At 70.2% G+C, this 56,683-nt stretch carries 50 protein-coding genes (2 of these 50 cut by a window edge); 31 read left to right on the top strand and 19 right to left on the bottom strand.

Features of this window, described 5'->3' with window-relative positions; genetic code table 11:
* The 8 genes from AC1HC7_RS02400 to AC1HC7_RS02365 all read left to right on the top strand — a co-directional run.
* A protein-coding gene (locus AC1HC7_RS02400) for a glycoside hydrolase family 31 protein (RefSeq protein ID WP_479497057.1) crosses the window boundary here: on the top strand, positions 1 to 167 show its final stretch. It extends 2,248 nt beyond the left edge of the window; 167 of the gene's 2,415 nt are visible here — the last part of the coding sequence; its start codon lies off the left edge, out of view; the stop codon is at positions 165 to 167.
* Positions 168 to 297: 130 nt separating this feature from the next.
* Positions 298 to 1,692 (top strand): amidase family protein, encoded by a 1,395-nt coding sequence (locus AC1HC7_RS02395; RefSeq protein ID WP_479497056.1) that lies wholly within the window; start codon positions 298 to 300, stop codon positions 1,690 to 1,692.
* A 34-nt stretch (positions 1,693 to 1,726) separates the two neighbouring features.
* Complete coding sequence (locus AC1HC7_RS02390; protein WP_479497055.1) at positions 1,727 to 3,295, top strand: acetolactate synthase large subunit; 1,569 nt, start codon at positions 1,727 to 1,729, stop codon at positions 3,293 to 3,295.
* Between the two features lie 125 nt (positions 3,296 to 3,420).
* The gene (locus tag AC1HC7_RS02385; RefSeq protein WP_479497054.1) at positions 3,421 to 4,410 is read left to right on the top strand and encodes a BMP family protein; all 990 of its coding nucleotides are present in this window, start codon (positions 3,421 to 3,423) and stop codon (positions 4,408 to 4,410) included.
* A gap of 153 nt (positions 4,411 to 4,563) precedes the next feature.
* Entirely contained in the window at positions 4,564 to 6,156 is a 1,593-nt protein-coding gene (locus tag AC1HC7_RS02380) for an ABC transporter ATP-binding protein (protein ID WP_479497053.1), read from the top strand.
* On the top strand, positions 6,156 to 7,232 hold the full coding sequence (locus AC1HC7_RS02375) for an ABC transporter permease (RefSeq protein ID WP_479497073.1): 1,077 nt from the start codon (positions 6,156 to 6,158) through the stop codon (positions 7,230 to 7,232). Before AC1HC7_RS02380 ends, AC1HC7_RS02375 begins: the two co-directional genes overlap by 1 nt.
* Complete coding sequence (locus tag AC1HC7_RS02370; RefSeq protein WP_479497072.1) at positions 7,232 to 8,173, top strand: ABC transporter permease; 942 nt, start codon at positions 7,232 to 7,234, stop codon at positions 8,171 to 8,173. Before AC1HC7_RS02375 ends, AC1HC7_RS02370 begins: the two co-directional genes overlap by 1 nt.
* A 21-nt stretch (positions 8,174 to 8,194) precedes the next feature.
* A complete protein-coding gene (locus tag AC1HC7_RS02365; protein WP_479497052.1) occupies positions 8,195 to 9,484 on the top strand; it encodes an amidohydrolase family protein in 1,290 nt (429 codons plus the stop codon).
* Positions 9,485 to 9,549: 65 nt separating this feature from the next.
* Here AC1HC7_RS02365 and AC1HC7_RS02360 read toward each other — a convergent pair whose 3' ends face one another.
* From AC1HC7_RS02360 to pcaC, 7 genes are all read right to left on the bottom strand, one after another.
* Positions 9,550 to 10,941: a uracil-xanthine permease family protein gene (locus AC1HC7_RS02360; RefSeq protein WP_479497051.1), complete on the bottom strand. Its 1,392-nt coding sequence runs from the start codon at positions 10,939 to 10,941 to the stop codon at positions 9,550 to 9,552.
* Between the two features lie 184 nt (positions 10,942 to 11,125).
* Positions 11,126 to 12,994 (bottom strand): TRAP transporter permease, encoded by a 1,869-nt coding sequence (locus tag AC1HC7_RS02355; protein ID WP_479497050.1) that lies wholly within the window; start codon positions 12,992 to 12,994, stop codon positions 11,126 to 11,128.
* On the bottom strand, positions 12,991 to 13,947 hold the full coding sequence (locus AC1HC7_RS02350; RefSeq protein WP_479498607.1) for a TAXI family TRAP transporter solute-binding subunit: 957 nt from the start codon (positions 13,945 to 13,947) through the stop codon (positions 12,991 to 12,993). Before AC1HC7_RS02350 ends, AC1HC7_RS02355 begins: the two co-directional genes overlap by 4 nt.
* 156 nt (positions 13,948 to 14,103) lie before the next feature.
* The gene (locus AC1HC7_RS02345; RefSeq protein WP_479497048.1) at positions 14,104 to 14,946 is read right to left on the bottom strand and encodes a 3-oxoadipate:acetyl-CoA acetyltransferase; all 843 of its coding nucleotides are present in this window, start codon (positions 14,944 to 14,946) and stop codon (positions 14,104 to 14,106) included.
* A gap of 32 nt (positions 14,947 to 14,978) precedes the next feature.
* Entirely contained in the window at positions 14,979 to 15,596 is a 618-nt protein-coding gene (pcaG, locus tag AC1HC7_RS02340) for a protocatechuate 3,4-dioxygenase subunit alpha (protein ID WP_479497047.1), read from the bottom strand.
* Complete coding sequence (pcaH, locus tag AC1HC7_RS02335; RefSeq protein WP_479497046.1) at positions 15,596 to 16,339, bottom strand: protocatechuate 3,4-dioxygenase subunit beta; 744 nt, start codon at positions 16,337 to 16,339, stop codon at positions 15,596 to 15,598. Before pcaH ends, pcaG begins: the two co-directional genes overlap by 1 nt.
* Positions 16,336 to 16,716, bottom strand: a complete 381-nt coding sequence (gene pcaC, locus AC1HC7_RS02330) for a 4-carboxymuconolactone decarboxylase (protein ID WP_479497045.1) — start codon at positions 16,714 to 16,716, stop codon at positions 16,336 to 16,338. The genes pcaH and pcaC overlap by 4 nt, the downstream gene beginning before the upstream one ends.
* A 334-nt stretch (positions 16,717 to 17,050) precedes the next feature.
* On the opposite strand from pcaC, the gene AC1HC7_RS02325 reads away from it, so the two are divergent.
* Positions 17,051 to 17,515, top strand: a complete 465-nt coding sequence (locus AC1HC7_RS02325) for a nuclear transport factor 2 family protein (RefSeq protein ID WP_479497044.1) — start codon at positions 17,051 to 17,053, stop codon at positions 17,513 to 17,515.
* A 51-nt stretch (positions 17,516 to 17,566) separates the two neighbouring features.
* Positions 17,567 to 18,544, top strand: a complete 978-nt coding sequence (locus tag AC1HC7_RS02320; RefSeq protein ID WP_479498606.1) for an alpha/beta fold hydrolase — start codon at positions 17,567 to 17,569, stop codon at positions 18,542 to 18,544.
* A gap of 92 nt (positions 18,545 to 18,636) precedes the next feature.
* On the opposite strand, the gene hutU is transcribed toward AC1HC7_RS02320, so the two are convergent.
* Genes hutU through hutI form a run of 4 tightly spaced genes read right to left on the bottom strand, consistent with a single transcriptional unit; the run spans position 18,637 to position 23,841 of the window.
* Complete coding sequence (hutU, locus tag AC1HC7_RS02315) at positions 18,637 to 20,307, bottom strand: urocanate hydratase (protein ID WP_479497042.1); 1,671 nt, start codon at positions 20,305 to 20,307, stop codon at positions 18,637 to 18,639.
* 23 nt (positions 20,308 to 20,330) lie between these two features.
* Entirely contained in the window at positions 20,331 to 21,128 is a 798-nt protein-coding gene (gene hutG / locus AC1HC7_RS02310; protein WP_479497071.1) for an N-formylglutamate deformylase, read from the bottom strand.
* A gap of 2 nt (positions 21,129 to 21,130) precedes the next feature.
* Positions 21,131 to 22,678 (bottom strand): histidine ammonia-lyase, encoded by a 1,548-nt coding sequence (gene hutH / locus AC1HC7_RS02305; protein ID WP_479497041.1) that lies wholly within the window; start codon positions 22,676 to 22,678, stop codon positions 21,131 to 21,133.
* Complete coding sequence (hutI, locus tag AC1HC7_RS02300) at positions 22,675 to 23,841, bottom strand: imidazolonepropionase (RefSeq protein ID WP_479498609.1); 1,167 nt, start codon at positions 23,839 to 23,841, stop codon at positions 22,675 to 22,677. Before hutI ends, hutH begins: the two co-directional genes overlap by 4 nt.
* 129 nt (positions 23,842 to 23,970) lie before the next feature.
* Between hutI and AC1HC7_RS02295 the strand changes: the two genes are divergently transcribed.
* Together AC1HC7_RS02295 and AC1HC7_RS02290 are read left to right on the top strand one after the other, a co-directional pair.
* A complete protein-coding gene (locus AC1HC7_RS02295; RefSeq protein ID WP_479497040.1) occupies positions 23,971 to 25,359 on the top strand; it encodes a formimidoylglutamate deiminase in 1,389 nt (462 codons plus the stop codon).
* Positions 25,356 to 26,057, top strand: a complete 702-nt coding sequence (locus AC1HC7_RS02290) for a UTRA domain-containing protein (protein ID WP_479497039.1) — start codon at positions 25,356 to 25,358, stop codon at positions 26,055 to 26,057. The genes AC1HC7_RS02295 and AC1HC7_RS02290 overlap by 4 nt, the downstream gene beginning before the upstream one ends.
* Before the next feature lie 178 nt (positions 26,058 to 26,235).
* On the opposite strand, the gene AC1HC7_RS02285 is transcribed toward AC1HC7_RS02290, so the two are convergent.
* Positions 26,236 to 28,014 carry a hydantoinase B/oxoprolinase family protein gene (locus AC1HC7_RS02285; protein WP_479497038.1) on the bottom strand — a complete coding sequence of 593 codons (1,779 nt, stop codon included), beginning with the start codon at positions 28,012 to 28,014 and terminating at the stop codon, positions 26,236 to 26,238.
* Positions 28,011 to 30,140: a hydantoinase/oxoprolinase family protein gene (locus AC1HC7_RS02280; protein ID WP_479497037.1), complete on the bottom strand. Its 2,130-nt coding sequence runs from the start codon at positions 30,138 to 30,140 to the stop codon at positions 28,011 to 28,013. Before AC1HC7_RS02280 ends, AC1HC7_RS02285 begins: the two co-directional genes overlap by 4 nt.
* Positions 30,141 to 30,401: 261 nt before the next feature.
* On the opposite strand from AC1HC7_RS02280, the gene AC1HC7_RS02275 reads away from it, so the two are divergent.
* From AC1HC7_RS02275 to AC1HC7_RS02255, 5 genes are all read left to right on the top strand, one after another.
* Positions 30,402 to 31,712: an ABC transporter substrate-binding protein gene (locus tag AC1HC7_RS02275; protein ID WP_479497036.1), complete on the top strand. Its 1,311-nt coding sequence runs from the start codon at positions 30,402 to 30,404 to the stop codon at positions 31,710 to 31,712.
* A 76-nt stretch (positions 31,713 to 31,788) separates the two neighbouring features.
* Positions 31,789 to 32,724 (top strand): branched-chain amino acid ABC transporter permease, encoded by a 936-nt coding sequence (locus AC1HC7_RS02270; RefSeq protein WP_479497035.1) that lies wholly within the window; start codon positions 31,789 to 31,791, stop codon positions 32,722 to 32,724.
* A 17-nt stretch (positions 32,725 to 32,741) separates the two neighbouring features.
* Entirely contained in the window at positions 32,742 to 33,674 is a 933-nt protein-coding gene (locus tag AC1HC7_RS02265; RefSeq protein ID WP_479497069.1) for a branched-chain amino acid ABC transporter permease, read from the top strand.
* Positions 33,671 to 34,381, top strand: a complete 711-nt coding sequence (locus tag AC1HC7_RS02260) for an ABC transporter ATP-binding protein (RefSeq protein WP_479497034.1) — start codon at positions 33,671 to 33,673, stop codon at positions 34,379 to 34,381. Before AC1HC7_RS02265 ends, AC1HC7_RS02260 begins: the two co-directional genes overlap by 4 nt.
* Positions 34,381 to 35,091: an ABC transporter ATP-binding protein gene (locus tag AC1HC7_RS02255; RefSeq protein ID WP_479497033.1), complete on the top strand. Its 711-nt coding sequence runs from the start codon at positions 34,381 to 34,383 to the stop codon at positions 35,089 to 35,091. The genes AC1HC7_RS02260 and AC1HC7_RS02255 overlap by 1 nt, the downstream gene beginning before the upstream one ends.
* A gap of 16 nt (positions 35,092 to 35,107) precedes the next feature.
* Here the strand turns inward: AC1HC7_RS02255 and AC1HC7_RS02250 are convergent, their stop codons facing one another.
* Positions 35,108 to 35,548 (bottom strand): MarR family winged helix-turn-helix transcriptional regulator, encoded by a 441-nt coding sequence (locus AC1HC7_RS02250; RefSeq protein WP_479497032.1) that lies wholly within the window; start codon positions 35,546 to 35,548, stop codon positions 35,108 to 35,110.
* Between the two features lie 248 nt (positions 35,549 to 35,796).
* Here AC1HC7_RS02250 and AC1HC7_RS02245 point away from each other — a divergent pair, with 248 nt between their 5' ends.
* The 6 genes from AC1HC7_RS02245 to pncA all read left to right on the top strand — a co-directional run bounded on the left by AC1HC7_RS02245 (position 35,797) and on the right by pncA (position 43,123).
* Positions 35,797 to 36,657 carry an FAD binding domain-containing protein gene (locus AC1HC7_RS02245; protein ID WP_479498605.1) on the top strand — a complete coding sequence of 287 codons (861 nt, stop codon included), beginning with the start codon at positions 35,797 to 35,799 and terminating at the stop codon, positions 36,655 to 36,657.
* Complete coding sequence (locus AC1HC7_RS02240) at positions 36,654 to 39,422, top strand: molybdopterin-dependent oxidoreductase (RefSeq protein WP_479497030.1); 2,769 nt, start codon at positions 36,654 to 36,656, stop codon at positions 39,420 to 39,422. Before AC1HC7_RS02245 ends, AC1HC7_RS02240 begins: the two co-directional genes overlap by 4 nt.
* Before the next feature lie 119 nt (positions 39,423 to 39,541).
* Positions 39,542 to 40,951, top strand: coding sequence for a 6-hydroxynicotinate reductase (locus AC1HC7_RS02235; RefSeq protein ID WP_479497068.1), 1,410 nt, complete (start codon positions 39,542 to 39,544; stop codon positions 40,949 to 40,951).
* Position 40,952: 1 nt separating this feature from the next.
* Entirely contained in the window at positions 40,953 to 41,804 is an 852-nt protein-coding gene (locus tag AC1HC7_RS02230) for a UPF0280 family protein (RefSeq protein ID WP_479497029.1), read from the top strand.
* Complete coding sequence (locus AC1HC7_RS02225) at positions 41,797 to 42,378, top strand: amino acid synthesis family protein (protein WP_479497028.1); 582 nt, start codon at positions 41,797 to 41,799, stop codon at positions 42,376 to 42,378. The genes AC1HC7_RS02230 and AC1HC7_RS02225 overlap by 8 nt, the downstream gene beginning before the upstream one ends.
* A 133-nt stretch (positions 42,379 to 42,511) precedes the next feature.
* Entirely contained in the window at positions 42,512 to 43,123 is a 612-nt protein-coding gene (pncA, locus tag AC1HC7_RS02220; RefSeq protein ID WP_479497027.1) for a bifunctional nicotinamidase/pyrazinamidase, read from the top strand.
* 57 nt (positions 43,124 to 43,180) lie between these two features.
* On the opposite strand, the gene AC1HC7_RS02215 is transcribed toward pncA, so the two are convergent.
* Positions 43,181 to 43,897: a pyridoxamine 5'-phosphate oxidase family protein gene (locus AC1HC7_RS02215; protein ID WP_479497026.1), complete on the bottom strand. Its 717-nt coding sequence runs from the start codon at positions 43,895 to 43,897 to the stop codon at positions 43,181 to 43,183.
* 118 nt (positions 43,898 to 44,015) lie between these two features.
* Between AC1HC7_RS02215 and pdxR the strand changes: the two genes are divergently transcribed.
* From pdxR to AC1HC7_RS02190, 5 genes are all read left to right on the top strand, one after another.
* Entirely contained in the window at positions 44,016 to 45,464 is a 1,449-nt protein-coding gene (gene pdxR, locus AC1HC7_RS02210) for a MocR-like pyridoxine biosynthesis transcription factor PdxR (RefSeq protein WP_479498604.1), read from the top strand.
* Between the two features lie 137 nt (positions 45,465 to 45,601).
* Positions 45,602 to 46,762, top strand: coding sequence for a patatin-like phospholipase family protein (locus AC1HC7_RS02205; protein WP_479497024.1), 1,161 nt, complete (start codon positions 45,602 to 45,604; stop codon positions 46,760 to 46,762).
* A gap of 25 nt (positions 46,763 to 46,787) precedes the next feature.
* Positions 46,788 to 47,594, top strand: a complete 807-nt coding sequence (locus AC1HC7_RS02200; protein ID WP_479497023.1) for a hypothetical protein — start codon at positions 46,788 to 46,790, stop codon at positions 47,592 to 47,594.
* Positions 47,595 to 47,639: 45 nt separating this feature from the next.
* Positions 47,640 to 49,868: a S8 family serine peptidase gene (locus tag AC1HC7_RS02195; RefSeq protein WP_479497022.1), complete on the top strand. Its 2,229-nt coding sequence runs from the start codon at positions 47,640 to 47,642 to the stop codon at positions 49,866 to 49,868.
* A 17-nt stretch (positions 49,869 to 49,885) separates the two neighbouring features.
* Positions 49,886 to 51,046: a ComEC/Rec2 family competence protein gene (locus AC1HC7_RS02190; RefSeq protein ID WP_479497021.1), complete on the top strand. Its 1,161-nt coding sequence runs from the start codon at positions 49,886 to 49,888 to the stop codon at positions 51,044 to 51,046.
* A gap of 81 nt (positions 51,047 to 51,127) precedes the next feature.
* On the opposite strand, the gene AC1HC7_RS02185 is transcribed toward AC1HC7_RS02190, so the two are convergent.
* From AC1HC7_RS02185 to AC1HC7_RS02175, 3 genes are all read right to left on the bottom strand, one after another.
* The gene (locus tag AC1HC7_RS02185; protein ID WP_479497020.1) at positions 51,128 to 51,721 is read right to left on the bottom strand and encodes a rhodanese-like domain-containing protein; all 594 of its coding nucleotides are present in this window, start codon (positions 51,719 to 51,721) and stop codon (positions 51,128 to 51,130) included.
* Between the two features lie 37 nt (positions 51,722 to 51,758).
* On the bottom strand, positions 51,759 to 51,953 hold the full coding sequence (locus AC1HC7_RS02180; protein WP_479497019.1) for a YgaP family membrane protein: 195 nt from the start codon (positions 51,951 to 51,953) through the stop codon (positions 51,759 to 51,761).
* Between the two features lie 140 nt (positions 51,954 to 52,093).
* Positions 52,094 to 52,783, bottom strand: coding sequence for a Crp/Fnr family transcriptional regulator (locus AC1HC7_RS02175; RefSeq protein ID WP_479498603.1), 690 nt, complete (start codon positions 52,781 to 52,783; stop codon positions 52,094 to 52,096).
* Positions 52,784 to 52,970: 187 nt separating this feature from the next.
* Here AC1HC7_RS02175 and AC1HC7_RS02170 point away from each other — a divergent pair, with 187 nt between their 5' ends.
* Positions 52,971 to 53,363 (top strand): DUF302 domain-containing protein, encoded by a 393-nt coding sequence (locus AC1HC7_RS02170; RefSeq protein WP_479497017.1) that lies wholly within the window; start codon positions 52,971 to 52,973, stop codon positions 53,361 to 53,363.
* A 136-nt stretch (positions 53,364 to 53,499) separates the two neighbouring features.
* Here the strand turns inward: AC1HC7_RS02170 and AC1HC7_RS02165 are convergent, their stop codons facing one another.
* Positions 53,500 to 54,987: a caspase family protein gene (locus AC1HC7_RS02165; RefSeq protein WP_479497016.1), complete on the bottom strand. Its 1,488-nt coding sequence runs from the start codon at positions 54,985 to 54,987 to the stop codon at positions 53,500 to 53,502.
* Between the two features lie 324 nt (positions 54,988 to 55,311).
* On the opposite strand from AC1HC7_RS02165, the gene AC1HC7_RS02160 reads away from it, so the two are divergent.
* Both AC1HC7_RS02160 and AC1HC7_RS02155 read left to right on the top strand, forming a co-directional pair.
* Positions 55,312 to 56,481 (top strand): OmpA family protein, encoded by a 1,170-nt coding sequence (locus AC1HC7_RS02160; RefSeq protein ID WP_479497015.1) that lies wholly within the window; start codon positions 55,312 to 55,314, stop codon positions 56,479 to 56,481.
* A 28-nt stretch (positions 56,482 to 56,509) separates the two neighbouring features.
* Positions 56,510 to 56,683: the beginning of an NAD(P)-dependent oxidoreductase gene (locus AC1HC7_RS02155; protein WP_479497014.1), read on the top strand. It continues 690 nt past the right edge of the window; 174 of the gene's 864 nt are visible here — the first part of the coding sequence; it begins with the start codon at positions 56,510 to 56,512; the stop codon falls past the right edge of the window.

The raw sequence follows: 56,683 nt of genomic DNA, 5'->3' as shown, positions 1-56,683 counted from the left end.
CCCATGCGGGGCGGTTGCGCCCCGCCCCCGATTCCATCCCCGATTCCGCGTCCGCCACGGTCCGCATCCTGCTGCCCGAAGGCGAAGGCCGGGCGCTGCGCGTCAACGGCCGCCCGGCCCGCCCCGGCGCCCGGGTCGCCTTCGCCCCGTCGCCCCGGCAGGGCTGATCTCGGGCGCTGATTTCGGGCGCTTCGCGCCGAACCGGCGGGCGAAAATTCCTGCGGCGCCGGCTGGACATCGCCGCGGTTCGGTGTTGCTGTGGCGCCTGATCCGAGACCGATGGGGGGAGCCGCGCCGATGACCGAACTCTGGACCCTGCCCGCCTTCCGGCTGGCGGCGATGGTGCGCAGCGGCGCGGTTTCGGCGACGCAGACGACGCAAAGCGCGCTGGACCGCCTTGCCGCCGTCAACCCGGCGATCAACGCCGTGGTGCGCGAAATGCCTGACGAGGCCCTGGCCGCCGCCGCGCTGATCGACGCCGCCCTGGCGCGCGGCGAGGATCCCGGCCCGCTGGCCGGCGTGCCGGTCACGCTCAAGGAAAACGTCGATCAGAAAGGCCACCCCACCACCAACGGGCTGCGCCTGCAACGCGATCTGATCGCCAGGCATGACAGCCCTGTGGCGGCCAATTTCCGCCGCGCCGGGGCGGTGATCGTCGGGCGCACCAACACGCCGGCCTTCTCGCTGCGCTGGTTCACCGACAACAGCCTGCACGGGGCGACGAAAAATCCCCACGACCCGGGGCTGACCCCGGGCGGCTCCTCGGGCGGCGCGGCGGCGGCGGCGGCGGCGGGGATCGGCGCGGTGGCCCACGGCACCGACATCGCCGGTTCGATCCGCTACCCGGCCTATGCCTGCGGCGTGCACGGCCTGCGCCCGTCGCTCGGCCGCGTCCCGGCGGCCAACTTCACCGGCAAGGACCGCCATATCGGGGCCCAGCTGATGGCGGTCTCCGGCCCCATCGCGCGCAATGTCGAGGATCTGGGCCTGGCGCTCGCCGCCCTCAGCGCGCCCGACATCCGCGACCCCTGGGCCTGCGCCATGCCCCTGACCGGGCCCGAGACCCCGAGGCGCGCCGCGCTCTGCCTTGCGCCCGAGGGGCTGGTCATCGCCCCCGAGGTCGAGGCGGCGCTGCGCGACGCCGCCGCCCGGCTCGCCGATGCGGGCTGGGAGGTCGAGGAAACCGCCGTCCCGCCGCTGCGCGAACCGGTGCGCCATCAGGTCATGCTCTGGCTGGCCGAGATGCGCCGCGCCGGCGCCGACCTCGTGGCGCGCGAGGGCGACCCGCACGCCATCCACACCTTCGCGCAGATGCAGGCCCTGAGCCCGCCCACCGACCTCGACGGCCTCATGGACGCCCTGCAGCGCCGCCTGTCGCTGGCCCGCGACTGGGCGCTGTTCCTCGACGAATGGCCGGTGCTGCTGTGCCCGGTCAGCGCCGAACCGCCTTTCCCCGACCAGCTCGACCAGCAGGGCCCCGAGGGCTTCGCCCGCTGCTGGGAGGCGCAACTGCTGCAGATCGGCCTGCCGCTGATGGGCATGCCGGCGCTGACCGTGACCACCGGCATGAACGGGCGCACGCCGATCGGCGTGCAGCTGGCGGCGGCGCGGTTCCGCGAGGATCTGGTGCTGAAAGCCGGCCGCGACATCGAAGCGCGCGGCGCGCCCATCGCCCCGGTGGATCCGCAATAGCGGCCAGGGCCGCGCTGAAATCAGGTGAAGACGCATGACCGACTCCGACCGCAATGGCATGAACGGCGCCGAAAGCCTCGTGCGCTCGCTGCACGGGGCGGGGGTGGAGTTGTGCCTCGCCAATCCCGGCACGTCCGAGATGCAATTCGTCGACGCGCTGGGGCGCACCGGGCTGATGCGCTGCGTGCTGGGGCTGTTCGAGGGCGTGGTCACCGGCGCCGCCGACGGCTACGCGCGCATGTCCGGCAAGCCGGCGGTGACGCTGCTGCATCTGGCGCCCGGCTTCGCCAACGCCGCGGCCAACATCCACAACGCCCGCAAGGCGCGGGTTCCGATGATCAATCTGGTGGGGGATCACGCCACGCGCCACCTCGTGCATGACGCGCCGCTGACCATGGACCTCGCCGGCGCGGCGGCGCCGTTCAGCGACTGGCTGCGCACCGCCGGTTCGGCGGCGGGCATCGGGCGCGACGGGGTCGAGGCGGTCGCCGCCGCCATGAGCCGCCCGCGCCGGATCGCCACCCTGATCGCCCCGGGCGAGACCGGCTGGGACCGGGGCGGCGTGGTGGCTGCGCCGGTCGCGCCGCAAGGCCCGCGCCCGATCGACGACGCCGCGATCGGGCGGGCGGCGAAACTGCTCGACGGCGGCGCGCCAACGGCGATCCTGATCGGCGGCGACGTGCTTGCGGATGTGGCGGCGCTGGCCCGCATCCACGCCATCGCCGCCAGGGCCGGCGCGATCGTGCTCGCCCCCACCGGCAACCGGCGCATCGAACACGGCGCCGGGCGCGCCTCGCCCGCAAAAATCCCGTATCCGGTTGATCAGGCGCTGGAATTGCTGGCCCCGATCCGCCGCGCCGTGATCATCGAAAGCCAACCCCCCGTGGCTTTCTTCGCCTATCCCGGCAAGCCCAGCCTGGTGCTGCCCGCGGATTGCGAGACCCTGACGCTGGCCGATTTCGATCAGGACGGCCCCGCGGCCATCGAGCGCCTCGGCGATCGCCTCGGGACGCCCCGCGACTGGGCGCGCCCGGACGCCCCGCGCCCGATCGCGCCGCCTGCAGGGGCGATCACCGTCGACAGCCTCGGCCCGGCGATCGCCGCCGCCCTGCCCGAAGGCGCCATCGTCGTCGACGAGGGCATCACCTCGGGCCGCGCGCTTTACGGCGCGGCGGCGGGGGCGGCGCCCTCGTCCTGGCTGGCGATCACCGGCGGCGCCATCGGCATCGGCCCGCCGCTGGCCGCCGGCGCGGCGCTGGCCTGCCCGGATCGCCCGGTGGTGGCGCTGCAGGCGGACGGCTCGGCCATGTACACCATTCAGGCGCTGTGGACGCAGGCGCGCGAAAACCTCAACGTCACCACGGTGATCTTCGCCAATCGCAGCTACCAGATCCTCAAGAACGAACTGGTGAGCGTGGGCGCCAATCCCGGGCCGGCGGCGCTCGACATGCTCGACCTGTCGCGCCCGGATCTGGATTTCGTCGCCCTTGCGCGCGGCATGGGCGTGCCCGGCGCGCGGGTCGAGGACGCGCGCGACCTCAGCCGCATGATCGCCGCGCAGGCCGGCGAGCCGGGGCCCTTCCTGATCGAGGCGGCGATGTAGGGGCGGGCGGGCGGCGCGCTCAGAAAATTCTTGACCGGTTGATAAATAAAAGCGCAGGCTTGACGCAGGGCGCAAACGACGCCACGCAAACAGCATGCGATAACAACGCGACAAGGAGGATTACCATGGGGCCCACTGGGATCATGCGGCGGAGCGTGCTTGCGCTCGGACTTGCGGCCGCGTCGCTGACCGCGCTGCCGGCGATCGCCGCCGAGACGTTGAAGGTGGCGGCGATCTACACGCTGCCCGTCGAACAGCAATGGATCGGGCGCATCCATCAGGCGCTGAGCGCGGCGCAGGATCGCGGCGACATCAGCTATGTCTATTCCGAGAACGTCGCCAACACCGACTATGAACGGGTGATGCGCGAATACGCCGAACAGGGCATGGATCTGGTGGTGGGCGAGGCCTTCGCGGTGGAGCGCGCCGCGCGCAAGGTGGCGGCGGAATACCCCGACACCGCCTTCCTGATGGGGTCGTCCTTCGGCCCGGCCAAACCCAATTTCGCGGTGTTCGACAACTGGATCCACGAACCGAGCTACCTCACCGGCATGGTGGCGGGCAGGGCCAGCAAATCCAACGTCATCGGCATGGTCGGCGGCTACGCCATCCCCGAGGTCAACCGCCTGATGAACGCCTTCATGGATGGCGCGCGCGCCACCAACCCGGATGTCAGGTTCCTGGTGACGTTCATCAATTCCTGGTATGATCCGCCCAAGGCCAAGGAATCCGCCTTCGCGATGATGGATGCCGGCGCCGACGTGATGTACGCCGAGCGCTTCGGCGTCTCGGACGCGGCGGTGGAACGCGGCGTGAAGGCCATCGGCAACGTCATCGACACCTCGGCCGACTACCCGGGCACGATCCTCGCCTCGGCGTTGTGGCACATGGAACCCACCATCGACAGGGCCATCGCGGCGGTGAAGTCCGGCGCCTTCGAACCGGCGGATTACGGGCAATACAGCTTCATGGCCCATGGCGGCGGGTCGATGGTGCTGGACGCGTCGCTGGTCCCCGCCGACGTGGTCGCCGAGGTTGAGGCCAAGCGGGATGAAATCCTCGCCGGGCTGTTCCGCGTCAACGTCAATGACGAGGCGCCCGAATCCGACATGTGACGCACTGGCCTCGGGGCGGCGCCCCGGGCCCGACCCGGGGCCCCGGTCCCGGGACGGGCCAGGGACATGCCGCCCCGGGCCCGCCGCCGCCCCGCCCTTCGCGGCCAAGCTGACGCCGGCGGCGCGCCCGCCCTTATTCGGAAAGACCCCGCCATGGCGACGATCGACGCGCCGCTCGTGCTCCGTCTCAGCGGCCTGACCAAGCGGTTCGGGACGGTGCTGGCCAACGAGTCGGTGGATCTCGACCTCAGGCGCGGCGAGGTGCTGGCCCTGCTCGGCGAAAACGGCGCCGGCAAGACCACCCTGATGAACATGCTGTTCGGCCATTACCTGCCGGATGCGGGCGAGGTCTATGTCGCCGATTTCGCCAGTCTTTCCGACGCCGACGCCGACGCCGACGGGGGCTGGGGCGGAGGCGGGGGCGCGGGCGGCGACCTGCACCTCGCCCGGCTGCCGCTGGGCCACCCGCAGGCGGCGCTGGCCGCGGGCATCGGCATGGTGCACCAGCATTTCACCCTGGCGCTGAACCTCACCGCGCTCGACAATATCCTGCTCGGCGCCGAATCGCTGTTCGCGCTGCGGCGCAACCGCGCCGCCGCAAGGCGCAAGGTCGAGGCGATCATGGCCGAAAGCGGCCTGGTCACGCCGCTCGACGAACCGGTGATCCGCCTGTCGGTGGGCGAACGCCAGCGCGTCGAGATCCTCAAGGCGCTGTATCGCGACGCGCGCATCCTGGTGCTCGACGAACCCACCGCCGTGCTGACCCCGCAGGAGGCCGACACCCTGTTCGAGACCGTGGGCCGCATGGCCGCGAACGGGCTGTCGGTGATCTTCATTTCCCACAAGATGCGCGAGGTGCTGGCGTTTTCGACCCGCATCGCGGTGCTGCGCGCCGGGCGCAAGGTTGGCGAGATCCCCACCGCCGACGCCGACCAGATGTCCATCGCCAAGCTGATGGTGGGCCACGCCGCCGCGCCGCCGCCGCGCGAATCGCTGGATCCCGGCGACCCGGTGCTGGAACTGCGCGCCGTGCGGGTCAAGGGCCCCGACGCGCGCCGCACCCTGCACGGCGCGCAGTTCACCGTCCGCGCCCGCGAGGTGGTGGGCGTCGCCGGGGTCTCTGGCAACGGCCAGGCGGCGCTGGCGGCGCTGATTTCCGGGCTGGCGCGCCCCGACAGCGGCGAAATGCTGCTGGCCGGCAAGCGGGTGACGCGCTTCGACCCCGCCTCGATGATCGCCGCCGGGGTCGGGCGGGTGCCCGAGGACCGCCACCATGACGGCGTCGTCGGTTCGATGACGGTGACCGAAAACCTGATGATCGAACGCCTCGACGACCCCAAGGTCAGCCATTGGGGCTTTTTGCGCCGCCGCGCGATCCGGGACGAGGCCGCGCGCATGTGCAGGGATTACGACGTGCGCGGCCCCGGCCCGGACGCCCCCGCAAGGCTGCTGTCGGGCGGCAACATCCAGAAACTGATCCTCGCCCGGGTGTTCGAACGCGAACCGCGACTGATCCTGGCCAACCAGCCGACCCGCGGGCTTGACATGGGCGCGGCGGGCGAGGTGGCGCGGCGCCTGCTGGAGGCGCGCAAGCGCGGCGCCGGGGTGCTGCTGATCTCCGAGGATCTCGACGAGATCCTCACGCTCTCCGACCGGGTGCTGGTGCTGCATGACGGGCGTCTGAGCGAGGCCGGCAGCCGCGACCGGGCCACCATCGGCCTGATGATGGCGGGAGAAGCCGCATGATCCGCATCGAGCCCCGCGCCCCCTCGCGCCTGCTGTCGCTGATCGTGCCGGTGATCTCGGCGCTGGCGGCGCTGGCGCTGGCCGGGGTCCCGCTGGCGCTGGCCGGCGCCGACCCGATCGAGGCCTACGGGCTGATGGTCAGGGGCGTGTTCGGCTCGGTGTTCTCCTTCACCGAGATGCTGACCCGCGCCGCGCCGCTGATCCTCACCGGGCTGGCGGCGGCCATGGCGTTTCGCGCAAGGCTGTGGAACATCGGCGGCGAGGGACAGCTGTATCTGGGCGCGCTGGCGGCGGTGGTGGTGGGCTCGGGCGCCATCGACGCGCCGGGCTGGGCGCTGATCCCGCTGGTGATCCTCGCCGGGGCGGCGGCCGGGGCCCTGGGCATGGCCGGCCCGGCCTGGCTGAAGACCCGCTTCGGCGCCGATGAAGTCGTGACCACCCTGCTGCTGAATTTCATCATTCTGCTGTTCGTGCAGATCATGCTCGAAGGCCCGTTGAAGGACCCCATGGGCATGGGCTGGCCGCAATCCGAACCGATCCTCGATCAGGCCATGCTGCCCAGGCTGATGGACCGGATGCGGGTGCATTCGGGGCTGATCCTCGGGCTGGTCATGGCGCTGCTCGCCTGGCTGGCGCTGACCCGCACCGTCTGGGGCATGAAGATCCGCGCCGTGGGCGAAAACCCCGCCGCGGCGCGCCACGCCGGCATCCCGGTGGGCCGCACGCTGATGAGCGCGGCGCTGGTCTCGGGCGCGCTCGCCGGGCTCGCCGGGGTCGGCGAGGTGGCGGGGCTCAAGGGCTATCTCACCGCCGACCTGTCGCCGGGCTACGGCTATGCCGGGATCGTGGTGGCGATGCTGGCGGGGCTGTCGCCGCTGGGGGTGGTGGCGGCGGCGCTGTTCATCGCCTCGATCTTCGTGGGCGCCGATTCCATGAGCCGCGCGCTCGGGGTGTCGAGCTACCTCGCCGACCTGGTGGTGGCGCTGTCGCTGCTCTCGGTGCTGGTGGGCGGCTTCGCGGCGCGGTTCCGCTTCGTGCGGGTGCGCACGGGCAAGCGGACAGGAGAAGACGCATGATGGAGATCCTCGACATCCTGCTCAGCGAAAATTTCTGGGCCGCCTCGGTGCGCATCGCCACGCCGCTGATTTTCGGCGTGCTCGGCGCGCTGATCTGCGAACGCGCCGGGGTCCTGAACCTTGGCATCGAAGGCATCTTCGTCGCCGGCGCCATGGCCGGCTGGCTGGCGGTGTATCTGGGCGCCGGGCTCTGGGGCGGGGTGCTGGCGGCGGCGCTCACCGGCGCGGCCTTCGGGCTGATCCACGCGATTCTGACCGTGCCGCTGGGCCTGTCGCAGCATGTCTCGGGGCTCGGGGTGACGCTGCTGGCCACCTCGGTCGCCTATTTCACCTATCGCACGGCGCTGCCCGACGCCAGTTCGCCGCCGCGCATCGAGGCGTTCCAACCCATGGACGTGCCCGTTCTCTCCGACATCCCGTTCCTTGGCCCGGCGCTGTTCCAGCAAACGGCGATGACCTGGCTGGCCTTCGCCATGGTGGCGGTGGTGTGGTGGGTGCTGGCGCGCACCCCGCTGGGGCTGGCGCTGCGCGCGGTGGGCGACAACCCCGACGCGGTGGACGCGCAGGGCCTGTCGGTCTACGCGCTCAGGATCGGCGCGGTGATGGCGGGTTCGGCGCTGATGGCCGTGGGCGGGGCGTTTCTCACCATGTCCACCTTCAACGCCTTCTTCATCGGCATGGTCAGCGGGCGCGGCTGGATCTGCATCGCGCTGGTGATCTTCGCGTCATGGCGACCGGGCAAGGCGCTGCTGGGGGCGCTGCTGTTCGGGGCCTTCGACGCCTTCCAGGTGCGCCTGCAAACCCAGATCGGCGGCGCGGTGCCCGGGCAGGTGTTCCTGATGGCGCCCTATATCCTGTCGATCATCGCGCTGGTGGCGGCGGCCCGCGGCGCCGACTATCCGCGCGCGTTGCTGGCGCCGTGGTTCAAGGGCCAGCGTTGATCTTTTGCATTGGGGGCGGGCATGAGCCTTGATCTGATCATCCGCAACGCCACCCTGCCCGACGGGCGGGCCGGGCATGACATCGGCTGTCGCGACGGGCGCATCGTCGCGCTGGAACCAAAGCTGGCCGCCGAAGCCCGACGCGAGATCGACGCCGCCGGCCGGCTGGTCGCGCCGCCTTTCGCGGACCCGCATTTCCACATGGACGCCACCCTGTCGCTGGGCCGCCCGCGGATGAATGTGTCCGGCACGCTGCTGGAGGGCATTGGCCTCTGGGGCGAACTCAAGCCGCTGCAGAGCGTCGATGACATCATCGCCCGCGCGCTTGGCTACTGCGACCTCGCCGTCAGCCAGGGCCTGCTGGCGATCCGCTCCCACGTGGATGTCTGCGACGATCAGCTGAAGGGCGTCGAGGCGCTGCTGGAGGTGCGCCGCCAGGTGGCGCCCTATATCGACCTGCAGCTGGTGGCCTTCCCCCAGGACGGGCTGTTCCGCGACCCGTCGGGCGAGGCCAACCTGCTGCGCGCGCTCGACATGGGCGTGGACGTGGTCGGCGGCATCCCGCATTTCGAACGCTCCATGGCCGAGGGCGCGCGATCGGTGCGCCGCCTCTGCGAGATCGCCGCCGAGCGCGGGCTGCGCGTCGACATGCATTGCGACGAATCCGACGACCCGCTGTCGCGCCATGTGGAGGCGCTGGCCTTCGAAACCCAGCGCCTCGGCCTGCAGGGGCGGGTGACCGGATCGCACCTGACCTCGATGCATTCCATGGACGATTACTACGTGTCCAAACTGATCCCGCTGATGGTCGAGGCCGGGCTGTCGGCGATCCCCAACCCGCTGATCAACATCATGCTGCAGGGCCGCCATGACGGCTACCCGAAGCGGCGCGGCCAGACCCGGGTGCGCGAATTGCGCGACGCCGGGATCACCATCGGCTTCGGCGCGGATTGCGTCATGGATCCGTGGTATTCGCTGGGCGCGGCGGACATGCTGGAGGTCGCCTCCATGGGCCTGCACGTGGCGCAACTGTCCTCGCGCGCGGACATGCGCTGGTGCTTTGACGCGGTGACGGAGAATTCCGCGCGGATCATGGGGCTGGAGGGCTACGGGCTGGCGGTCGGCGCCCATGCCGACATGGTGCTGCTGCAGGCCGCGGACCCGATCGAGGCGATCCGCCTGAAGGCGACGCGCCTCGCGGTGGTGCGCCGCGGCCGGGTGGTGGCCGAAACCCCGGCGCGGATCGCGCGGCTGGCGCTGGACGGAAGGCCGGGGCGGCTCGACCCTGCGGAATTCGCCCCCCGGGGCTGACGCCGCCATTGGCCGAGGCCGCGCCAGCCGCGCCCCGGCTGGCGGCTGGCGGCTTGCGCGCGGCGCTACTCGTGGCCGCCCATGCCGCCGGACATCTCCTCGGTCTGGTCCTCCGACAGGGTTTCCGGCAGCAGCAGGTTCAGCGCGATCGCCAGGAACGCCGCCGGCAGCAGCCCCGAAGCCAGCAGGATGCGCGGCGTGTCCGGCAGGTGCTGCAGGGCCCCCGGCTCCAGCTGCAAACCCAGCCCCAGCGACAGCGACACCGCGAAGATCACCATGTTGCGCCGATCCCAGGCCACGTCCGACAGCATGGAGATCCCCGCCGCCACCACCATGCCGAACATCACGATCACCCCGCCGCCCAGCACCTCGATGGGCACCGTGGAGATCGCCGCCCCGACCTTGGGCACGAAGCCCGCGACGATCAGGAACACCGCGCCGCAGGTGACCACGTGGCGGCTCATCACCCCGGTCATGGCGATCAGCCCCACATTCTGGCTGAACGAGGTGTTGGGCAGCGCCCCGAACAGCCCTGCGACCGCCGTGCCCAGGCCGTCGGCGAAAGTGGCGCCCGAGATCTCCTTGTCCGTGGCCTCGCGCCCGGCGCCGCCCTTGGTGATGCCGGACACGTCGCCCACGGTCTCGATCGCCGAGATCACCGCCATCAGACAGAACCCGATGATCGCGGCCGAACTGAACTCGATGCCGAAATGCATCGGCTGGGGGGCCAGCACCCAGGCGGCGCGCTCGATATTGCCGAAGCTCACCATGCCCAGCGTCAACGCCAGCGCGTAGCCCGCGGCCAGGCCGATCAGCACCGAGGCGATGGACCACATGCCGTGGGTGAAGAACTTGAACCCCAGCGTCACCGCCACCACCGTCAGCGCCACCAGCCAGTTCTGGGCGCTGCCGTATTCCGGCGTGCCGATGGCCGGGACGCCGCCGGCCGCGTATTGAATGCCCACCTTGACCAGCGCCAGGCCGATCATGGTCACCACCAGCCCGGTGACCAGCGGCGGCAGCGCGAAGCGGATTTTTCCGATGAACAGCCCGAGGGATGCGTGGAACAGCCCGCCGACCACGATGCCGCCCATGATCGCCGGCATCGCCTCCACCCCCTTGCCCGCCACCAGCGGGATCATCACCGGCAGGAAGGCGAAGCTGGTGCCTTGCACGATGGGCAGCCGCGCGCCCACCGGGCCGAAGCCGATGGTCTGCAGCAGCGTCGCGATCCCGGCGAACAGGATCGACATCTGGATCATGTAGACCAGTTCGGGCACCCCGGGCGTGCCGAACCCGAACCCCGCCGCGCCGGCGACGATGATCGCCGGGGTGACGTTGGACACGAACATCGCCAGCACATGCTGGATGCCCAGCGGAATCGCCTTGAGCATGGGCGGCGTGTAATTCGGGTCGCGAAGCTGCGCGGGCGTGCCGATGCCGGAGATATTTGTCATTGCGTCGTTGTCCCTGTGTCGCCCCGTCGGCGGGGGCCGCTCTTGCGGCGGCGATTGCGCGCGACGCCATGTGCCCTGGCGGACCCGACGGCGACGGTTTCATCCGGAGAGTGTGCGCCAAACGCAAAGGATTGCGAAGCGAAATCATCGCCCCGGGCCAGAGCCGCGCCGCCGAACGCGCCCCTCAGCCCCCCAGCGGCGCGAACACCGCGCCCGCGCCCGCGACCAGCAGCGCCAGCTTCCAGGCCCAGGGCATGGGCGCGATGACGCCGTAGGACAGCAGCCCCAGCCCCAGCCCCACCTTCAGCGTCGCGCCCAGCGCGCCCAATGGCGACGCGGCCATGGCGATCAGACCCGGATTGGCCACCATCCCCAGCGGGATCACATACAGCCCCAGCCCCAGCGCCATGGCGCTCAGCGCCACCTTCAGCCAGTTTTCCCCGACCATGCCCGCGGCGATGAACACCGCGCCGCAGACCGGCGGGGTGATGGTGCTGAGCAGCGCGAACCAGAACACGAACAGATGCGCCTGCAACGGCGCCAGCCCCAGTTCGATCAGCGCCGGCCCGGCCACCGACACGCAGATCACATAGGCGGCGGTGGTCGGGGCCTCCATGCCCAGGATCAGGCAGGCCAGCGCCGTCAGCAGCAGCGCCGGCCACAGCTGGCCGCCAGAGCCCGAAATGATCAGCGAGGTGATCTTCACCCCCAGCCCGGTGATCCCCAGCACCCCGATCAGGATCGAGGCGCAGATGATGATCGAGGCGATCACCGCGATCTGACGCCCGGCCCCGAGGCAGGCGCCCGACAGCCGATCCAGCGTCCGCCGCCAGTCCAGCGTCAGCCGCGCGTCGAAAACCAGCAGCAGCGCCGCGACCAGGATCGCCAGGCTGGCGGCGTATTGCGGGGTGAACCCGGCCCCGAACATCGCCCATAGCAGCACCGTGAACGGCACGAGGAAAAACCCCGAGGTGATCGCCACGATCCGCCAGCCGGGGCGCTCGCCCTCGGGCAGCCCGCGCAGCTCGTGGCGGCGCGCAAACGCGTCCACCCCGACCCAGACCGCAAGGAAATACAGCAATGCCGGGGGCAGCGCCGCCGCCATGATCCCCGAATAGGGCACGCCGGTCAGCTCCACCATCACGAACGCCCCGGCGCCCATCAGCGGCGGCATGATCTGCCCGCCCGACGACGCCACGGCTTCAACCGCCCCGGCCAGCGCCCGGGGATAGCCGAGCCGGATCATCGAGGGCAGGGTGATCGCCCCGGTGGAGGCGACATTGGCCGAGGCCGAGCCCGAGATGGACCCGAACAGCGCCGAGGAGATCACCGACACCTTGGCCGCGCCGCCGCGCATTCGCCCGGCGGCGGCGGCGGCGACGTTCATGAAACCCTGCCCGGCCTCGCCGGCGTTGAGCGCCGCGCCCATGATCACGAAAATCGCCACGATGTTCACAGACACGCCCGTGAGCCGCCCCCAGATGCCGCCCTCGGCGATGGTCAGCGCGCCCAGAAAACTTGCCAGCGGCGTGCCCGGATGGCCGAATTCGCCGGGAATCCACTGCCCCCACAGCCCGTAGGCCAGCGCCAGCGCCGCGGCGATCGGCAGCGGCCAGCCGATGGCGCGGCGCGCCATTTCCAGCGCCACGGCCAGCAGGGTGACGGCGATCGCCGTCTGGAACGGCCCTTCGAGAAACCCGTATTGATCGGCCAGCGCGTCGTGGTTCCAGGCGATCCACAGGCAGGCGGCGATGCCGATCGCGGCGATCGCCGCGCCGCTGATCCGCTGGCCCCGCCCGCGCGCCAGGAACACCAGCGCCCAGGGCAGCGCCAGCGCCATGTGCAGCGGGCGGCTCACCAGATTCGGCGTCAGCCCGGAAAAGATCAGCCCCAGGTGAAAGGCGATGGCAAGCGCGCCGAACAGGCTCCATCCCAGCTTTTCGCGCGCCGCAAGCGTCGGGTCGCCGAATTTGGGGTCGATTGGCGGCGGCGCTGCGGAACCCGGCCCGGAAGTCGCCTTCCGGGCCGGACCGTTTGCGTCGGCTTGGATCACTTCTGCGCGTCGGTGATCGGGTAGCCGTTTTCTTCGTAGAACCGCAGCGCGCCGGGGTGGATCTTGCCGGTGATGTTGCCCAGCAGCGCCTTGTCGACGCCGGTCCACCAGGCCGCGTCCTTGCTCATCTTCGCGCGCTCGGCCCAGTAGGTGGCGGTCAGCGCATAGGCGGTGTCGTCATCCATGTCGGTGGTGGTGTAGGCGACCACGGGCAGCGAGGTGGTGACGATGTCGCTGTCCTGCCCCGCATAGGTCCCGGCCGGGATCGCCAGCCGGGTGCGCTTGGTTCTGGCGATCTGGTCGTCGGAGAGCGACAGCACCGTCACCCCGGTCCCCGCCGCGGCCTCGATCACGTTGGGCGCCGGCCATGACCCGGCGGTCACGAAGCCGTCGATCTGGCCGTTCTTCAGCGCCGGCACGGCGTTGGACAATTCCGCGTCCGCCAACGTCACCTTGCCCTCGAGCCCGAACAGCTTCAGGTACTTGGCCCCCTCGCGAGCGCCGAAGGACCCCTTGCCGAGCAGGATGGTCTTGCCCTCGAGATCGGCGAAGGTTTTTGCGCCGCTCCTGTTGCTCATCACGAAATGCATGGTCAGCGACGGGATCGGGAACAGCGCCCGGATTTCGTCAAAGCGCGGATCGGCCTTGCCCTTGAACATCGCCTTGCCGGCCTGGGCGAGGCGCACCAGCACCGGCGGGGTGGTGAACACGTAATTGCCCCGCCGCGCGCGCGTCTCCATGACGTTCTGCACCGAGCCCTGGCTTTCCTCGACGGTGACGATGATCTCGCCATTCGACCCGGCTTTCATCGCCTGCGCGATCTGCACCGCCATCTGGTAGTAGGACGAGGTGGTTTTCGCCGATTTGTAGGTGACGCGGGTCTCGGCCCCGGCCAGCGCGGCGCCGGCGATCAGCGCCGCCCCCCCGAGCATCAGCGACTTGACTGCATTCATTTTCGGCTCCCGTTGGTTTCTTTGGTTTCTTTTGCCTGAGCTCGCCTGGGCGGCGCGCATCGCGGACATGATCCGGCGGCGAAAGCGATGCGTCAATGCCTGCGCGCCGCCCAGATAATATAGCGTTAAACGTTCATCGATATACCAAATCCACCGTCACGCCGCCCGCAACCCCAGAATCCGCCGCGCCTGCGTCGCCGAGGCCACCGGGCGCCCGTGTTTCGCGCACAGATCGACGGCGATGCGCACCAGCGCCGCGTTCGAGGGCGCAAGCCGGTCGCGATCCAGCCGCATGTTGTCCTCCAGCCCGGTGCGCGTGTGCCCGCCCGCCGCGATCGACCAGTCGTTCAGCACCCGCTGGAACCGCCCGATCCCGGCCCCGCACCATTGCGCGTCCGGGGCGATGCGCCCCAATGTGCGCACATAGAAATCGAACGCCTCGCGATCGACCGGCATGGCGTTCTTCACCCCCATCACGAACTGCACGTAGAGCGGGGCCTTCAGCCGCCCGTCCTTCTGCATCGCAGCCGCCTGAAACACATGGCTCAGATCGAAGGCCTCGATCTCCGGCTTCACGTCGTGCTTCAGCATCTCGGCGGCCAGCCAGTCCACCAGATCCGGCGGGTTTTCATAGACCCGGGTCGGAAAATTGTTCGACCCCACGGACAGCGAGGCCATGTCGGGGCGCAACGGCAGCATCCCGCCGCGCGCGGCCCCCGCGCCCGACCGCCCGCCGGTGGACAGCTGCACGATCATGCCGGGGCAATGCGCCCGGATCCCCTGCATCAGCGCCGCGAATTTCTCCGGGTCCGAGGTGACGGATTCGTCATCGTTGCGCACATGGCAATGGGCGATGGAGGCCCCGGCCTCGAAGGCCTCATGCGTCGATTCGATCTGTTCGGCGACGGTGATCGGCACCGCCGGGTTGTTGGCCTTGCGGGGCACCGATCCGGTGATGGCGACGCAGATGATGCAGGGTTTCGCCGCGGGGTCAGCCATGTCGGGATCCTCCGCGCGGGCCTTTGCCCGCGTCAAACATCAAAAAAGACCGTTTCACGATCGCCCTGCAGGCGGATGTCGAACCGGTAGGCGCCCGGGCCCTCGGCCTGTGCGATCAGCGTCGAGACGCGCTGCCTGTGCTCGATGCGCGCCAGCACCGGGTCGGCGGCGTTGGCCTCGGCCTCCTCGGGGAAATACATCCGGGTCTGCAGGCCGATATTGATGCCCCGCGCCACGATCCAGAAGGTTATGTGGGGCGCCATCATCGCCCCGCCCCGGTGCGGGACCGGGCCGGGCCTGATGGTGTCGAACCGCCATTCCCCGCTGTCGAAATCCGCCGGTTGGCGGCCCCAGCCGGAAAAATGCGGGTCGGCCGCGCCGCGGGTCTCCTCGGGCGAGTTGTAAAGCCCTGCGGCGTCCGCCTGCCAGATTTCGATCATCGCATCGCGCAGCGGCGCGCCGAATCCGTCGAACACGGCTCCGCGAATGGCGATGCGCGCGCCCCTGGTCTGGTCGCTGACCGTCGCCGCACCCGGATCATCAGCGTAAACCCCCGGAATGCCGCCGAAATTCGGCGCCAGCCCGATATGCACATAGGGCCCGGCGGTCTGGGACGGCGTTTCCTTCAGGGTCTTCAGCAGCTGGGTCATCAATTGCCCTCCCGTCGGTTCTCGAACAGCGTCGATCGCCGCCCGCGCAGCACGATGTCAAAACGATAGGCGCGCGCGTCCATGGGTTCGGAATTGTTCAGATCGAGCGGCGCGATCAGGCGCTTCACCGCCTCCGGGTCGGGGATGGTGTTGACGATGGGGCAAAGCGGGATCAGCGGGTCGCCCTCGAAATACATCTGGGTGATCAGCCTTTGCGCGAAGCCCGCGCCGAAGATCGAGAAATGGATGTGCTGAGGGCGCCAGTCATTGACCCCGTTGGGCCAGGGATAGGCGCCAGGCTGCACGGTGCGAAACCGGTAGCGGCCGGCGGAATCGGCGACGCAGCGCCCGCAACCGCCGAAATTCGGGTCCAGCGGCGCCACATAGCCTTCCTTGCGGTGCCGGTAGCGCCCGCCGGCATTGGCCTGCCAGATCTCGATCAGCGCGCCGGGGACCGGGCGGGCATTCTCGTCCAGCACCCGCCCATGCACGATGATCCGCTGCCCGATCGGGCTTTGCCCGGCGGCGGCGAAATTCACCAGCAGGTCGTCGTCATGCGGGCCGAGCATGTTGTGCCCGAACACCGGGCCGGCGATTTCGGACGCGGTGGAATCGAGCGAGATCAGCGCCGCCTGCGGGGCCCGCTTGACGCTGGTCTTGTAGCGCGGATCGAAGGCCGGCGGGTGCCAGTCGCGATCGCGCTGATAAAAGGCCCCGCGCGGCGGGGCGTCCGGATCGTTCACAACTCGACTCCCATCTCGGCATAGGTTTCGCGGATGATCTTCAGCGCGTGGTTGGCGGCGGGCGCCCCCGCGTAGATCGCCACATGCAGCATCGCCTCGCGCAGATCAGACGGCGAGGCCCCGGTGCGGGCGGTGGCGCGCACATGCATGGGGATCTCGTCCCAATGCCCGAGCGCGGCCAGCAGCGCCAGGGTCAGCATCGAGCGTTCGCGCCGCGCGATGTCGGGCCGCGCCCAGACCGAACCCCAGGCGCCCTCGACGATCAGCGCCTGAAACGGCGCGTCGAACCCGGTCTTTCGGGCCTCGGCGCGGTCCACATGCGCGTCGCCCAGCACCTCCCGGCGGGTCGCCATTCCGGCCTTTGCGCTGTCGGACATCCGGTTTCCTCGAATCTTGCGCCGCCGCGACGGGGCGGCCGCCCCCGTTATGCCGGATTTTCGCCCGCCGCGCCAAGCGCGCAGGCGGGCGGGCGCGCGATCGGCGGGCGCAGGCGGCGGGCGCGGGCGGGCTGGCGGCCGGCGCCGCCAATGGCGGATCGGGATCCGCCCTACGCAAAAGGGGTGATTTTCGCCCGAAGCGGATGACCGATCGGTATGGCATTTGGCACGCTTGTTTTTGTTTTTTGGTTTGTGGATGACCGATCTGTTCGCAAACATATATGGTATCTAGAAGAACCGATCAGTAAGCTCTTCAATCCGGAATAGGTCCGCCATGTCCCACCGCCCCCTGCCGCCCTTTGACGCAAGCGGCGCCGCGCAAATGGTGCGCGCCGCCGAGACCGCCTGGAACGCCCGCGACCCGCAAAAAACCGCGCTGGCCTACACGCCCGACAGCCAGTGGCGCAATCGCGCCGAGTTCCTGAGCGGGCGCGCCGAGATCGAGGCGTTCCTGACCCGCAAATGGGCGCGCGAGCGCGACTACCGCCTGATCAAGGAATTGTGGGCCTTCGGCGGCGCCCGCATCGCCGTGCGCTTCGCCTATGAATGGCGCGACGCCGCCGGCGCCTGGTTTCGCGCCCATGGCAACGAGAACTGGGAATTTGACGCCGGCGGGCTCATGCGCCGCCGCATCGCCAGCATCAACGACCAGCCCATCGCCGCGTCCCAGCGGCTGTTTCGCTGGCCAATCGGCCCCCGGCCCGCGGACCACCCTGGGCTGAGCGATCTCGGCCTCTGAGCGCTGCCGACCCATCGCCGCCCGATCCCCACCCAGCAAGGAGAATTCGCCATGACATTCACCCGCAAGGCTTTCCTGCGCGGCGGCGGCGCATTGGCGCTGGCCGCGCCAATCGGCGTATCCGCCCCCGCCGCCCCCGCCGCCCCCGCCGCCACGGCAACGCGCGCAACGCAGGTGCGCTACGGCGTCGAGACCATCGACGGCCTGTCCATCGCCTGGCGCGAGGCCGGCGATCCGGCGCGGGCCACGGCGCTGCTGCTGCACGGGTTTCCCACCTCGCCGCAGATGTTTCGCGACCTGATCCCGGCGCTGGCGGCGCGCTATCACGTGATCGCGCCGGATTACCCGGGCTTCGGGGCCTCGGACATGCCCCCGGCCGATGAATTCGACTATTCCTTCGACCGCGCCGCGCGCATGGTCACCGAGCTTCTGGCGCGCAAGGGCGTCGATCGCTGCGCGCTCTACGTGATGGATCACGGCGCCCCGGTGGGGTTTCGCATGTTCGCCGCCGATCCGGCGCGGGTCACCGGCATCGTCATCCGGAACGGCAACGCCTATGCCGAGGGGCTGGGCGATTTCTGGGATCCGCTGAAAGCCTATTGGGAGGATCCGAATGCGGCCAACGGCGACAGGCTGCGCGGGGTCTTCACGCTGGAGGCGACCAGATGGCAATACACGGCGGGGATGAAGGATCCGGGCCTGGTCAGCCCCGACAATTACTGGAACGCGCAGCATCTGCTCGACCGGCCCGGGGCGCAGGAGGCGCAACTGGCGTATTTTCTCGATTACGGGACCAACCCGGCGCTGTATCCGCAGTGGCAGGCGCTGTTTCGCGAACACCAGCCGCCGGCGCTGCTGATCTGGGGCGCCAACGACCCGATCTTTCCCGCCGAGGGCGCCCATCCCTACAAGCGCGACCTGAAGACACTGGAATTCCACCTGCTGGACACCGGGCATTTCGCGCTGGAGGATCATGGACCGTTCATCGCTGAACGAATGCTGGCCTTCCTTGACCGGGCGCCGCGCTGATCGCCGGCGCCGCCAATGGCGGATCGGGATCCGCCCTACTTCCTGCGGCGGCGCCGCGCGTGAAAAACGCGGCGCGCCGGGTCTGCATCGGCTCAGCCGGTGATCCCGGGCAGGTTCAGGCCGTTTTCCTTCGCGCAGTCGATGGCGGTCTGATAGCCGGCGTCGGCGTGGCGCATCACCCCGGTCGCGGGGTCGTTCCACAGCACCCGTTCGATGCGCCGGTCCGCGTCGGCGCTGCCATCGCAGCAGATCACCATCCCCGCATGCTGCGAGAACCCCATGCCGACTCCGCCGCCATGGTGCAGCGACACCCAGGTCGCCCCGGAGGCGCAGTTCAGCAGCGCATTCAGCAGCGGCCAGTCGGACACCGCGTCCGAGCCGTCCTTCATCGATTCGGTCTCGCGATTGGGCGAGGCCACCGAGCCGCTGTCCAGATGATCCCGCCCGATGACGATCGGGGCTTTCAGTTCGCCGCTGCGCACCATTTCGTTGAAGGCGAGCCCCAGCCGGTGCCGCTGCCCCAGCCCCACCCAGCAGATCCGCGCCGGCAGGCCCTGAAAGGCGATGCGTTCGCGCGCCATGTCGAGCCAGTTGTGCAGATGCGGATCGTCGGGGATCAGCTCGCGCACCCTGGCGTCGGTCTTGTAGATGTCCTCGGGGTCGCCGGACAGCGCGCACCAGCGGAACGGGCCGACGCCCCGGCAGAACAGCGGGCGGATATAGGCGGGCACGAAGCCGGGGAAGGCGAAGGCGTTTTCCAGCCCCTCGTCAAGCGCCACCTGCCTGATGTTGTTGCCGTAATCGAGCACGGGCACGTCGCGGTTCCAGAAATCCACCATCGCCGCCACATGGGTTTTCATCGAGGCGCGCGCCGCCTTTTCCACCGCCTTGGGGTCGCTTTCGCGCAGGGCGCGCCATTTGGCCAGCGTCCAGCCCTGCGGCAGATAGCCGTTGATCGGGTCATGGGCCGAGGTCTGGTCGGTGACGATGTCGGGGCGTTCGCCGCGTGCGACCAGTTCGGGGAAAATGTCGGCGGCGTTGCCCAGAAGGCCGACGGATTTGGCCTCGCCCGCCGCGGTCCAGCGGCGGATCTTGTCAAGCGCCTCGTCCAGCGTGTGCGCCTTGTCGTCGAGATAGCCGGTGCGCAGGCGGAAATCGATCCGGGACTCGTCGCATTCCACCGCGAGGCAGCAGCAGCCGGCCATCACCGCCGCCAGCGGCTGCGCGCCGCCCATGCCGCCAAGCCCGGCGGTCAGGATCCAGCGCCCCTTCAGATCGCCGCCGTAATGCTGGCGCCCGGCCTCGGCGAAGGTTTCGTAGGTGCCCTGCACGATGCCCTGCGACCCGATGTAAATCCACGACCCGGCGGTCATCTGGCCATACATCATCAGGCCCTTGCGATCGAGTTCGTTGAAATGGTCCCAGGTCGCCCAATGCGGCACCAGGTTGGAATTGGCGATCAGCACGCGGGGCGCGTCCCTGTGGGTGCGAAACACCCCCACGGGCTTGCCCGACTGCACCAGCAGGGTCTCGTCATCCTCCAGCGTCTTCAGTTCCGCGACGATGCGGTCGAAATCCGCCCAGGTGCGGGTGGCGCGCCCGATGCCGCCATAGACCACCAGTTCGTGGGGGTTCTCGGCGATGTCGGGGTGCAGATTGTTCATCAGCATCCGCATCGGGGCCTCGGTGAGCCATGATTTGGCGGTGATCTCGGTTCCGGTGGGCGGGTAGATGTCGCGGGTGTTCTTTCGGGGATCGGTCATGGTCAGGCCCTCCGGTCGGGGATTTATCTGGCGGCCAGCGTCGGCGCCAATGCGGCGAGGCGTTCGAGGATGTCTTTCAGCGGCTTGCGCAGCCGGGCCGCGCGGTCCTCGCGCCAGGCCCAGGGCGGCGATTCCTCCATGTAGGCGGATTGCGCCAGTTCCATCTGGATCGCGTGCACGCCTGTCGCCGGGCGCCCGTAATGGCGCGTGGTCCAGCCGCCGCGAAAGCGACCGTTCAAGATCGAACTGCAATCGGCGGCGGCGCAGATCGCAGCGGTGGCGGCCTCGATGTCCGGCGCGCAGCTTTTGCCGTTATCCGTGCCGATGTTGAAATCCGGCAGCACGCCCTCGAACAGGAACGGAATGCGCGAGCGGATCGAATGGCAATCATAGAGGATCGCCACCCCGTGCAGCGCCCGCACCCGGTCCAGTTCGCCCGCCAGCGCCGCGTGATAGGGGGCGTGGAAGGCGGCGCGCCGCCGGGCGATCTCGGCCGCGTCCGGGGCCATGCCCGGGCGGTGGATCGGGCGCCCGTCGAAATCGGTGAGCGGGCAGAGCGTGGTGGTGTTCTGCCCGGGATAGAGAGTCGCGCCTTCGGGGTCGCGATTGGCGTCGATCACGTAGCGGTGGAAGGTGGCGCGCACCGTGGTCGCGCCCGCCAGCAGCCCGTCATACAGCCGGTCGACATGCCAGTCGGTGTCCGCGAGCCCAAGCCCCACGTCGTTCAGCCCCTCGGCCGCCTCGTCGGGCACATGCGTGCCGGTATGCGGCAGCCCCAGCACCACCGGGCCGTCGCCCCGCGCCACCTCGACAGGTTCGATGCTCATGCCCGCGCCTCCCACAGCAAGACTCCATCCAGCCCGGCCGCCTCCGCCAGCGCCCCCTCGCGCACCAGCGTCGCGGCGCGCTCGATATCGGGGGCCAGATAGCGGTCCTCGCCCAGCGGCGGCACGGTTTCGCGCAGCCGCGCGATCACTGCCTGCAGGCGCGCGCTGGTCGCCAGCGGCGCGCGAAACTCGACCCCCTGCGCCCCGCACAGCAGCTCCACCCCCAGAATGCGCGCCAGATTGGCGTTCATCCGCCCCAGCCGCCGCGCGCCATGCGCGGCCATGGACACGTGATCTTCCTGATTGGCGCTGGTCGGCGTCGAATCGGTGGAGCACGGGTTGGCAAGATGCTTGTTCTCGCTCATCAGCGCCGCGGTGGTGACCTCGGCGATCATGAAGCCGGAATTCAGCCCCGGATCGGGGGTCAGGAAGGGCGGCAGGTCGAAGGACAGCGTCGGGTCGACCATCAGCGCCACGCGGCGCTGGGCGATGGCCCCGATCTCGGCGATGGCGAGCGCGATCTGGTCGGCGGCGAAGGCAACCGGCTCGGCGTGGAAATTGCCGCCCGAGACGATCCGCCCGGCCTCCGCCAGCACCAGCGGATTGTCGGTGACCGCGTTGGCCTCGATGGTGAGCGTGCGCCCGGCGAAGCGCAGCAGGTCGGCGCAGGCGCCCAGAACCTGCGGCTGGCAGCGAATGCAATAGGGATCCTGCACCCGCGCGTCGCCGTCGCGGTGGCTCTCTCGGATCTCGGACCCGGCCATGATCGCGCGCATCGCCCGGGCCGCGTCGATCTGGCCCTGATGGCCGCGCAGGGCGTGGATTTCGGCCAGCAGCGGCGCGGTCGAGCCCATGATCGCATCGGTGGACAGCGCCGCCGTGACGATCGAAGCCGCGGCCGCGCGCCACGCCTCGAACAGCCCCGCAAGCGCCGCGGCGGTCGAAAACTGCGTGCCGTTGATCAGCGCCAGCCCCTCCTTGGGACCGAGCGTCACCGGGTCCAGCCCGGCCGCCGCCAGCGCGTCGCCGCCCGCCATCACCCGCCCGCGATATTCCGCCTCGCCCATGCCGATCATCGCCGCCGCCATATGCGCCAGCGGCGCCAGATCGCCCGAGGCCCCGACGGAGCCCTGCGAGGGGACCACCGGGGTGACGCCCTTCGCCAGCATGGCCTCGATCAGCGCGATCACCTGCCAGCGCACGCCCGACGCGCCGCGCCCCAATGACGCCAGCTTCAGCGCCATCATCAGGCGGGTCTGGTCGCGCTCCATCGGCGCGCCGACGCCGCAGCAATGGGACAGGATCAGGTTGCGTTGCAGGGTGGCGGTGTCCTCGGGCGCGATCTTGCGGCTGGCGAGTTTTCCGAAGCCGGTGTTGACCCCGTAGACCGCCGCGCCGCCCGCCGCCGCCCCGGCCACCTGCGCCTGCGCCGCCTCCACCGGTCCGCGCGCCGCAGCGTCCAGCGCCGCCGGGCGCTGGTTGCGATACACATCCTCCAGCATCGCCAGGTCGAGCCCGCCCGGGGCGATGATCAGCGGGGTCACTGCGCGCCTCCGAACAGGCGCTCATGCAGCGGGTTGAAACCGATGCGATAGGACAGCTCCGCCGGGCGCTCCACGTCCCAGATCGCCAGGTCGGCGCGCAGCCCCGGCGCGATGCGCCCGGCATCGTCAAGCCCCAGCGCGGCGGCCGCGTGGACCGTGGCCCCGGCCAGCGCCTCCTCCGGGGTCAGACGGAACAGCGTGCAGGCCATGTTCATCGCCAGCAGCAGCGAATTCAGCGGCGAGGACCCGGGGTTGCAGTCGGTGGCCACCGCCATGGGCACGCCGTGTTCGCGAAAAGCGGCGACGGGCGGGGTCTGGGTTTCGCGCAGCGTGTAATAGGCGCCGGGCAGCAGCACCGCCACGGTCCCGGCGGCGGCCATCGCCGCCGCGTCGCCCGCATCGGCGTATTCCAGATGATCGGCGGACAACGCGCCGAACCGCGCCGCCAGGCGCGCGCCGCCGAGATTGGACAGCTGTTCGGCATGCAGCTTCACCGGCAGGCCCAGATCGCGCGCCGCGTCGAACACCCGGCCGATCTGGGCGGGCGAAAACGCGATGCCCTCGCAAAACCCGTCCACCGCGTCCACCAGCCCCTCGGCATGGGCGGCGGCCAGCGTCGGCAGGCAGATTTCGTCAAGATAGGCGTCGGCGCGGCCGCGATAGGCCGGCGGCAGGGCGTGGGCCCCCAGAAAGCTGGTGCGCACCCGCACCGGGCGCAGCGTTGGCACGGCGCGCGCCGCGCGCAGCATCGTCAGCTCGGTGGCCATGTCCAGCCCGTAGCCGGACTTGATCTCGATGCAGGCCGCGCCCTCGGCGATCAGCGCGTCGATGCGGGGCAGGGCGGCGGTCAGCAGCATCGTCTCGTCCGCCGCCCGGGTGGCGGTGACGGTGGACAGGATCCCCCCCCCGGCGCGCGCGATCGCCTCGTAGCTCGCGCCCTCCAGTCGCATCTCGAATTCCCGCGCCCGTTCGCCGCCATGCACGATATGGGTGTGGCAGTCGATCAGCGCCGGGGTGACCAGCCGCCCGCCCAGATCGCGGCGCGGCCAGCTGTCGAGCACGGCGGGCAGATCGCGTTGCGCGCCGATCCAGGCGATCTTCCCGGCGCCGATCGCCAGGGCGCCTGAATCGATCAGCCCATAGGGCGCGTCGGGCGTCGCCATGGTGGCCAGCGTCGCATTTGTCAGCACAAGTCGGGAATCGGTCTGGGACACGAGATTTATCTCTTGATAAGATCGCGGGTGGGCATAATATGTATGCACATAATAATGCTGTCAAGACGGATCACGATCATGGAAATCATCTGGGCGGAACAGGCGCTTACCGAAAACGGCTGGGAATCCGGCCTGCGCGTCAGCATCGGCGAGGATGGTCGCGTCGAGTCGATGCGGGCGGGCGCGCCGCCCGAGGGAACGCGGGTGGGCGCGCTGCTGCCGGCCCCCGTCAACCTGCACAGCCACGCCTTCCAGCGCGCCATGGCCGGGCTCACCGAACGCCGTGGCCCGGACCCTGGCGACAGCTTCTGGACCTGGCGGCGGCTGATGTTCCGCTTCCTTGACCGGCTCGGCCCGGAGGATGTGGAATCCATCGCCGCCTTCGTGCAGATGCAGATGCTGGAGGCCGGCTACGCCGCGGTCGCCGAATTTCACTACCTGCACCACCAGCCCGGCGGCGCCCCCTATGACGATCTCGCCGAACTGGCGCATCGCATCGTGGCGGCGGCGGGGCGGACCGGCATCGGCCTCACCCTGCTGCCGGTGTTCTACCAGCAGGGCGGCTGCGACGGGGGGGCGCTGCAGGCCGGGCAGATCCGCTTCGGCAACGACCCGGACCGATTCGCGCAACTGGTGGACGCCGCCGGCGCCGGGCTTGCCGCCCTGCCCGGGGATTGCCGCCTCGGCGTCGCGCCGCATTCGCTGCGCGCGGTCAGCCGCGACGGTCTCGCCTTCGCCGCCGACCTCGCCCGGGCGCTCGGCGCGCCCGGCGGCGGGGGCGCGCCGCTGCACATGCACGTGGCCGAACAGGCGGCCGAGGTCGAGGAGGTGCGTTCCGCCTATGGCGCCCGCCCCATGGAATGGCTGCTCGCCAACGCCGATGTGGACGACCGCTGGTGCCTGATCCACGCCACCCAGATGCTGCCCCGCGAAACCGCGGCGCTGGCGGCAAGCCGCGCCGTGGCCGGGCTGTGCCCGATCACCGAATCCAGCCTCGGCGACGGCATATTCGACGGCGTCGCCTATCTTGGCCAGGGCGGGCGCTTCGGCATCGGTTCGGACAGCAACATCCGCATCGCGCTGTCCGAGGAGCTGCGCACGTTCGAATATTCCCAGCGCCTGCGCGACAAAAGCCGCGCGGCGCTGGCCACCCCGGACCAATCCACCGGCCGGGCGCTGTTCGAAGGCGCGGCGCGGGGCGGGGCGCAGGCGGCGGCCCGCGACGGCGGCGTCATCGCTCCGGGGCGGCTCGCCGATCTGGCGGCGCTCGACATGGGGGCCGTGGATCTCGAAGGCCGCGCCGGCGACGCGCTGCTCGACGCCTGGATCTTCGCCGGCGACGACCGCATGGTGCGCGACGTCTGGTCGGCGGGGCGGCGCGTGGTGCGCGACGGGCGCCACCATGCCCATGACGCCATCACCGCGGCCTACCGCGCCACCATGCGCGGCCTGCGCGACGCGTTGTGACCAGACCCGAGACCCGGTCCTGGCAATCCATCCGCGCCGAGGCCCTGCGCCGGATCAACGACCGCGTCTGGCCCCCCGGCGGGCTGATCCCCACCGAGGCCGACCTCGCCGCCGAATTCGGCTGCGCGCGGGCCACCGTCAACCGGGCGCTGCGCGATCTGGCCGAGGCGGGGCTGCTGGACCGCCGGCGCAAGGCCGGCACGCGGGTGGCCGCGACCCCGGTGCGCAAGGCCCGGCTCGACATCCCGATCACCCGGCTGGAAATCGAACAGCAGGGCCGCGCCTACCGCCACGCGCTGATCAGCCGCGACCGCCGCGGCCCGCCCCCCGAAGTGGCGGCGCTGCTGGGGCTCGCCGCCGACGCCGACATGCTGCATGTCCGCGCCCTGCACCTCGCCGACGATCGTCCCCATGTCTATGAGGACCGCTGGGTGCACCTGCCCGCGGTCCCGGGGTTTCTCGACGTGGATCTGGAAACCGTCAGCGCCAATGAATGGCTGGTGCGCAACGCGCCCTTCAGCCATGGCGACATCGTGTTCTCCGCCGCCAACGCCCGGGGCGAGGAGGCGGCGCTGATCGGCGCCGGCGAGGGCGAGGCGCTTTTCGTGCTCGAACGCGTCACCTGGAGCGGCGAGATCCCCATCACCGCGGTGCGCCAGCTGCACGCCCCGGGCCGCAAGATGCGCATGACCGTCTGAGGCCCCCGCGCCGCGCCGGATCAGGAAACCGCCCCAGCATCGCCCGCGCCGGCGCCGATCAGCGCCGGACCGATTGCGCCGCCGCGGCGCCGCCCGCAATCAGCGCCCGCAATCATCGCCCAGACCAGGCCAGATCAAGCCGGGCCCGAGCAACCCACGCGCCAGCAGGCGCGCGCAGTCACCCCGACCGGCGCCCCGACCGGCGCAAGATCCCGGTCGCGGCGACATCCACCGACAGCCCCCCCGCCCGGGTCCCGGCGATCGCCACCCCGAACAGATCGCGCGCCTGATCCGCCGTGTATCGCTCCAGCCGCACATCCTCCAGCACCGCCGCCGGGTCGCGCGTCAGCGGGTCGCCGTAGCCGCCGCCGCCGGGGGTGCGGACATGCACCCGATCGCCGGGCGACAGCGGCACGTCCTGCTCCTTGGACAGATGCGGCGGCGTGTGGGCCTTGCCGCCGCGCCACACCGTGACCTCGTTGGCCGCGCCGTCCAGCCCGCCCAGCGCCCCCGGCGGGCCGCAGCGGCCGTGATCCATGACGAAGCTCGCCTGCGCCCGCCCGCGCCGCAGCTCGATCTCGTAATCCAGCCCCAGCCCGCCCCGGGCGCGCCCCGCGCCCCCCGATCCCTCGCGCAGCGCGTAGCGGTGATACAGCACCGGATAGGCCTGCTCCATGATCTCCACCGGCGGGCTTTTGGAGATGCCGATCGTGGAGCAGCCGTTGGACAGCCCGTCATGGCGCGCATTGCCGCCATAGCCGCCGCCCGACAGCTGATACATGACGAAATCCCGCCCCCGCGCCGGGTCGTGGCCGCCCAGCGCGAAATTGCCGCTGGTCCCGGCGGGGGCGGCGGTCACCCGATCGGGCAGCGCGGGAACCAGCGCGTTGAACACCGCCTCGGCGATGCGCTGGGACACCTCCGCCGCGCAGCCCGACACCGGGCGCGGATAGCGCGCGTCCAGGAACGTGCCCTGATAGCCGGTGACGCGCAGCGGCTCGAACGCCCCGGCGCTGATCGGCGCCTCGGGGAAAATGTGGCGCATGGCCAGGCAGACCGAACTCAGCGTCGTCGCCAGCACCGAATTCATCGGCCCCATGCAGGGCGGGCTGGAACCGGCGAAATCGAAATGCAGGTCCTCGCCTTTCCGCTGGACGGTCAGGCGGATCGCCAGCGGTTCGTCCACCACCCCGTCGCTGTCCACCCAGGCGACGCCGGAAAATTCGCCCTCCGGCATGCCGGCGATGAAGGCGCGCATCTGCGCCGCGGCGCGCAGGCGCAGTTCGCCGATGGCCGCGCGCACCACGTCGTCGCCGTAGCGGTCCAGCAGCGCGTTCAGCCCCGCCTCCCCCACCATCAGCGCCGCCGCCTGCGCCTTCACGTCGCCGATGCGCTGATCGGCGATGCGGATGTTGGAGCAGATGATGGCGTAGATTTCCTCGTCGAGCCGGCCCCGCTTGAACAGCCGCACCGGCGGCAGGCGCAGGCCTTCCTGTTCCACCGAGGTCGCCGAGGCCGAGAACCCCCCCGGCACCGCGCCCCCCGTGTCCGGCCAGTGCCCGGTGTTGGACAGCCAGCAGAATATCTTTCCGCCGCGATAGAACGGCCGCGCGAAACGCACGTCCATCAGATGCGTGCCGCCCAGATACGGGTCGTTGACGATGTAGATGTCATCGGGTTGCGGCGCCGCGGTCTTGCCCTGGGCGATCCGCTCGATGAGGATGCGGGTCGAATGCTGCATCGCCCCCACGAACACCGGCAGCCCGCCCGCGCCCTGCGCGATCAGCGCGCCGTCCTCGGCCGCATAGATGCCGTCGGACCGGTCGTTGGCCTCGGCGATCACCGGCGAGAACGCGGCGCGCGAGAATGTCAGGTCCATCTCGTCGCAGATCTGCTGCAATCCGGCCTGAATGACGCTGAGCGTGATCGGGTCGAGCTGTTCTTGCGCGGGTTTCATGCGCCGGCCTCCCCGGTCGGTTGCGCCGATGCGGGGCGGATATCGATGATGATGTTGCCCTCCGCATCGCCCCGCGCCCGATCGCCGGGCTCGATCAGGATGGTGCTGTCCATCTGTTCGACCACCGCCGGGCCGGTGAACGCGAAATCGGCGGGCAGCCAGTCTCGCCAATAGATCGGCGCGTCGCGCCAGCTGCCGTCGAAATAGACCTGCCGCCGCCCGGTCTCGGCCTCGGCCAGCGTCGGCTTGCGCCCGGCGGGGTCGATCAGGGTCGAAAGATCCAGCGCCGCCCGCGCGCCGATCACCGAGCAATTGGCGTTCACCAGATTGGCGCGAATATCGTCGAGCTGCACGTGGAAGCGGTCGAAATAGGCTTTTTCGAACAGCGCGCGCAGGGCCTCGCGGTCGATGTCGGGGCTGTCCAGCGGCACCCGCAGCAGATGGGTCTGGCCGATGAACTGCATGTCCACCGAATAGATCCGGCGCATGGACCCGATCTTGACATTCTCGCGGCGGATCAGGCGCTCGCCCTCGGCGATGCGCGCCGCGAACACCGCCGACAGGCGCGCCATGTCGAAGCGATCCAGCGGCGTGTTGAGCGTGTTGACGAAATCATGGCGCAGATCGGCGACCACGCAGCCCAGCGCGTTGGTGATGCCCGGCCGGCCCGGGACCAGCACCCGCGGCACCCCCAGTTCGCGCGCCAGCGCGCAGCCATGCAGCGGCCCGGCGCCGCCAAAGGCGAACAGCGCGAAATCGCGCGGATCCGCGCCCATGGACACCGACACCATGCGGATCGCCCCGGCCATGCGGGTGTTGGCCATGCGGATCGCCGCCGCCGCCGCCTGCGTCGCGTCATAGCCGAGCGGCGCGCCAAGTTCGCGCGCGAAAATCGCGGCCACGTCGGCGACCCGCACGCCCCCCTCAACGGATTTCAGTTTTTGCGGGTCGAGCCGCCCGAGCAGCAGATTGGCGTCGGAGATCGTCGGCCGCGTCCCGCCGCGCCCGTAGCAGATCGGCCCCGGCGCGGCCCCGGCGCTTTCCGGCCCGACCTCCAGCAGCCCCGCGGCGTTGACCCGCGCGATCGACCCGCCCCCGGCGCCCACGGTGCGCACGTCCACCATGGGGACATGGATCGGCATGGCGTATTCGATCTCGATCTCGTTTGACACCGGCGGCTCGGCGCCGCGGATCAGCGCCACGTCCGTCGAGGTCCCGCCCATGTCATAGGTGATGAGGTTCTCCATCCCCGCGCGGCGCCCCGAATAGGCCGCCGCCATGACCCCCGAGGCCGGGCCGGACATCACCGTTTTCGCCGCCTCGCGCGCCACCAGCCGCGACGAGACCATGCCGCCATTGCCGTTCATCACCAGCATCTCGCCGCCATAGCCGCGCGCCGCCAGTTCATCGACCAGCCGTTGCACGTAGCGTTCCAGCAGCGGCCGCACCGAGGCGTTGACCGCGGCCGTCACCCCGCGTTCGTATTCGCGGCTTTCCGAGATCACCTCATGGCCCAGCGTGACGTGATCATTGGGCCAGAAACCGCGCAGGATGTCCCCGGCGCGGATCTCGTGCGCAGGGTTGGCGTAGGCGTGGAGGAAATGCACCAGCACCGATTCGCAGCCGGCGTCGAGCAGGCTTCGCCCGGCCTCGGCGACCGCGCCCTCGTCGAGCGGGATCACCGGCTGGCCGGCCGCGTCCATGCGTTCGGGGATTTCCAGGCGCAGGTCGCGGGGGATGATCGGGGTGAATTCTCCGGTCATGCCATAGGCTTGCGGGCGGGTGCGCCGCCCCAGTTCCAGCACGTCGCGAAAGCCGGCGGTGGTGATCAGCCCGGTGCGCGACAGCTTGCGTTCCAGCACCGCGTTGGTGGTGGTGGTGGTGCCGTGCACGATCAGGTCGACGGTCTTCAGATCCGCCCCGGCCTCGTCAAGCGCCGCGAGCGCCCCAAAGGCCTGATTGTCCATGGTGCTCGGCACCTTGGCGAGCCGCACCCGCCCGGTCGCCTGATCGACCATCACCAGATCGGTGAAGGTGCCGCCCACATCGACGCCGATCACCTGCCCGGCGGCGGTGCGGGCGACAGCGGGGGAGGCGTTGTCCGGTCCGGGGGGAGCGTCGCTCATGCGGGGATCTCGATCCGTGAGGGAATTTCATTGGTATGCAAATGATTTTCCGGAGCCGGGGCAAAAGTCAATGAAACTTTCGCGCGGGCGGGGGGGCGCGGGCGCGGGGCGAGGCGGCAACGGATCGTCCGACACATCGCCCTAGGGCGGAGGCGCGGCAAAATGCTGGACAAATTGTTTGTGTGCACACAAGCTGATTTCCGACGACAACGAAAACAAGACGACAGACCCGACAGGAACCACTTGGCGTGGAGAGGTGCGATGACCAAACCCAGTGACAAATCGATCCCCGGCGTCCCGGCGCCCCGATCCCGGCGCGACGTGCTGAAAACCATGGCCGCGGGCGCGGGCGCCGCCGCGACCCTGCCGCTTTGGGCGCGCTATGCGCAGGCCCAGAGCGCCGAACCCATCAAGATCGGCTTCCAGGCGCATCTGACCGGCATCGGCGCCTCGTATGGCCGCTGGTACAGCCGCACCACCGCGGCCGCGGCGCGGCGCATCAATGACATGGGCGGCATCAACGGCCGCGAATTGCAGATCGTCACCGAGGATGACGGCACCGATCCCAAGCGCGGCGCCGAGGTGGTGGAGAAATTCGCCAACCAGTCCGGCGTCGATGTCGCCTACGGCACGCTGTTCAGCCATGTGGTCATCGGCTCCGCCCCGCGCGCGGGCGAACTGAAGCTGCCGTATTTCGTGGTGTCCGAGGGGCATCACGTGGCCTCGGGGATGCTCAACCGCTACACGCTGCAGCCGGGCATCACCGACGTCAAAAGCCAGGTGCAGGCGATGGCGCCTTTCGTGGCCTCGACGCTGGGCAAGAAGGTGACGATGATCTACCCGGATTTCGCCTTCGGCCACAATCACCGGGATTTCTTTTCCGCGGCGATCGAAAAGCAGGGCGGCGAAGTGGTGGCCAAGATCGCCATTCCGCCGACCGAATCCTCGTTCACCAAGTATTTCCCGAAGATTCCGCGCAGCACCGAAGTGATCTACCACGTGATGGTCGGCCCCGCCGTGCTGACCTTCGTGAAGGAGATGGGCGAGTTCTTCGGCCCCTCGCGCCCGGCGATCTTCGGCTTCATCGACAGTCTGGAGGCGGTGGATTTCGCCAGCCCGGGGCTGGAGTTTCTCGAAGGCACCTATTTCTGGGAGGGCGATCCCCGCTACGCGCAGGCCAACCAGACCAGCCATGACAAGCTGTATCGCAAGCTGGTGGGGGTGGACGCCAACGGCGCCTCGGTCGACGACCCGTCCGACATATCCACCTACGCGCACATGTTCGGCTGCTGGGAGACGCTCAACGTCATCAAGGCCGGAATGGAAGCGTCGGGCTACAATGGGACCGGCGACCGGGCCAAGCTGATCGAGGCGGTGGAGGCCATGACCGACATGCCCGAATCCGACGACCATCCGCAGGGGGCCAAGCTGTTCAACGGCAAGACCCATCAGGTGTTCGGGCCGCAATACATCTCGCGCGTCGCGGGCGGCAAGCTGGTGGTGGAGCACACCACGTCGATCGAGGACGGGCTGTATCCGGACGAGGTCGACTACACCACGCAGCCGCTCTAGGCGCCGGCTTGGGTTCCGCGCCCCCGCCCCCTGACCGGAGGGGCGGGGGCGCGGGACGGGGCGCACAGGAAAACCCATGGATTTCGGACCTTATCTGATGCTGGCGTCCCTTGAGGGCGCGGTGATGGCCGCGGTGCTGGCGCTGACCGCCGTGGGGCTGAGCCTCGTCTTCGGGGTGATGCGGGTGGTCAACGTGGCGCATGGCGAATTCTTCATGCTCGGCGCGGTGTTCGCCTGGTGGATCGCCTCGGTCGCGGGCGGGCTGTTCGGGCATCCGGCGGTCGGCTTCCTGCTGGCGCTGGTCTTCGCGCCGCTGATCGTGGGCGCCATCGCCGCGCTGGCCGACGTGACGGTGCTCAAACGCATAGATTACGACCCGGAGCGCACCATCGTCGCCACCATCGGGCTGCTCTACATCATCCAGCAGGTGACGCTGATGACCTACGGGCCGGACGCCCGCCCGGTGGCGCCGCCCTTCAACATGCGCATCGCCCTGCCATGGCTGGAATGGGGCGAGGGCGGCCTGACCATGGTCTGGCCCTGGGGGCTGTCGACGACGACCTACAAGCTGGCGGTGATCGGGGCGGCGGCGGCGGTGCTGCTGGGGGTCTGGGCGCTGATGACCCGCACGCGGATCGGGCTGGTGATGCGCGCGACCCAGCTTGACCGGGACATGGCGCAGGCGTTCGGAATCCCGGTGGAAAAGGTCTACGCGCTGGTGTTCGGGCTGGGCGCCGGGCTGGCCGCCATGGCGGCGGTGCTGATCGTGCCGATCCAGCAGGCGCATTACCTGATGGGCGGCGATCCGCTGCTGCTGTCCTTCATCGTGGTGATCATCGGCGGGCTCGGCAGCCTTGGCGGCACCGTGGTCGCGGCGCTGCTGATCGGCCTGAGCGACGGGATCATCTCGGTGTTCTTCACCCCGACGCTGGCCAAGATCCTCGCCACGCTGCTGGTGGCCTTCGTGCTGGTCTATCGTCCCGACGGGCTGTTCGGGGGGCGGCGCGCGTGAGCCCCCGCGCCGACGGGCTGAAGACGATCGCGCTGCATGGCGGGCTGGTGGCGCTGCTGTTCGCGCTGCAGTTCCTGCTGCCGGCCTATCATCAGGGCAACTTCGCGCGGATCATGGTGCTGGCAAGCTACGCCGTCGGCTACAACATCCTGTTCGGCTACACCGGGCTGCTGAGCCTTGGCCACGCCATGTTCTTCGCCGCCGGGATGTATGGCATGGGGCTTGCCATCCGCCATCTCGGCGCCGATCCGGGCGCGGCGCTGATCGCGGGCGTCGCCGCCGGGACGCTGCTGGCGCTGGTCGTGGGCTATCTGGCGCTGCGCACCGCCGGCGTGGCCTTCATGATCGTCACCCTGATGTTCGCGCAGACCGGCTATCTGACCATTCTGTATTTCGGCGAATACACCCGCGGCGACGAGGGGTTCGTGATCCAGCAGGCGCAGCGCGTGATGGCCGGGATCGACCTCAGCGACCCGCAGAACCGCTATTTCGCCGCGCTGCTGCTGTTCGCGATCTGCCTGTTCATCTCGCTGATCCTCGTGCGCCGTCCGTTCGGAAAGACCCTGATCGCCATTCGCGAGAACGAGGAGCGCGCCCGCATGCTGGGCTACGACGTGTTCCGCCGCAAGCTGGCGGCGGTGGTGCTGTCGGGCGGGGTCTCGGCGGCGGCGGGGGCCAGCTACGGGCTGCTGTTCGGCTATGCCGGGGCCAGCTTCGCCACGGTGCAGTATTCGATTTTTCCGCTGCTCTGGGTGCTGCTGGGCGGCGCCGGGACGGTGATCGGGCCGTTCCTGGGGACGCTGTTCATGTTTTACCTGATCGACCTGTCGAGCGAGATCACCTCGGCCTACATGCTGATCGCCGGGGTGGCGCTGGTGGGGCTGACGCTGTTCGCGCCCCAGGGTCTGGCGGGCGAATTGCGCAAGCGCGTCTGGCGCAGCCTGCCATGACCGAGCTGCTGTCGACGCAGGGCCTGTCGCGCAGCTTCGGCGGGCTGCGCGCGGTGCATGACGTGGATTTTTCGCTGCGAAGGGGGCAGATCCGGGCGCTGATCGGGCCCAACGGGGCCGGCAAGAGCACCTTCGTCGGCATGCTGTGCGGACGCATCGCGCCGAGTTCGGGAAGGATCATGTTCGAGGGCGCGGACGTGACCGCCTTGCCCGCCCACAGGCGCATCGGGCTGGGCATGGCCTACACGTTCCAGATCACCTCGATCTTCGGGCGCCTGTCGCTGGAGGAAAACGTGGCGCTGGCGGTGCGCCGCCGCCTGCATGGCGAGGCCGTCGCGGCCGAGGTCGATCGCGCGCTGACCCGGGTGGGGCTCGCCGATCGCGCCGACCGGATCGCCGGGGATCTGAGCTACGGCCATCAGCGGCTGCTGGAGATCGCCATGGGGCTGGCGCAGCGGCCGCGCCTGCTGATCCTCGACGAACCGACCCAGGGGCTGGCGGACAGCGAGATCGCCGCTTTCAAGCAGGTGATCCGCGCCGAATCACGCGACGCCACGGTGCTGCTGATCGAACACAACATGAGCGTGGTGATGGAACTGGCCGACGAGATCACCGTGCTGAACTACGGCGAGATCCTCGCCGAGGGCGCCCCCGCCGAGATCCACGCCAACGCCGCCGTGCAGGCCGCCTATCTGGGGACAGGCTGATGCTGGAAATCCGCGGCATCGACGTGGCCTATGGCAAGGCGCAGGCGCTTTACGGGCTGTCGCTGGACCTGCGCGCGGGCGAGATCCTCTGCCTTCTGGGGCGCAACGGCGCCGGCAAGACCACGACGATGAAAGCCATCATGGGGCTGCTGCCGCTGGGCGCCGGGACGGTGACGCTGGACGGCGAGGCCATCTCCGCGCTGCCCGCCCACGAAGTCCCGCGCCGGGGCGTCGGCTACATCCCGCAGGGGCGGCGGCTGTTTTCGGAACTGACCGTGGCGCAGAATCTGGAGATCGGGCTGATGGCGAGGGGCTGGAAATCCGGCGCCCGCGAGGCTGAGATCCGCGACCGCGCCCTGGCGCTGTTCCCGCGCCTGCGCGACCGCATGGATCAGCAGGCGCAGACCCTGTCGGGGGGCGAACAGCAGATGCTGGCCACCGCGCGGGCGCTGTGCATCGAACCCAAGGTGCTGCTGCTCGACGAACCCACGGAAGGCCTGCAGCCGTCGATGATCGCGCTGATCCGCGACGTGATCGTGCGGATGCGCGACGCGGGCGTGGCGGTGCTGCTGGTGGAGCAGCGCGTGGACGCGGTGCTGGAGGTCGCGGACCGCGTCGTCTTCATCGAGAACGGCCGCAATCGCGACGTGGCGGACGCCGCCGCGCTGCGCGCCGATCATGGCTTGCTGGAACGCTATCTGGGGGTGTGAGGGATGGGCTCGCGGCTCAGGTCAGCTTGCGCAGCAGCGCCAGGAACGCGGTCTGGTCCGCGGGCGACAGCGGCGCCAGGGTTTCGGCGGTGATCGCATGGGCCCCGGCGACATGGCTTTCATAGGCCCCCCGGCCCGCCCGCGTCGGGGCCACGAAAATCCGCCGCAGGTCGTTGGGATCGGGGCGCGAGGCCACGTAGCCCCGCTTGCGCAGCCGGTCGATGACGCCCTTGATGGTGGCCGCGTCCATGGCCGTTTGGCGCCCCAGGGCGTTCTGGGACACCTCGTCGAGCTCGCACAGCCGCGCCAGCGCCGCGAATTGCGTGGGGGTCATGTCGCCGACATGGCGCCCGAAAATCCCCAGATGCCGCTGCGTGGCGCGGCGCAGCAGGAAGCCGATCTGATCGTCGAGCCGATAGACCGGGGCCGCGCCGTGGTTTTCTCCGCTCTCAGCCATGGGCAGATGGGTTCCCGCATGTTCGTTCCGGCGCGTCGCGCCCGGGCTTTGGCACATCGGATGTTGACAGTAAACGGCGTCGGGCGCAAAATCTGTTTGTATGCTAACAATAATCCGGCGCCGACGCCAGCGCTTGATGCCGGTTGGGGCTGGATCCGGCGGCGTGCGACAGGTTTGACGGGACAATCGACCCGAAGCCCCGCGCCCGCGATGGCGACGGCGCGGCGCCGGGCAGCAGAGGATCGCCGATGGCCGCCTATCTTCGACCCCGGGCGCTGGCCGAAGCGCTGGCGATCCGCGCCGAGCGCGCCGACCGCGTCGCCGTCGTCGCCGGCTGCACCGACGCCTTCCCCGCCACCGCGCGCCCGGCGCTGCCCGGCGCGACGCTGGACCTGACCGGAATCGCGGCGCTGGGCGGCGTGGGGCGCGACGGCGATGGCTGGCGCATCGGCGCCTGCGCCACGTGGCGCGACATCGTTCGCGCCGATCTGCCTCCGTGTTTCGACGGGCTGAAGGCGGCGGCGCGGGAGGTCGGCTCGATCCAGATCCAGAACGCCGGGACCATCGGCGGCAACCTGTGCAACGCCTCGCCAGCGGCGGACGGGGTTCCCTGCCTGCTGGTGCTGGATGCGGAGGTGGAGCTGGCCTCGACGCGCGGAACCCGGCGGCTGGCGCTGACGGATTTTCTGCTGGGCCCGCGTCGCACGGCGCTGGCGGCTGACGAGATCATGACCGCGGTGCTGGTCCCGGCGCGCGCCGCGCGGGGCGGCTCGGCGTTCGAGAAGCTCGGGGCGCGCAGATATCTGGTGATCTCCATCGCCATGGTCGCCGCGCGGCTGGATTTTCGCGACGGGCGGGTGGCGCAAGCGGCGGTCGCGATCGGCGCCTGCAGCGCCGTGGCAACCCGGCTGCCGTCGCTGGAGGCGGCGTTGACAGGGGCCCCGGCCGGGCCGGACCTGGCCGGGCTGGCGACTGCGGCGCGCATCGTCCCGGCGCTGACGCCCATCGACGATCTGCGCGCCGATGCGGGCTACCGGATGGAGGCGGCGGCCGAACTGACCCGCCGGGCGCTGGCGCGGATCGCCGGGGCCGCGGAGGCGGCGGCATGACCGGCGCGGCGGGCACGCGGGTCACCGTCAACGGCGCGGCGCGGGATCTTGAATCGACTCCGGGGCGGCGGCTGTCCGAGGCGCTGCGCGAGGAATTGGGCCTGCGGGCGACGAAGATCGGCTGCGACGCCGGGGATTGCGGGGCCTGCACGGTGCTGCTGGACGGCGCGCCGGTCTGCGCCTGCCTCACCCCCGTGGCGCAGGCCGAGGGGCGCGAGATCACCACGCTGGAGGGTTTGGCGGGGCTTGCCGGACTGTCCGGCGACGCGCTCACCGGGCTGCAGCGCGCCTTCCTGCGCCACGGCGCGGCGCAATGCGGGATTTGCACGCCGGGGATGCTGGTCGCGGCGACGGCGCTGCTGACGCGCAATCCGACGCCGCGCGCCGCGGAGGTCGAGGACGCGTTGGGCGGCGTGCTGTGTCGCTGCACCGGCTACCGGAAAATCGTCGATGCGGTGCTGGATGCGTCGGGCGGCGGCGTGGGCCCGGCGCCGGACGCCGGCGCGGCGGTGGGCGCGCGGCTGGAACGGCTCGACGGGCGGCCCAAGGTGGATGGCAGCGAAAGCTTCGGCGCCGATTTCGTCCCCGGGGGCGCGCTCACGGCGCGCGCCGTGCGCTCGCCCCATCACGCCGCCGGATTTGAATTCGGCGATCTCGCCGCGTGGCGCGGCGCGCATCCCGGCGTGGTCGCGACCTTCACCGCCGCCGACATCCCCGGCGAGAACCGGTTCGGCGTGATCCCGCCTTTCGCCGATCAACCGGCGCTGGCCGAGAGAGCCGCGCGGTTCAGGGGCGAGGCGGTGGCGCTGGTCGTCGGCGAGCCGGACGCGATGGATGGGCTCGATCTGGCGGATTTTCCCGTTGCCTGGACGAAGCTGCCCGAAAGCCTCGACCCGGACAGCGCCCGTGCGCCGGGCGCGGCGCTGCTGCATGACCAGCGCCCGGGCAACCTGCTCACCACCGGGCGGGTGGTGACCGGAGACGCGCAGGCGGCGCTGGCCGGATCCGCGCATGTGGTCGCGCATGAGATCGAGACCGCCTATGTGGAGCACGCCTATATCGAACCCGAGGCCGGCTGCGCCTGGCTCGAGGGCGACGTGCTGGCGATCCGCGCCTGCACCCAGGCGCCCTACATGGACCGTGACGACGCGGCGCGGCTGCTGGGGCTGGCGCCCGCGAAGGTGCGCATCATCCCGGCGGCGACCGGGGGCGGCTTCGGATCCAAGCTCGACGTGTCGCTGCAGCCGCTGATCGGTCTGGCGGCGCTTCGCACCGGGCGGCCCTGCCGGATGGTGTATTCGCGCGCCGAATCCATGGCCTCGACCACCAAGCGCCACCCGGCGAGGATTTCCGCGCGCATCGGCGCGGATGCGGCGGGGCGGCTGACCGGCATGGCGTTCAACGGCGATTTCAACACCGGCGCCTATGCCAGCTGGGGGCCGACGGTGGCGACGAGGGTTCCGATCCACGCATCGGGGCCGTATCGGCTGCCCCATTACGCCGCCCATGCGCGGGCGGTGCATACGAATGGGCCTGTTTCGGGCGCGTTTCGCGGCTTTGGCGTGCCGCAGGCGGCGATCCTGCAGGAAACCATGTTTGACCAACTGGCCGAGGCCTGCGGGCTTGATCGGCTGGAGTTCCGCGCGCTGAACGCGCTGGCGGACGGCGATCGCAGCGTGTGCGGGCAGGCGCTGCAGGGGGTGGGGATCCGCGAATGCCTCGACGCGCTGCGCCCGGCCTGGGACGCGGCGCTGGCGGATGCGGCGGCGTTCAACGCGGGCGCCAACGGCGTGAAACGCGGGGTGGGCGTCGCGTCGTGCTGGTATGGCTGCGGCAACACGGCGCTGCCCAACCCGGCGACCATCCGGGTCGGGATCACCGCCGGCGGGCGGCTGCGGCTGCATCAGGGCGCCACCGATATCGGGCAGGGCGCGAACACCGTGATCACCCAGATCTGCGCCGACGCGCTGGGCCTGCCGGTGGCGGATTTCGACCTGATCGGGCCGGACACGGCGCTGACCCCCGATTGCGGCAAGACCTCGGCCTCGCGCCAGACGGTGATCAGCGGCAACGCGGCGCTGCTGGCGGGGCGGGCCCTGCGCGCGAATATCCTGCGGCTGTGCAACGGCGGGCCGGAGGCGCGGCTGTCGCTGGCCGGCGGGCGGCTGACGGTGACCGAGGGCGGCGCCCGCCACGACATCGCGCTGGGCGATCTGCCGGGCGGCGCCCATGGCTATGCGATCTGGGCCGAGGAAAGCTACGATCCGCCGACCGCGCCGCTGGACGAGAACGGCCAGGGCGCGCCCTACGCGGTCTATGGCTACGGGGCCCATGTGGCGGAGCTGGAGGTCGATGCGGCGCTGGGAACGGTGCGGGTGCTGCGCATCACCGCCGCCCATGATCTGGGCCGGGCCATCAACCCGCTGCTGGCGGAAGGCCAGATCGAGGGCGGCGTCGCGCAGGGGCTGGGGATGGCGCTGATGGAGGAATACCTGCCCGGGCGCACCGAAAACCTGCATGATTACCTGATCCCCACCATCGGCGACATGCCCGAAATCCGCTCGATCCTGATCGAGAAACCCGATCCGGAGGGGCCGATGGGGGCCAAGGGGCTGGGCGAGCATGTGCTGATCCCCACGGCGCCGGCGATCCTCAACGCCATCCGCCACGCCACCGGCGCGCGCATCGCCCGGCTGCCCGCCACCCCGGCGCGGGTGCGCGCGGCGATCCGGGCGGCGGGCGACGCAGCGAGGGACAAGACATGAGCGATCCGCAAGGCCAGGCCCCGCAAGCCCGCCCCGCCAAGCCCGCCAGTCCCGCCAAGCCCGCCAGGCGCGCCAAGCCCGCCAGACCGGAAAAAATCCGCTGCGACGCCTGCCCGGTGATGTGCTACGTGGCCGAGGGCCGGGCCGGGGCCTGCGACCGCTACGCCAATGAAAACGGCCGCATCATCCGCTGCGATCCGCTGACCGTGCTGGATCGGCGCATCGCCGCGGGGGACGAGATCCGCCCTTTCCTGAAGGCCGACTGGGACGGATCGCTGGGCGCGGGGGCCGAGGATCGCGACCTGTTCGTCACCGCCGTCGGGTCGGGCACCACCTATCCCGACTACAAGCCCGCGCCCTTCATCGTCAGCCGCGCGCTTGACGGCGTGGATTTCGTCACCGTGGTCACCGAGGCGATCTTTTCCTATTGCGGGGCCAAGGTGAAGATCGACACCGACCGTCATCTGGGGGCGGAAGGCGCGGTCCTGCGCGCGCAGGGCGAGATCGTGGGCCATGTGACCACCAGCGAATACGGTTCGCAGATGCTGTCGCTGGGCGGGGTCGATCACCTTACCGGCGGATCGAAAGCCGAGGGGCGCGTGACCTGCGACACGCTCATGCGCCTGTGCAACCGCGACCCCGTGGAACTGAGCGTCGATGGCGGCGTCAGCCTGGTGGCCCAGGCCGGCGCCGCCCCGATCATCGACGGGGAGACCGAATTGCGGATGCGCGTCGGCTGCGGCTCGGCGACCATCGGCATGTTCGCCTCGCAATGGCGTGGGCTGGTGGACGAGGTGGTGGTGGTGGACGATCACATCACCGGCGTGGTTTCCGAACATCAGGCCGGCAAGGTGCTGGGCTGGGAGGACAGCGGCATCCGCATCCTCGGGCGGCGATCGACCCCGGGGCGGTATTTCCGGGTCGCCGAGCCGGGGCAGGGCTGGGGCGGCGCCGCCATCGACGATCCGCTGACCATACTGGGGCCGTGGAACGCCAGAAAAGGCGCGCGGCCCGGGCTGACGCTGCTGATGGTGTCGACCACCGGCGAACAGCATGGCTATTACGTGCTGGACGAGGATCTGATCCCGCGCCAGCGGGATCTGCCCGCGAAACTGGCGCCCTCGGTGCGGCTGATCGCGGAAAACTGCGAACCGGCGCTGTGCTCGGTGCTGTTCACGGGCGGGGCGGGGGGATCGCTGCGCTCGGGGGTCACGCGCAATCCGGTGCGGCTGACGCGCTCGGTTCAGGCGGGGCGGACGCGGGTCACCTGCGGCGGGGCGAAAACCTTCGTCTGGCCCGGCGGCGGCATCACCCTGATGGCGGACGTGACCAAGATGCCGGACAATTCATTCGGCTACGTGCCGACGCCGGCGATCGTCGCGCCGCTGGAATTCACCCTGCCGCGCGCCGAATACATTGCGCTGGGCGGCCATGACGAGGCGGTGCGCCCGCTTGCCGACATTCTCGAACATGGCGGCGAATACGGCGCGCGGGCGCGGGCCGTGGCCGTGGCCGGGGATGCGGGCTGAGATGCAGAACCCCGCCGCCGCGCGCCTGCCCGACGGGCGGCTGCACCTGCATCACGGCCCGATCGACCTGATCATCGCCGTGGAGGGGCGCGGGCGCGCGCGGGCGCTGCGGCGCGCCGAGCGGCGGTTTGCCACCATTCTCGAAGAACTGGCGGCGGAGCTTCCGGCGCTGCGGCGCCCCGTTGGCGCGCGCCTGCACGGCGCGACGGCGCAGCGGATGCAAGCCGCCGTCGCGCCGTTCGCGCCGGATTTCATCACCCCCATGGCCGCCGTCGCCGGCGCCGTGGCCGACGAGGTGCTGGCGGCGATGCGCGGGGACGGCATTGACGACACGTCCAGGATATCGGTGAACAACGGCGGCGACGTGGCGTTCCATCTGGCCCCCGGGGCGCGGATCGCGGCGGCGCTGGCCGCGGACCCGCCGGCGCGGATCGAGATCGCCGCCACCGATCCCAGCCGCGGCGTCGCCACCTCGGGCTGGCGCGGGCGCAGCCATTCGCTGGGCATCGCCGACGCGGTGACGGCGCTGGCCGTCAACGCCGCCGCCGCCGACGCCGCCGCGACCATGATCGCCAACGCCGTGGACCTGCCGGGGCATCCGGGCGTGACCCGCGCCCCCGCCGAAGCGCTCGCCCCCGACAGCGACCTGGGCGCGCGGCTGGTGACCACCGGCGTCGCGGCGCTGGACCAAACCGCGATCGCCGCGGCGCTGGCCCGCGGCGAGGCCCGCGCGCGGGACCTGCTGGCGCGCGGCCTGATCCACGGCGCAGCGCTGATCCTGCAGGGCGAGATGCGCCTTGCGGGCCGCGATTTCTTCCACCAGAACCCGAAGCCGGAGCTGACCCATGCCTGAATTTCCCCTGCGAAAAACCATGATCTTCATCGAGGACATCGTTCATGAAAACGGCCCGCCCCCGGCGACGCCGCGCCGTCGCGGGGCGATCGTCGCGCTGGTGAAAAACCCCTTCGCCGGGCGCTGGCAGGAGACCCTTCAAGACGCCATGGACGACCTGAAGCCGCTGGGGCTGATGATGACCGACCGGCTGATCGCCGCCATGGGCGGGATCGAGGGCATCGACGGCTACGGCAAGGCTGCGCTGGCCGGCGAGGGCGGCGAACTGGAGCACACCGCGCTGTGGCACGCGCCCGGCGGCTATTCCATGCGCGAACGCCTGGGCGAGGCGCGCGCCATCGTGCCCTCGGCGATGAAGGTGGGCGGGCCGGGAACCCGCATCGACATCCCGTTGGGCCACATCAACGCCGCCTATGTGCGCAGCCATTTCGACGCCATGGAGGTGGGCCTGCCCGACGGCCCCCGCGCCGATGAGCTGTTGTTCGCCCTGGCCATGAGCCGCGGCGGGCGCATCCATCATCGCATGGGCGGGCTGGCGGTCGAGGACGTGAAGGGCGAGGACGGGCTGCGCTGATTCGCCGGTCCGCCCCGACTCAATCTTTCCGACTCAATCTCTCGGACTGAATTTCCCCCTCGACTCAATTCCCGCCCCCATCCGCCACCCCGACTGAACCGCGCCCGCGGCGCAACAACAAGGGAGCCAGCCCATGCAAGACCCCGATCCCGCCTCGGCCCTGCTGATCATCGACGTGCAGAATGATTTTTGCCCGGGGGGCGCGCTCGCGGTCGCCGGGGGCGATGAGATCGTGCCGTTGATCAACGCCATGCAGGGCGATTTCCCCCTGCGCGTGCTGACCCAGGACTGGCACCCGGCGGATCACGCCTCGTTCGCCGCGAACCACCCGGGCAAGGCGGCGTTCGAGATGATCGAGATGCCCTACGGGCCGCAGGTGCTGTGGCCGACCCATTGCGTGCAGGGCGCGCCGGGGGCGGCGTTTCACGCCGGGCTGGACGCCGACCGCGCGGACCTGATCCTGCGCAAGGGGGTTCGCCCCGGCATCGACAGCTATTCGGCGTTTTTCGAAAATGACCGCGCCACCGCCACCGGGCTCGCGGGCTATCTGCGCGAACGCGGCGCGAAACGCCTGACGCTGGTGGGGCTGGCGACGGATTTCTGCGTGCTTTACTCGGCGCTGGACGCGACGAAGCTGGGCTTCGAAGTCAGCCTGCGGCTTTCCGCCTGCCGGGGCATCGACATGGACGGGTCGTTGGCGCGGGCGCTTGACGAGATGCGCGCGGCGGGCGTGACGCTGGCTTGATCCGGCGCCGATCCCGCCGCCCGGACAGGGTGGACCCGATCCGCCATTGGCGGCGGCTCAGCCGAGGGCCCAGTCGGTCACATGGGCCGGCGGCGAAAGCCCCGGCAGGTTGCGCGGGTCGTCCAGCGGCGCGCCCGGCGCCGGGGCGAGCGGGATCACGCCGGCCCAGATCGGCAAGGCGCAATCCTCCTCGTCATCGCCGGGCGGGCCGGTTCGTATCTTCGCCGAGGCCTCCTCGATGGGCATCCACAGCACCGTCGTGGCCTTCAGTTCCTGCGCCGACATGGGGCGCAGCATGTCCCAGCGGCCCGGATACAGCCCCTCGACGAAAGCGCGCAGCCGTGCGGTCTTCTGCGCCGGATCCGCGACTTTTCGCGCCTGCCCGAAGACCATCGCCGATCGATAATTCGCCGAGTGATGAAAGGCCGACCGCGCCAGCACCATGCCGTCGAAATGCGTCACCGTGAGGCAGACATCCATGGATTCGGCGGCGCGCAGCGCCCGGCTGGCGCTGGAGCCGTGCCAGTAGATCCGGTCGCCCTCGCGCCAGTGAAAGGTCGGCGTCACCGAAGGCTTGCCGTCGATCGCATAGCCGAAATGACATAGCGGCGTGGCGTCGATGACGCCGTAAAGGGTCGCGCGATCGAAATGGCCGCGTTCATGGGTGCGGCGCAGGCGCGTACGGCCAGTGACGGGCAGGTCGGTGACGGGCAGGTCGGTGGCGGGCGGTTCGGCGGTCATGGCGGTCTTTCGGTTGACGGGTCGGAAGGCCATTGACCATGCGCCGTGATGCGGTCTATCGAAAAGATCCAGTTTCTGGATTTCAGATCGGACCAATTTTCATGCGCACCGCCCAGCCCGCCGGCAATGCCTTGCGACCGCGCAGCGGGTCATGAGCGACGCCGCGCTGCTGGCGCTGTCGGTGGACCGCGCCGCCGCCGCGCCGCTGTTCCAGCAAATATGCGACGCCCTGCGCGCCGGCATCGCCGCGGGGCGCATCGCGCCGGGCGCGCGCCTGCCCGCGAGCCGGACCTTCGCGGCTGAGCTTGGCGTGTCCCGCGCCACCGTGGTCACCGCCTATGACCAGTTGACGGCGGAGGGTTACGCGCAAAGCCGGCGCGGGTCCGGGATTTTCGTCAGCGCCGAGGCGCGCGGCGAATCTGGCCCGGTGGGCATCGCCGCCAGCGGTCTGCCGCGCGCCGCGCCGCCCGCGCCCGCCGGGCCTGCCGGGCCCGCGGGGCCGGTTCCGCCGGGGCTGCCGGACATGCGGCTGTTTCCCCATCGCGACTGGGGGCGCTGCGTGGCGCGGGTGGCCCGCGCGGCCCCGGAATCGCTGGTCACGGCGCAGCATGATTTCGGCGATCCGCGCCTGCGCGCCGCCATCTCGCGGCATCTGGCCGAGTGGCGCGGGCTGGATGCGCCGCCGGCGCGGATCCTGATCACCGCGGGCGCGGGGGATGCGCTGGAGATCGCCATCCGCAGCCTTGCCCGGCCCGGAGACCGCATCGCGCTGGAAAACCCCGGCTACCTGCCGCTGCGGGATTTTTCGCGCTCGCTGGGGCTCGATCCGGTCTGGCTGGCGGTGGGCGAGGCCGGGGCCCTGCCGCCGTCGTTGCGCGGACGGGCGGCGGTGCTGAGCGTGATCACGCCCTCGCACCAGTTTCCGCTGGGCGGCGCCATGCCGCTGGCGGCGCGCCGCGCCTTTCTGGCCCATGCCGCGGCAACCGGCGGTTGGATCGTCGAGGATGATTTCGACAGCGAATTCCGCTATGCCGGGCGGCCGATCCCGGCGCTGGCGAGCCTCGACGGCGGCGCCGCGCGCACCATCTATGTGGGCAGTTTTTCCAAGATCTTCTCGACAGGGCTGCGGCTTGGATTTCTGGCGGCGCCGGCCGCGCTGATCCCGGCTTTCGCCGCGACGCTGGCGCGGTTCGGGGTCAGGGCGTCGATCGCGCCGCAGCGTCCGCTCGCCGCGTTCATCGAGGAGGGCGGGTTCCACCGCCATATCCGCCGCATGCGCCGGATCTACGGCGCAAGGCGGCGCGCCTGCGTCGCGGCGCTGCAATCCGAACTGGGCGCGGCGCTCGGTCCCGGCGCCGGTCCGGGGCCGTGGTTCGCGGATCATCAGGCGGGGATGCAGATCGCCCTGCATCTGCCCCCCGGCGCCGATGATCGCGACATCGCCGCCCGCGCCTTGCGCCGGGGCGTGAGCTGCCGCGCGCTGTCGCGCCATTGCGCCGGCGGCGTCCGGCGGCGGGGCCTGCTGATCGGGTTCTGCGCCTGCGAGCCCGAGGCGATCGCCGGGCGAATGCGGGCGCTGCGCGAGGTCATCCGCGCCTGAAGCGCGGCGACGGCCGGGCGGGGTCCCGGCGCGGATTGATTGCAAAGATTTTGCATTTCGGTAAAGTATTGCCAGCAAAAGCTCAATTTATCTGAACCAGAAATGAATTTGTTGAAAATCGGCAGGAGGATTCGATCATGACCGATTGGACGGCGTCTTCTGAAACCGGGTTTTTCAGACCCGGGGAGCTTTCCCGCTACGATCGCCGCGCCGTGGGGCTGTGCTTTTCCGGCGGCGGCTATCGCGCGACCCTGTTTCACGCCGGCGCGGTGCTGCGGCTCGGCGAGCTGGGCGCGCTGCCGAAGATCGACCGGATCTCCAGCGTTTCGGGCGGCTCGATCACCTCCGGGCTGCTGGCGAAGGCCTGGCCGAAGCTGGATTTCGACCCTGCGACCGGCGTCGCCGACCCGGGGGCCATGCGCCGGCATTTCATCAGGCCGGTGATGAAGGCGACCTCGCGCACGCTTGACGTGCGCACCGGGTTCGCCGGGTTCCTGCCGTTCGTGTCCGCCGGAAACCGGCTGGCGGATCTCTATGACAAGCATGTTTTCGACGGCATGAAGCTGAAGGCGATCCCGGTGCGGCCGAAATTCATCTTCAACGCCACCAACTTGCAGACCGGCGGGCTGTTTCGCTTCACCCGCGACTATCTCGCCGACTGGAAAGCGCTGAAATCCTCCACCCGCAAGGTGCGGCTGGCGGAGGCGGTGGCGGCGTCCTCGGCGTTTCCGCCGGTGCTGGCGCCGCTGCGGCTCGACCTGCGCAAGGAGGACGTGACCATCCCCGAAGGCGCCCGCCACCACGAGCCGGAACTGCTGAAGGAACCGATTCTGGTCGATGGCGGGGTCTATGACAATCTGGGGCTGGAGCCGATCTGGAAACGCTGCGGCGTGCTGATCGCCAGCTATGCCGGGCACAACGCCGCCGCCGAGCCGAGCAATTTCACCTTCGACCACATGCTGCCGGTGATCAACACCTTCCTTTCCGCCTCGATCGACTGGCGCGAGCGGGTGCTGATCAACCTGTTTCGCCACAAGCTCGCCGACGACAAGCCCGAGCGCATGGGCGCCTACTGGACCGCCGGCACCGACATCGAACGTTTCGACGCCCCCGCGGGCTGGCGGCCGAGCGCCGCCGAATTCAAGCGCGCGCGCGACACGCCGACCCGGCTGGAGGCGCTTGATCCCGAGGATCAGCGCGTGGTGATCCGCGCCGGCTACGCCTATGCCGACGCCGGCATGCGCACATATCTTACGCCCGGCGCGCCCCCGCCCGCCGGGCCGCCGAACCTGCCGTGAACGCTTTGCCCGAGAGGAGGGAGCGATGAGAATTCGCGTTTCCGCGACCGCGCCCATGCTGCTTGCCGCCCTGACCGCGCCGTTGCTGGCGCAAGACGCGGCGCAAACGCCCGCCGTGGCGTTGGGCAATGCCGGGATCTACGAACAGTCGCTGAGCGCGCTGACCATCCTGCTGGTGGTGGCGGTGCTGATCGAAAGCGCGTTGGCGGTGCTGTTCAACTGGCGGGTGTTCCTGACCTATTTCAGCCTGCGCGGGGTGCGCACGATCGTATCGGTGGCGGTGTCGGCGCTGGTGGTGTGGAGCTTCGATCTTGACGTGGTGGCGGCGCTGCTGGGGGCCTACATGCCCGACGCGCCGCCGGCCAGCGGCGTGGTCAGCAAGCTGTTGACGGCGCTGATCCTGTCGGGCGGCAGCGGCGGCGTGAACAGCGTGATGACGGCGCTGGGCTATCGGCGCGGCGGGCGCGAGAACGAGGTGCGCCCCAAGGCCCCCAGCAACAAGGCCTGGATCGCCATCCACATCGACCGGGACGGCGCGAGCAACGCGTCGGAGCCGGTGCAGGTGCTGGTGAGCGAATTGCCCAACCCGCCCGCCAACGTGCCGGAGATCGCCGGCACCGTGGGGTTCGACCGGCCCTCGCTGGGCGATCTGCTCTTGCGCGGCCGCACGCGATTTCCGTCCAATGGCGGCTATGAGGTGGAGACCGGCAAGACCTACCATATCGAGGTGCTGGGCAAGGCCGCCGACGGCGCGCCGGTGTCGCGGGTGCTGTCGGGCGAGGGCATGCGCTTCGCCCCCGGCGCCATCGTGGATTTCAGGGTGAAGATCTAGGCGCCGCGCGCATTTGATTTCAACGGGGTTTCATCGGAGGGCGTCATGACCGGTCAGCGGCGGCTCGATTTCGCCAATCAGCTTCTCTACGAGACCCCGGGGGGCAAGCGGTTCACCCAGGACAGTCCGATCCTGACCAATGTCTGGCTGCAATACGCGCGCAAGCCGCGCTGCCAGCAGAAGCTGATCCTCACCGTGTCGCGCGACCGCAGCGCCGGCAAGGCGGCGTCGGAACTGCGCGAGATGCTCGCGCATATGCGCCGGCGCGAGCAAGACGGCGCCTACGCGCTGGCGGCGCCGCTGGACCGCAAGCGGGTGCGGGTGTCCTACATCCCCGGGCAGATCTCGGCGGAGCTGTATTTCGACGAGATGATGCGGCTGGCGCTGCCGCTGACGCCATGGTGGAGAGAGACCCGCCAGAAGCTCATCGCGCTGAAGCGCAGTCGGCTGGGCCAGCGCGGCGGCGCGGCGGACTGGACCGCGTTTCCCCAGCTTGCGGAGGACTGCATTCGCGATCTGACCGATGGGCTGATGCTGATGCGCCGCGAGATCATGGCGGAAAGCGGCGCGGCCGCGGAGACCGAGTTCCAACGCGCGCCGGCGCGCATCGCCTATCTGCGCCGCCTGCCGGTCGACCTGCTCTGGCTGGTGCGCCTTGGCGGCGTCATCGGCGCGGCCTTCAACGGGGATTACGCGATATTGGGCCCGGACGACGCGCTGGGGCGGGCGCTGGAGCGGGATTTCATCACCCGCGACGACGACGATGCGGACAACGCCGCCCCCCGCGACGTGCGCCGGTTGCGCGAGGGCATCGCCAGGGCCTTCGGCGCCGTCTACGCAAGCTGGACCACGAAGGGCGCGCAGCCCTCGGACCAGTTCATCTGGCGGGTGACGCAGAACCGCGAGGTGTCGCTGGCGGTGGCGAAATCGGTGCTGACGGTGAAGGCGGACGCGGCGCGGCGGCTGTTCGCGATCTCGTGCCGCAAGATCACCTGGGCGGTGATCGACAGCGGCATCGACGGCGCGCATCCGGCCTTCGCCGACACCTCGGCGCAGGCCGAGGCGGCGTTGCGCGCCGATGACGCGGGCGGCGCGCCGGCCCCGGTGGCGGTGGCGGATCTGCCGAGCCGGGTGACGCGGACGCTGGATTTCACCCATATCCGGGATCTGCTCGACCTCGACATCATCGCCTCCTGCGACGAGGATTCGGGCCCGGTGGATGACGAGATCGCCGCCGAGCGGGACGCGCTTTGCGACAAGATCATGCGTCGTTGCCGCGACCCGTCGCAGCCCGATCCCGAACGCCCCGGCGCGCCGCCCGAGGAAACCAGAGCCTGGAAAACGGCGGCGCGGGCCCGGGCGCGGGAACATATCGCGCGGCTCAAGCGGCGCATCCTGCGCGGCAACGATCTCGACTGGGAGGATCTGGAGCCGCTGATCCTCGCCACCTCGCCCGAGCTTCCGAGCAATGATCACGGCACCCATGTGGCCGGGGTTCTGGGCGCGGACTGGGTGGACGAGGATGTCGACGAGACCCTGCCGCTGGCGGTGCGCCCGCGGGTGATGCAGGGCATGTGTCCGGACATCAACCTGATCGACGTGCGGGTGTTTCGCGACGACGGCAAGACCGATGAATTCGAATTGCTCGCCGCCGTGCAGTTCCTGCGCTGGATGAATTCGCGCGCCGGGCACATGGTGGTGCACGGCGCCAACATGAGCCTGTCGCTGCTGCACGAGGTGCGCCGCTTCGCCTGCGGCCAGACCCCGATCTGCGAGGAATGCAACGAGGCGGCGGCGCTGGGGCTGGTGATCGTCGCGGCGGCGGGCAATCGCGGCTTTCAGACCCATGGCGGCGACCAGCTGTCGATGACCGACGGGTTTCGCGACGCGACCATCACCGACCCGGGCAACGCCGAGAACGTCATCACCGTGGGCGCCACCCACCGCAAGCGCCCCCATGAATACGGGGTGAGCTATTTTTCCAGCCGCGGGCCCACCGGGGACGGGCGCTTGAAGCCCGACCTCGTGGCGCCGGGGGAGAAGATCAAGGGGCCGACGCCGGATGGCGGCGCCGAGGCCAAGGACGGCACGTCGATGGCCGCGCCGCATGTGAGCGGCGCCGCGGCGATGCTGATGGCGCGGCATTCCGAACTGGTGGGCGATCCGGCCCGCATCAAGCAGGTGCTGCGCGACACCGCCACCGATCTGGGGCGGGAACGGTATTTCCAGGGCAGCGGGTTGCTCGACATCCTGCGCGCCCTGCAATCGGTGTGAGCCGGGGGGAGGGGCATATGGAACTCAAGGCGGTTCGCGCCAAGGAGGGCGACGCGCTGATCCTGACCGCGCCCGGCGCCGTCGTGCTGATCGACGGCGGCGCGCGCGGGGTCTACAAGCGGTTTCTGCGCAAGCATATTCTGGCCCTGGCCCCCGCCGCGGGGGACGAACCGCCGGAGATCGATCTGGCGATGGTCTCGCATATCGACAGCGACCACATCGCCGGGATGATCGACCTCATCGACGAGATGCGCGAGGCGCAGGATGACGACGCCCGCCCGCCGGCGATGATCCGGCGCATGTGGTTCAACAGCTTCGCCGACGCCATCGCCCGGACCGGCATGCAGCCGGCGCGCGGCGCACGGGCCGCGGCCGCCAGCCTGGCGTCGAATTTCGAGGAGATGGGGCTGGACCTGCCCGGGGCCGAGCACACCGCGCTGATGCTGTCGAGCGTGGCGCAGGGGCGGCGTCTGCGGCGCGACCTCAAGACCCTCGCCATTCCGGTGAACCCGTCCTTCGAGGAGGGGCTGGCGCTGGCGGGTGACGCGCGCGGGCCGTGGCGGCGCGGAGATCTGTCGCTGCGGGTGATCGGGCCGACCGAGGCCGAACTGGACCGGCTGCGCGACGCCTGGGCGAAACAGCTGCCCAAGATCCTCAGGCGGGAAGCGGACAGGCAGGCGCGGGTGGCGGCGGCGCGTTCGCTCGACACCTCGGTCTACAACCTCGCCAGCATCGTCGCGATCGCCGAATCCGGGGGCAAGACCATGCTGCTGACCGGGGACGCGCGCGGCGACATGATCCGCGACTGGCTGGAGGCGGCCGGCTATCCCGAGGGCCGGGCGCATTTCGACCTGCTGAAGATCCCGCATCACGGCAGCGACCGCAACGTGTCCGAGGCGTTCTTCGCGGCGGTGACGGCCGATCACTACGTGGTCAGCGGCGACGGCAAGCACGGCAACCCGGAACCCGACATGTTCGCGATGCTGTTCGCGGCGCGCGGCGACGCCGATTACCTGATCCACATGACCTACGCGCCCGACGAGGTGAAGGCGCATCGCGACTACGTCAAGGACGACAAGGGGCCGGCGCTGGACCGGGTGTTGGACGCGGCGCCGTGGCGGCGGCGCAAGCTGCGCTATCCGACGGCGCGGGACACCTCGATTACCGTTGCGCTGTAGCGCGGGCGCCGTTGCGTTGCGGCGCGGGCGCGAGAACGGCGGCGCCATCGCGACGCCGCCGGCGGTCGCGCCGAAGCGCCGCTACCTGCCCGCAGGCCGCCAGGCGGCCTTGGGGTCGATCTTGTAGGTCCAGGGCAGGCCGGCGTTGCGCCAGCCGTTGCGGGTGCGTTGCCCGGTGGCCTTGTCCTTGTCGCCCTCGAACCCCTCGACCAGGTTCCACGCATTGGTGTAGCCCGCCTTGATCAGCTTGCGCACGCCGCCCGCCGAACGCGCGCCCGACCGGCAGATGACAAACACCGGATCGGATTTCGACTTGCCCTCGCGGGCCATGATCGCGTCGACCTGAGCGACGAAATCCGGGTTGGCCTTCATGCCGTATTTGCCGGATTTGTCGTTGAAGTCATAGGTCGCGGTCCTGAGCGGCACGATGGCGTCAAGCCCCGCCGCGTGGCCCACGAAATTGATCTCGATGGGGTCGCGCACGTCCAAAAACACGATCCCGTCATTTTCGGACAGCGCCGCCTGCGCGTCGGCGGGCGTCAGGTAAAGCCCCAACGGCGTGACTTTCTTCTTGGGCAGGGCGCCCGCGTCCACGCTGGACTGGATTTCCCCGGCGCTGAGCGGCAGCGCCAGGATGAGCGAGAGCGCGAGCCCTCTGACAACGGATCCGATCATGTCTGGGTCCTCTGTTTGCCGGCGACCTGACGGGGGTTCAGCAGTCCGAGCAGGTTTTCAAGCCGATGATCGCATAGATGGGGCAGAATTTCACGAAAGCGGTGACCAGCGGCACGATGCCGATCCAGCCCCAGGGGGCGAAGGCGCCGGTGACGGCGAGCGCGATCAGCGCGATGCCCAGAATCAGGCGGAGAATGCGATCGACGGCGCCCATGTTGGTGGCGAATTTCATCTGGTTGCTCCTTGTCAGCAGTTAAACGCCGCCCGACCTTGACCGCAATCGGGCGCGGCGTATGTGACGACGTCACGCAGCGCCGCATTAACCTTGAATCCGGCGATGAAACCGGCGATGAAACCGGCGATCGCGCGCGACTATCGGGCGGCGGCGAAGCTGCGCAGGGCGGACTGGTCCAGCAGCCGCACCTCGCCGCGGGCGAGCGCGATCCAGCCGCGGCGCTCGAATTCCTTGAGGATGCGCGACACCACCTCGCGCGCGGTGCCCAGTTCGGCGGAGATGCCCTGATGGGTGGCGCGGATCGTCGTCGCGCCGTCGGCGGCGGGTTCGGCGGCGAGTTCGGCGCGATCGGCCAGCCAGGCCGCCAGGCGCAGATCCACGCGATGCAGCAGGAATTCGTCGATCACCTCCACCAGGTCGATGATTCGCTGCGAGAACACGCTGAGCGCCAGGTCGCGGAATTCCACCCGGTCATTGACCAGATCGTGGAAGGCGGCGGCGGGCATGACCAGCGCCTCGACCTCGCCCTCGGCGAAGCCGTAGGCCTGATAGGGGGCGCCCGACAGCAGGCATGAGGTGGTCATCACGCAGCTGTCCCCGGGGCCGACCCGATACAGCACCACGGACCGCCCGGTGGCGCCCATGTGTTCAACCCGCACGCCGCCGCTGAGCGGGATCAGGAAGTTCTCGCAGCTGTCGCCGGGGCCGAACAGCTGCGCGCCGTCCGGGCAGCGGATGCGGCTGGAGCGTGCGACGATGGCGGCGCGCAGCTCCGGCGACCAGCCGGGCGCGATGCGTTGCAGGAGTGTTTCGGGCTTCTCGCTCATGCCGCCGCCTTTGCCGTTCAAATCGCCGTTGCGGGCACTATATTCGGATTCCGCCGGGCCTCGACAGCCCCCGCCCCCGATGCGGGGACAATTCAGCCCCCGCCCCCGGTTCGGGGGCAATGCAGCCCCGCCCCCGGTTCGGGGGCAATGCGGGCCCGCCCCCGGTTCGGGGGCAAAGGAGAAGCCAATGTCCTACTACATCGCAGCCACCTTCAAGGCCGACGACATCGACGCCGCCATCGCGCAGGTGGTGGAGGCGCTGAAGGTCGAGGGGTTCGGCGTGCTCACCGACATCGACATCAAGGCGACGATGAAAGCCAAGCTCGATCTCGATTTCCGGCCCTATCACATTCTTGGCGCCTGCAACCCGACGCTGGCGCATCAGGCGCTGACCGCCGAGGACAAGATCGGCGCGCTGCTGCCCTGCAACGTGGTGGTGCAGGCCTGCGGCGACGGGTTCGAGATCGCCGCGGTCGATCCGGTGGCCTCGATGTCCGAGGTGGACAATGCGGCGCTGGGCGAGATCGCGCCGATGGTGCGCGACAAGCTGGCGCGGGTGGTCGCGGCGGTGGCGGGCTGACGCCGGGGGCTGGCCTTGGGGCCGGGCTTGGCGCCGGATCTGGCGCTGCGGCCACGGCGCCGGCTTCGTGGTCTGGTTGGCGCCGCCGCCCGGCGCCTGCGTCGGGTCACCGGCGCCGCCCGGCGCCGGGGCCGGGTCACTGCCGGCAGCCGAGCCCGGCCCAGCTGCGCAGCGCCAGCTTGAAGCCGCCGCCATAGGGGTGCTGCTTGCGCGTGGTCAGGGATTTGTCATTGGCGACGTAGTACTTGCCCTGATCGCACAGCGTCGGGCGGGTCCACTGGTGGCAGTTGGAGCATTTCTTGTCTTTCCAGGCGATCTCGGGCAGGCCCTCGATCGGCGCGAAAAGCGGCGAGCCCTTGGCGAGCATCTCGATCGAACGCCCTATGATCTCGACTCCCCCGTCCGCAAGCGGCTCGGTGAAGCGTTCAATGGGCGCGGGCGCGGCGGAGGGGGCGGTCGGGGGCGGCAGGATCCGCTCCACCGGCGCCAGGGTCGCGGTCTTGACCTGCTTCTTGCCCAGGCTTTCGATTTCGGCGCGCACCAGATCCACGAACACCCCGTCGGGATAGGCGTCGAGATAGGCCTGGTAATCCACCAGCGAACGGGTGGCCTGGGCGATCTCGATCAGCTCGATCTCCGGCGGCGGGGCGGGTTTGGCGGCCGGTTCAGGGGCGGCGGTCTGCTGCGGCGCGGCGGGCGCGCCGGAGGCGTTGACCGCCGCGGTGAGCTGGCGGCGGGCCTCCTCGGCGTGGCGGCTCTGGGGGTAGGCGCTCAGGAACAGCGCCAGCTGCACCACGTCGCCGGAATCGCGCGCGGCGGTCCATAGCTTCAGTTCGGCGGGGTTTTCGGAGATCACCGCCAGTCCGCGGGATTCGACGAACTGGAAATCCTGCACCAGCGAGGAGCTGTCCCAGGGAGTCTGGGCGCCGTCGGTGTCGCGCAGCACCTCGACGCGCACCTGCTTGAACATCTGTTCGATGGGCAGGCCCGGCAGGGTGATCGCGGTGGCCAGCGCCGAGGTGAAGGGGCTGTTGCCGGCGGTCCCGTCCTCGGCCACGCCGCCGGGCGATGTGGCGTAGGCGATGAAGGTGCCGGTGGGCGCGTCCATGCGCGCCAGCCCCGATTCGCCGCTCCCGACCCCGGCGAAAGGGTTGTTGCGGCAGGCGTCGAGGATGACGATGTTGGTGACGTTGCGCGCGGATTCCATCTGGCGCACCACCCAGCGCGCCTCGACCCCGACCAGATCAAGATCCGCCTCGTCGCGGATCGTGGAGCGGATCGGGATCAGGTAATTGTTGCCCTGCGCCTGCACGCCGTGCCCGGCGTAGTAGAACAGGCCCACGGACTCGGGGCCGCCGGCGCGCAGCGCGCGGCCGAAATCGGCGATCGCCTGTTTCATGCTGGCCTGATTCGCGTTCAGCAGCTCGAACACCTTGAAGCCGACCTTGCTCAGCGTGCGGGCCATCAGCCGGGCGTCGGCGACCGGGTTGGGCAGGGCCGGATTCAGCTGGTAGTCGCCATTGCCGATGACCAGCGCAATGCGCTGCTGCGCGCGGGCGGCGCCGCCAAGCGCGCCTGCGCAGATGGCGAAAACGGCGAGCAGAGCCACGAAAATGCGAGTCACGGCGTTCCTCATGCAAGCTGCTCCGGGGGTCGAAGCATATCCGGCGGGCCCGGGCCAGATCAAGCGCCCGACGAGGATCAGGCGCCGCGGTCCGGGCGAACACCCGATCCGCGCCCACCCCCGGCGACCCCGCGCGGGCGCGGTCCTGAGCGCGGTCCATCGGCGCCAGTTTAGGCATGGCGCGCGCCACGGGCGGGTTGCGTTCGGGATCGCTCGGTGCGACATTTTGCAGGATAGTTGCAAATGCGCAATGATCGACCGCGCCTGACGCGTTGGCGCCAGCGGCCCGGATTGCGCGCCGATTGACTGGATTGGGAGCACATGATGACCTTTGCCCTTGCAGGCTTCGCCACCCCTCCGCGCGTGGTCCCGGCCCGAATCCGGCGCCCGGTCCTGCGCGCCGCGCTGCTGGCGCTGGGTCTGGTCGCGGCGCAGGCGGGCGGGGCGCGCGCCGCCGAAGCGATGTTCGCGCCGGGCTGGACCCTGGTGCCCGAGGTGTCCAAGCTGAATTTCCAGTCGGTGAAGAAGCAGACCAAGGTCGAGACCAGCAAATTCGCCAGCTTCAACGGCGCCATCACCCCCGAGGGGCTGGCGACGGTGAAAATCCAGCTCGACAGCGTCGACACCAATGTGGATCTGCGCAATGTGCGCATGCGGTTCCTGTTCTTCGAGACCTTCAAATTCCCCGAGGCGACGGTGACGCTGCAGCTTGACCCCGCGACGCTGGCGGATCTGGCGGCGGTGCGCCGCATGCCGCTGCCGGTGAGCTTCGAGCTTGACCTGCACGGGATCAAGCGGCGGATGGAGACCGAGGTCGTGGTGACGCTGCTGACCGATGATCTGGTGTCGGTGGCCTCGGGCACGCCGATCTCGGTGGGCGCGGCGGAATTCGGGCTGAGCGACGGCATCAAGAAGCTGGAGGAGGCGGCCTCGGTCACCGTCATCCCGTCGGGCACGGTGTCCTTCGATTTCATGTTCCGGCGCAACGGACCGGCGCCGGGGCAGGCGGTGGTCGCCGCGGCCCCCGCCGCCGCGACCCCGGCCCCCGCCCCAACGCCGTCGCCGACGCCCGCGGCGCAGGCCCCGGCCTCGACGGCGGTCGAGGCGACGGGGACGTTTTCGACCGAGGCCTGCGCCGGGCGGTTCGAGATCATCTCGCGCACCGGCGCGATCTATTTCGCCAGCGGCAGCGCCCGGCTCGACGCCGAAAGCCGGCCCCTGCTCAACAGCCTCGTGGACATCGTCCAGCGCTGCCCGGATTTCGTGATCCAGGTCGCCGGGCACACCGATTCGGTCGGGTCGGCGGGGCTGAACCAGCGGCTGTCCGAGGCGCGGGCGCGTTCGGTCACCCGCTATCTGGTCGATCACGGCGTCGCCCCCAGCCGGCTGCGTTCGGTGGGCTTTGGCGAAACCCGCCCGGTGGCGGGCAATGACACCGCCTGGAACCGCAGCCGCAACCGGCGCATCGAATTCTCGATCGCCGGGACCCGGTGACGCGGGCAGGCGCCGGAATTCGCGCGCGATGAGCGCGGAGATCATCGGCAAGGATGCGCAGGTGTGCGTCGCCGGCTGCGGGCGCATGGGGCGGCCGATGCTGGCGGCGCTGCTGGCGGCCGGGTTCGACGCGACCGGGTTCGATATCCGCCCGGCGTCGGACTTCGGCGACCTGGCGCCGCGCATGGCGGCGGATCCGGCG

It is taken from the genome of Oceanicella sp. (assembly GCF_056449545.1).
This window is presented reverse-complemented; position numbering and strand designations above follow the sequence as displayed.

Bases quoted from the DNA above. Each gene is read 5' to 3' on its own strand.
- AC1HC7_RS02395 (WP_479497056.1), top strand. From the start codon at position 298: ATGACCGAACTCTGGACCCTGCCCGCCTTCCGGCTGGCGGCGATGGTG.
- AC1HC7_RS02390 (WP_479497055.1), top strand. From the start codon at position 1,727: ATGACCGACTCCGACCGCAATGGCATGAACGGCGCCGAAAGCCTCGTG.
- AC1HC7_RS02385 (WP_479497054.1), top strand. From the start codon at position 3,421: ATGGGGCCCACTGGGATCATGCGGCGGAGCGTGCTTGCGCTCGGACTT.
- AC1HC7_RS02380 (WP_479497053.1), top strand. From the start codon at position 4,564: ATGGCGACGATCGACGCGCCGCTCGTGCTCCGTCTCAGCGGCCTGACC.
- AC1HC7_RS02370 (WP_479497072.1), top strand. From the start codon at position 7,232: ATGGAGATCCTCGACATCCTGCTCAGCGAAAATTTCTGGGCCGCCTCG.
- AC1HC7_RS02365 (WP_479497052.1), top strand. From the start codon at position 8,195: ATGAGCCTTGATCTGATCATCCGCAACGCCACCCTGCCCGACGGGCGG.
- AC1HC7_RS02360 (WP_479497051.1), bottom strand. From the start codon at position 10,941: ATGACAAATATCTCCGGCATCGGCACGCCCGCGCAGCTTCGCGACCCG.
- AC1HC7_RS02350 (WP_479498607.1), bottom strand. From the start codon at position 13,947: ATGAATGCAGTCAAGTCGCTGATGCTCGGGGGGGCGGCGCTGATCGCC.
- AC1HC7_RS02345 (WP_479497048.1), bottom strand. From the start codon at position 14,946: ATGGCTGACCCCGCGGCGAAACCCTGCATCATCTGCGTCGCCATCACC.
- pcaG (WP_479497047.1), bottom strand. From the start codon at position 15,596: ATGACCCAGCTGCTGAAGACCCTGAAGGAAACGCCGTCCCAGACCGCC.
- pcaC (WP_479497045.1), bottom strand. From the start codon at position 16,716: ATGTCCGACAGCGCAAAGGCCGGAATGGCGACCCGCCGGGAGGTGCTG.
- AC1HC7_RS02325 (WP_479497044.1), top strand. From the start codon at position 17,051: ATGTCCCACCGCCCCCTGCCGCCCTTTGACGCAAGCGGCGCCGCGCAA.
- AC1HC7_RS02320 (WP_479498606.1), top strand. From the start codon at position 17,567: ATGACATTCACCCGCAAGGCTTTCCTGCGCGGCGGCGGCGCATTGGCG.
- hutU (WP_479497042.1), bottom strand. From the start codon at position 20,307: ATGACCGATCCCCGAAAGAACACCCGCGACATCTACCCGCCCACCGGA.
- hutI (WP_479498609.1), bottom strand. From the start codon at position 23,841: ATGGCGACGCCCGACGCGCCCTATGGGCTGATCGATTCAGGCGCCCTG.
- AC1HC7_RS02295 (WP_479497040.1), top strand. From the start codon at position 23,971: ATGGAAATCATCTGGGCGGAACAGGCGCTTACCGAAAACGGCTGGGAA.
- AC1HC7_RS02285 (WP_479497038.1), bottom strand. From the start codon at position 28,014: ATGAAACCCGCGCAAGAACAGCTCGACCCGATCACGCTCAGCGTCATT.
- AC1HC7_RS02280 (WP_479497037.1), bottom strand. From the start codon at position 30,140: ATGAGCGACGCTCCCCCCGGACCGGACAACGCCTCCCCCGCTGTCGCC.
- AC1HC7_RS02275 (WP_479497036.1), top strand. From the start codon at position 30,402: ATGACCAAACCCAGTGACAAATCGATCCCCGGCGTCCCGGCGCCCCGA.
- AC1HC7_RS02270 (WP_479497035.1), top strand. From the start codon at position 31,789: ATGGATTTCGGACCTTATCTGATGCTGGCGTCCCTTGAGGGCGCGGTG.
- AC1HC7_RS02260 (WP_479497034.1), top strand. From the start codon at position 33,671: ATGACCGAGCTGCTGTCGACGCAGGGCCTGTCGCGCAGCTTCGGCGGG.
- AC1HC7_RS02255 (WP_479497033.1), top strand. From the start codon at position 34,381: ATGCTGGAAATCCGCGGCATCGACGTGGCCTATGGCAAGGCGCAGGCG.
- AC1HC7_RS02250 (WP_479497032.1), bottom strand. From the start codon at position 35,548: ATGGCTGAGAGCGGAGAAAACCACGGCGCGGCCCCGGTCTATCGGCTC.
- AC1HC7_RS02245 (WP_479498605.1), top strand. From the start codon at position 35,797: ATGGCCGCCTATCTTCGACCCCGGGCGCTGGCCGAAGCGCTGGCGATC.
- AC1HC7_RS02240 (WP_479497030.1), top strand. From the start codon at position 36,654: ATGACCGGCGCGGCGGGCACGCGGGTCACCGTCAACGGCGCGGCGCGG.
- AC1HC7_RS02235 (WP_479497068.1), top strand. From the start codon at position 39,542: ATGTGCTACGTGGCCGAGGGCCGGGCCGGGGCCTGCGACCGCTACGCC.
- AC1HC7_RS02230 (WP_479497029.1), top strand. From the start codon at position 40,953: ATGCAGAACCCCGCCGCCGCGCGCCTGCCCGACGGGCGGCTGCACCTG.
- AC1HC7_RS02225 (WP_479497028.1), top strand. From the start codon at position 41,797: ATGCCTGAATTTCCCCTGCGAAAAACCATGATCTTCATCGAGGACATC.
- pncA (WP_479497027.1), top strand. From the start codon at position 42,512: ATGCAAGACCCCGATCCCGCCTCGGCCCTGCTGATCATCGACGTGCAG.
- AC1HC7_RS02215 (WP_479497026.1), bottom strand. From the start codon at position 43,897: ATGGCCTTCCGACCCGTCAACCGAAAGACCGCCATGACCGCCGAACCG.
- pdxR (WP_479498604.1), top strand. From the start codon at position 44,016: ATGAGCGACGCCGCGCTGCTGGCGCTGTCGGTGGACCGCGCCGCCGCC.
- AC1HC7_RS02205 (WP_479497024.1), top strand. From the start codon at position 45,602: ATGACCGATTGGACGGCGTCTTCTGAAACCGGGTTTTTCAGACCCGGG.
- AC1HC7_RS02200 (WP_479497023.1), top strand. From the start codon at position 46,788: ATGAGAATTCGCGTTTCCGCGACCGCGCCCATGCTGCTTGCCGCCCTG.
- AC1HC7_RS02195 (WP_479497022.1), top strand. From the start codon at position 47,640: ATGACCGGTCAGCGGCGGCTCGATTTCGCCAATCAGCTTCTCTACGAG.
- AC1HC7_RS02190 (WP_479497021.1), top strand. From the start codon at position 49,886: ATGGAACTCAAGGCGGTTCGCGCCAAGGAGGGCGACGCGCTGATCCTG.
- AC1HC7_RS02185 (WP_479497020.1), bottom strand. From the start codon at position 51,721: ATGATCGGATCCGTTGTCAGAGGGCTCGCGCTCTCGCTCATCCTGGCG.
- AC1HC7_RS02180 (WP_479497019.1), bottom strand. From the start codon at position 51,953: ATGAAATTCGCCACCAACATGGGCGCCGTCGATCGCATTCTCCGCCTG.
- AC1HC7_RS02175 (WP_479498603.1), bottom strand. From the start codon at position 52,783: ATGAGCGAGAAGCCCGAAACACTCCTGCAACGCATCGCGCCCGGCTGG.
- AC1HC7_RS02170 (WP_479497017.1), top strand. From the start codon at position 52,971: ATGTCCTACTACATCGCAGCCACCTTCAAGGCCGACGACATCGACGCC.
- AC1HC7_RS02160 (WP_479497015.1), top strand. From the start codon at position 55,312: ATGACCTTTGCCCTTGCAGGCTTCGCCACCCCTCCGCGCGTGGTCCCG.